Below are 56205 nucleotides of genomic sequence, written 5' to 3'. Positions count from 1 at the left end.
CGCGACGTGTCCGTGACGTCCTCGGCGGCGCGCAGCCGCTCGCGGTCGGTGGCCGAGCTGCAGGAGGCGGAGACCGTCGCCCGCAACCAGCAGGCCCGTCTCGACGCGATCCGCGAGACCATCGCCGACCTCAAGGCGGAGGCCGACGCCAACGTCGTCGCCGCCCAGGAGGCCGAGCAGCAGGCGGCGGAGCGCAAGGCCGAGGTCGAGCGGCTGATCGAGGAGCAGCAGCGGCTCAAGGCGTCGATCGCCTCCCAGCGGGACGAGACGATCGCCGAGCTGGAGGAGAACGAGGACGAGCGCGCCCAGCTCCAGTCCGAGATCAAGGACATCATCGCCCAGCAGGCCGAGCGCGACCGCCGGCTCGAGGAGGAGCGCCAGCGCCGCGAGGAGGAGGAGCGCCAGCGCCGTGAGGCCGAGGCCCGGCGGCAGGCCGAGCGCGAGGCCGAGCGCCGGGCCGAGCAGCGCGCCGAGCAGAACCAGAACTCCGGCGGCGGTGGGGGCGGCTCCAGCTCCGGGGGCGGTGGTGGCTCCGGAGGCGGCGGATCCAGCTCCGGAGGCGGTGGTGGCTCGAGCTCCGGCGGGGGCGGAGGTTCCAGCTCGGGCGGCGGGTCGTCGTCGGGGCCGTTCCTCGGCTGGCCCACGAACTACCGGGTCGTCACCAGCAGCTACGGGATGCGGTACCTGGAGATGTACGGCTACACCCGGCTGCACGCCGGCACCGACATCCGCAGCTACTGCGGCACGCCCATCTACTCCTCGCAGAGCGGGTACGTCGAGCAGGCGTACTACGGCTCCGGCCCGGGCAACAACGTCCTGATCAACCACGGCAGGTACCGCGGTGACAGCGTCATGAGCCGCTACCTGCACCTGTCCCGCGACGTGGTGTCCGTGGGCCAGAAGGTCTCCAAGGGCCAGGTGATCGGGTACTCCGGCAGCACCGGGTCCTCCGGTGCGTGCCACCTGCACTACGAGGTGTGGGTCAACGGCAGCACCGTCGACCCGATGGGCGGCTGGCTCAACTGACGTGGGGCGGGCCGCGTGCCGCCCTGAGCGAAAATGCGCTGGTCCGGCGGCCGGGGGTGCGTATCCTGGACTGTCGCGCTACCCGGGAGGAGGAGACCGTGTCCAACAAGGCCAAGGGCGCCAAGAAGAAGCAGCAGTCCGCGGACCCGCGCCAGCTCGTGGCGAACAACAAGAAGGCCCGTCACGACTACGTGATCGAGGACGTGCTCGAGGCCGGCATCGTCCTGTCCGGGACCGAGGTCAAGGCTCTGCGCATGGGCCGCGCCTCGCTGGCCGAGAGCTACGTCGCCGTCGACCACGACGAGGCCTGGCTGGAGAACGCGCACATCCCCGAGTACTTCCAGGGGACCTGGAACAACCACGCACCGCGGCGACGGCGCAAGCTGCTGCTTCATCGTGAGGAGATCGACCGCCTCGGGGTGAAGTCCCGCGAGAAGGGCAAGACGATCGTCCCGCTGCGCCTGTACTTCCTGGACGGCCGGGCCAAGGTCGAGATCGCCCTGGCGCGCGGCAAGAAGGAGTACGACAAGCGGCAGACGCTGCGCGAGAAGCAGGACATGCGCGAGGCGCAGCGCGCGATGCGGCGCCAGGAGCTGCTCACCTGACCCGACCCCGCCGGGTCGTGCCCGCGCGGTCCGACGACGGCGCGGCGGGCGGAAATATCTGTGCGACGTGCGCTGTTCATCGACTACAGTGAGACACGCTGGCGGCGGCATGCCGTGGCCGGCACGGATCTTGACAAATCCATAGGGGCTGATCGGTTTCGACGGTGGTCGTGATTCCAGGGGAAGCGGGCCGAGGAGGCAGGCTCATCTCGTCAACGCTGCCTGCAAACCCATAGGTGCCGATAACAAGCGCACCGACTTCGCCCTCGCCGCCTGAGCGAGCTCCGAAGTCCGTGAGCCCGGGAGCGCTCTCGACCCGGTAGCTCACGTCATCTAGAGAGCCACTGCTCGTCGCCCTCGTCACCGGGGCGGCGGGGACTCGCAGGTGACTGGGCCCGTCCGCACCTTGTCTGCGTGAGTGCGGGGGCCGAGAAAATCGAAGCAGACTGCGCCCGGAGAAGTCCTGGAACAGCGTCACCGGACCCGGGTTCGATTCCCGGCAGCTCCACTCGTCACGACGAAGGCCCACCTGACATCACGTCAGGTGGGCCTTCGTCGTGCCCGGGGCCGCTCCGGCCGGCGATGCGACACGCGGACTTCGCGCCAGCGGTGGACAGCACGGTCCGGCTTCGCCAAGGTGGTTGGATCCCGGCGTGACGGGGATCACCCGCTCGAGTGCGAAGAGAGGTCGGCCATGGCTGAAGGAAAGCTCGATACGCTCGCGAGGAGGCTGGGCCTGCAGACCAACCCGACGATCTTCTTCACGTCGGCCGGGCTCATGATCCTCTTCCTGCTCCTGCTGCTGATCTTCCCCACGCAGATCGGTGACGCCTTCGGCGTGACACGGGAGTGGATCGTCACGAACCTGGGCTGGTTCTTCATCCTCGGGGTGTCGTTCTGGCTGGTGTTCCTCGCCTATGTCGCCCTGAGCAAGTACGGCAACCTCCGGCTGGGCGACAACGACTCGCGGCCCGAGTACTCGAACCTGTCGTGGTTCGCGATGCTCTTCGCCGGCGGCATCGGCACGGTGCTGATGTTCTGGGGCGTCGCCGAGCCCATCTCGCACTTCTCCTCGCCGCCCTTCGACGACGTCGCCGCGTACTCCGCCGAGGCGGCGAGCGACGCGATGTCGATCTCGCTGTACCACCTGAGCCTGCACACCTGGGCGATCTTCACGCTCCCGGGCCTGGCGTTCGGCTACTTCGTCTACCGCTACAAGCTGCCGCTGCGGGTCAGCTCGGTGTTCTACCCGTTCCTCAAGGAGCGCATCCACGGGCCGATCGGCAAGACGATCGACATCTTCGCCGTCCTGGGCACCCTGTTCGGGCTGGCGGTCTCCCTCGGGCTCGGGACGTCGCAGGTCGGCGCCGGCGTCAACGCGTTGTTCCCGAGCGTCGAGAACGGCACCCTGCTGCAGGTCGGCGTCATCACGGTGCTGACGATCGTCGCGGTGAGCTCGATCGTGGCCGGGCTGGACAAGGGCGTGCGGCGCCTGTCGAACATCAACATCCTCATGGCCGTCGGGCTGATGGTCTTCGTGCTGATCATGGGCGACACGCTGTTCCTGCTCCGCCAGATCCCCGAGAGCGCCGGCGTCTACGTGCAGGACCTCATCGGCCTGTCGTTCTGGAACGACGCGATGGCGCAGTTCACCGACGAGAACGGATGGGGCTGGCAGGGCGGCTGGACGGTCTTCTACTGGACGTGGACCGTCACGTGGGCGCCGTTCATGGGCGTGTTCCTGGCCCGCATCTCGAAGGGGCGCACGATCCGGCAGTTCGTCGGCGGCGTCCTGGTCGCCCCGTCGCTGTTCACGCTGGTGTGGTTCGTCATCTTCGGCTGGTCGGCGATGGAGCTCGACGGCATCGGCGGCAGCGGGGGAGAGATCTCGGCGGCGGTCGCGGACAACGTCGCCCTGGCCATGTTCACCTTCTTCGAGAACTATCCGGCGGCCACGTTGATCTCCGGCATCGCGGTGATCGTGGTGGCGCTGTTCTTCGCCACGTCCTCGGACTCGGCCTCGCTCGTGGTCGACATGCTGTGCGTCGGCACCTCGGAGTCCGGGCCGACCCGTCAGCGGGTGTTCTGGGGCGTCAGCGAGGGCATGCTGGCCGCGTCGCTGATCATCCTGGGCGGGGTCACGGGTCGGGACGGCCTGGCGGCGCTGCAACAGGTCATCACGGTGATCGGGCTACCGATCTTCATCCTGAACTTCCTCATGGTGTTCAGCCTCTACAAGTCCTTGCGGACCGAGCGCCATACCGCCGTCGAGGCGCAGTTCGCCGGCGTGATGGCCCGATGGCGGTTCATGGGCCGGGCCACCGCGGGCGCGCGGGCGACGGCGGAGCGTGCGGCCCAGCACAACGCGTCGGCTCGGTCGCGGTCGACCGCGACGTCCGGTGAGGGGATTCCGGCCGTCGGGTCGACGACGGAGGAGGGTCCGTCCTCGACCGGTGCCACGCCGACGGCCACGACGACGGAGACGGACTCCCGGAGCACCACGGACTGACCCGGACACGACCGACCGGGACGCAACGGCCGGAGGGCTTTCCCTCCGGCCGTTGCCGTGTCCGGAGCCGTGTCCGGGCGCGTGTGTCCGGGAGCCGTGACCGTGTCCGGAGCCGGCCGGAACCGCGTCCGGCCGTCGTCGAGCGTGCCCTGCGGTGAGCTGAACCCTGGGTCGTTCAGCGCACCAGCTCGGGCTCGCGGTCCGGAGAGCCCGCCGCCGGTGCCGGATCGCGCGGGTCCTCGGGCGAGGCGCCGTCGTCGGCGCCCCCCGGGCCGGACGGCGGGGCGGCGGACGCCCGACGCCGGCGCAGGATCCAGAACACGAGGAACCCGGCGCCGAGCAGCACGAGCCACGGCAGCAGGACGCCGAGGACCAGGACCACCGTCTGGACGAAGGCGACCAGGGCGCTCCAGCCGGTCTCCAGGCCGTCGGTGAACCCGCTCGACGGCGCCGTGACCGGGGCCGTGAGCGGCGTGATCTGGATGTGCAGGGTGGACATCGCCACCCGGTCGCTGAGCGCCTCGCGCTGCGCGACGAGCGAGTCGAGCTCGGCCTGACGCGACGCGAGCTCGCGCTCCACCTCGAGCAGGTCCTCGGTCGAGCCGGCCTCGGAGAGCAGCTCGGTCAGACGGCCGGTGGAGGTGGTCAGTGCCGAGATGCGGGCGTCGAGGTTCTGACCCTGGCTGGTGACGTCGTCCCGGGAGATCTCGACCTGCTGGACGGTCGCGAGGTCGGAGATCGCGTCGACGGCGCTGGTCGTGCGTGCGGCCGGGATGCGCACGGTCATCGACGCCGCCCCGGGCTCGCCGTCGTGGTCGGGCGACTCCGTGAGCTGCTCGACGCGTCCGCCCGCCTGCTCGACCATCCGGGTCAGCTCCGCCGTCGTGCGGGACGGGTCCGGCGAGGTCAGCTCGATCCAGCCCGTGACGACGACCTCGCGGTCGACGACCCCGGACGAGTCGCGCTCCGGAGCGACGACGGACTCCCCGGCGACGGCCGCCGCCTCGTCGGCGGCGGCGCGGCCGTCCGACTCCTCGGTGACGGCGGCGTCGACGCCGGCGGAGACCCGGTCGTCGGAGCCGGTGCAGGCCGCGAGGCCCACCGTCAGCATCGCGGCGACGGTCAGGGCGGTGGCTCGGCGGCCGAGGGATCGGGTCGGCATGACCACGACTCTAGGGCCCTGACCAGCGGCGATCTGCCGTTCCGCATCGATCGTGATGCGACCGTGCCAGGACCGTGACCTGTGTCCACCCCCTGGGATGAACGGATGGTAACGATCAAATAACGAAGGGGTGCATACGATAGACAGCCGCTCTGTAAGGACGCTCTACTAACAAACATGACGACCACGACGACGCGCACCAGCCGACGAGGACTGGGCAGCGGCCTGCGAGCCACCTCGAAGGTGCTCCCCGAGCATGCTCGGGCGCACAACCGGTCGTTGGTGCTCCAGCAGCTCTTCCACGAGGGTCCGACCTCCCGGGCCGACCTGGCGCGGTCCACCGGCCTGACTCGGGTGACCGTCTCCGACCTTGTCGGCGTCCTGCTCGCCGAGGGGCTCGTGGAGGAGCTCGGCACCCAGCCGGGGCGTCGCGTCGGCAAGCCCGCGATCCTCGTCGGGATGCGGACCGACGCCTACCAGATCGTCGGTCTCGACCTCTCCGATGACACCGTGCTGCGCGGCGCGGTCCTCACCCTGACGGGGGAGGCCGTCGAGCGTCAGTCGCTGCCGGTCGACGGTCGGCGGGGCCAGGACCTCGTCGACCTGCTCGCCCGGTTCGCCCGGCGGCTCGTCGCGGGTGCCACGCGCCCGGTCATCGGCATCGGCGTCGGCTCGCCCGGCGTCGTCGACGCCTCCGGCCGCGTGGTCGAGGCGCCGAACGTCGAGTGGTACGACCTGCCGCTGGCCGAGCTGCTCACCGACCGGCTCGGCCTGCCGGTGCACGTGGCCAACGACGCCAACTCCGCGGCGCTGGCCGAGTACACGTACGGCGGTGCCGGCGACTCCATGCTCATGCTGACCGTGGGCAAGGGCGTCGGCGCGGGGGTCATGGTCGACGGCTCCCGCGTGCACGGGTCCGGCGACGCCGCCGGCGAGCTCGGGCACGTCACCGTCGTCGACGACGGCGGCGAGCTCTGCGCCTGCGGCCGCCGCGGCTGCCTCGAGACCATCCTGTCGGCCCCGGCGCTGCGCCGGGCCGTGGACGGGCTCGAGCGGCCGGAGGCGGACGCCGTGCTGGCCGACGTCGGGCGCACGCTCGGCAAGGCCCTCGCCCCCGTCGTCGGCGCCCTCAACCTCGGGGAGGTCATCCTCTCCGGACCTCCCGAGCTCCTCGCGGAACCGCTGCGCACGGCGGCCCGCGACACCATCACCGAGCGCACGATGCCGGCCACCTCGGCCAGCCTGGACCTGCGCATGGCCGCCCTCGACGACGACGTCGTCCTGGCCGGGGCGGCCGTGCTCGTCCTCGGCGCGCAGCTCGGTGTCTCCTGACCGACCCGAACGACACCCCACGGGCGGTGCGAACGATGCCGTCCTGCAACCCAGTGGAAGGAACCACCCCGTGAAGAGAACTCGACTCGTCGCCGCCACCGCGGCGTCGACGATCACCCTGGCCCTGGCGCTGACCGCGTGCAGCAGCGACACCACCGACGCCGGTGCGGAGAGCGGCAGCGACGCGGAGGAGACCACCGACGCTGCGCCGGAGGCCGCCGACCTGACGATGTGGGTCGCCGGTGGCGACACCCCGGACGAGCTGCGCGAGTACCTCATCGACACGTTCGAGGCCGAGAACGAGGGCTCGACGCTGACGATCGAGGAGCAGGACTGGGGCGACCTGGTCACCAAGCTGACCACCGCGCTGCCCGACGCCGAGAACACCCCCGACGTCGTCGAGCTGGGCAACACCCAGGCCCCGACCTTCACCAACGCCGGTGCGTTCCGCGAGATCTCGCCGGAGCTCTACGAGGAGCTGGGCGGGGACAACCTGCTCGAGTCCTTCGTCGAGGCCGGCACCGTCGACGGCACCGTCTACGCGCTGCCGTACTACTTCGGCTCGCGCTACATGTTCTACCGCGCCGACATCTGGTCCGACGCCGGCCTCGAGGTCCCGACCACGCTCGACGAGTTCGGCGAGGCCGTCAAGGAGCTCCGCACCGACGACATGTCCGGCTTCGCCCTCGGCGGCCAGGACTGGCGCAACGGCATCTCCTGGATCTTCGCCCACGACGGCGAGCTCGCCGTCAAGGAGGGCGAGGAGTGGGTCTCCACCCTCTCGGACGAGAACACGATCGCCGGTCTCGAGCAGTGGCAGGACGTCTACTCCGGCGCCTCGAACCTGCCGGCCACCGACCGCGACGTGGCCTACTGGGACTTCCTCAACGACACGGCCGACGGCGGCGCCCCGGACGCGGCGACCATCATGGCCCCGGGCTGGGCCCGCTGGTCGATCGGTGACCTCACCGAGAACGACGAGGGTGAAGAGGTCCGTGACGGCATGGCCGACGCGGAGAAGTTCGACATCTTCGCCCTGCCGGGCGTCGACGGCGGCGTGGCCCCGGTCTTCGCCGGTGGCTCGAACATGGCCATCTCGGCCCAGTCGCAGCACCCCGAGCTGTCCGAGAACCTGATGCGGATCATCTATTCGGACGAGTACCAGACCATGCTCGCCGAGAACGGTCTGGGGCCGGCCAACACCGAGTTCAACTCGATCATGGAGACGGACAAGTTCGGCGAGATCACCGTCGAGACCGCCGAGAGCTCCAAGCTGACCCCGGCCGCGCCGGGCTGGGCCGCCGTCGAGGGCGCCTCGGTCTACGAGGAGCTCTTCCAGAAGATCGCCGAGGGTGGTGACGTGGCCGAGCTCGCCGCCGAGTACGACGAGACGATCACGCCGATGCTCAACGGCCAGGCGGGCTGACGACCGAGCTCGTCGCACCGCACGCAACACCCTGAAGGGCGGGGTGGCGCCGCAGTACCAGGCCGCCACCCCGCCCCTCCCATGACCGGGAAGGAGGACCGCATGACCACGACCACCGGCGCGAGCACGGCATCGGACGGCATCGCGATCCGCCGTCGGCGCAAGCCGGCCACGCCTTATCTTCTGCTGATCCCTGCGGTCGCCGCCCTCCTGGTCGGCCTCGGCTACCCCGTCTACTGGCAGATCATCACCTCGCTGCAGGAGTTCGGGCTCATGCAGCAGTTCGGCGCTCCGCCGGAGTTCGTCGGGCTGGACAACTACGCCCGCATCTTCACCGACGCCGAGGTCTGGTCCGTCGTCGCGAAGTCCATCGCGTTCTGCCTCGTCAACGCCCTGCTGACCGTCGGCATCGGGCTCGGCCTCGCCGTGCTCATGCGGTCCGTGCACGGCTGGGTCCGCATCACGATGCAGATCACCCTGCTGCTGGCCTGGGCCACCCCGTTGGTCGCGGCCGTCACCGTCTTCCGCTGGCTCTTCGACGACCGCAACGGCGTCGTGAACTGGCTGTTCGTCCAGCTCGGCCAGGAGAACCTCGACGGGTACAACTGGCTCGGCAACGTGTGGACGTTCTTCATGGTGGCGTCCTTCATCGTCATCTGGATGTCGGTGCCGTTCGTGGCCCTGTCCATCTACGCCGGCCTGACCCAGGTCTCCGAGGAGGTCCTCGAGGCCGCCCGCATCGACGGCGCCGGCTCGCGGCAGATCCTGTGGCGGATCATCATGCCGCTGGTGCGGCCCGTCATCGCGATCGTGCTGCTGCTCCAGATCATCTGGGACCTGCGCGTCTTCGCCCAGATCCGGCTGCTGCAGGACGCCGGCGCCCCGATCTCCGAGACGAACCTGCTCGGCAACTACATCTACGAGCTCGGCGTCGGCAGCCAGGACTTCGCCGGTGCCGCCGCCGTCTCGCTCTTCGTCCTGGTGCTGACGATGGTCCTGTCGGGGCCGTACGTCCGCTATCTCATGAAGGAGGACGCGGCATGAGCGCCGTCGTGACGGACACGGACACCCCGGCCCCCACGGCCCCCGCGAGCGACCTGCGTCCGCTGCGCCGCCGTCGGGTCCGCCCCGGCAAGGTCCTGCTCAGCGGGCTCGGCCTGCTGCTCGCCCTGGTGTGGGTCTTCCCGGTCTACTGGATGATGAACTCGGCGCTGACGCCGGACGCGATCCTCGGTGCCGACACCCCGAACTTCTTCCCCGTGCACTTCACGCTGACGAACCTGTCCTCGGTGCTGACCGACTCCGGGTTCCTCAACGCCCTCGGCATGAGCGTGATGGTGACCTTCCTGACCATCGCCCTCGTGCTGGCCTTCGCGTTCCTCGCCGCCCTGGCGATCAGCCGCTGGCGGTTCCGCGGTCGCACCAGCTTCATCCTCGCGGTGCTGTTCATCCAGATGCTGCCGGCCGAGGGCCTGTTCATCGCCCAGTACCAGATGATGTCCAGCCTCGGACTGCTCAACCAGGTCATCGGTATCTCCGTGCTGTACGTCGCGATGCTCGTCCCGTTCACGGTCTGGATGCTCCGCGGCTTCGTCGCCGGCGTCCCGATCGAGCTGGAGGAGGCCGCGATGGTCGACGGTCTCTCCCGTCCCAAGGCCTTCATCCGGATCACCTTCCCCCTGCTGGCCCCCGGCCTGGTCGCCTCCGGCGTCTACGCGTTCCTGCAGGCCTGGAACGAGTTCACGACCGCGCTGGTCATCCTGCCGGCCGAGTCGGCCCAGACGCTGCCGATCTGGCTGCGCAGCTTCCTGTCGGCGTCGGCCAACCGTGGCATCAACTGGGCCGAGGTCATGGCGGCCTCCACGCTCATCGCGGTGCCGGTGATCATCTTCTTCCTGTTCGTGCAGGGACGGATGACCTCGGGCCTGGTCTCGGGTGCGGTGAAGGGCTGACGTGGGCGAGAGCAGCACGGTGACGCCGGTGGCGTCACCCGGTCTCAGCGTGGGTCTGGACATCGGCGGCACCAAGACGCTCGCCGTCGTGCTGGCCCCCGACGGGACCGTCATGGCACAGACGCGGCTCGCCACCTCGCGCGGCCACCACGGGGTCCTCGACGGCGCGGTCCGCGCCGTCGAGGGCGTCGCCCGGGCGGCCGGGGTCCCCGTCGAGGAGATCACCGGCGTCGGCGTCGGCATCCCCGGCCTCGTGGACGCCGACGAGGGCACGGTGCGGCACGCGGTCAACCTCGGCCTGGACGGCGAGCCCCTCGAGCTCGCCACCCTGCTCTCGGCGCGCCTCGGCGGCGTCGGGGTCGGCGTCGAGAACGACCTGAACGTCGCCGCCGTCGGTGCGGCCCACCTCGTCGAGACCGCCGAGCCGACGACGGGTTCGACCGACCTGGCCTTCCTCGCCCTCGGCACCGGGCTCGCGGCCGGCATCGTGCTCGACGGCCGGTTGCGCCGCGGCAGCCACGGGGCGGCGGGGGAGATCGGGCACGTCCCTGTCGACCCGTCGGGTCCGCCGTGCGCCTGCGGACAGCGCGGCTGCCTCGAGCTGTACGCCTCGGGGTCCGCGGTCATCGCCGCCTGGCCGACGACCACGGGACGGCCCGCGCCGGTCGAGCTCTTCGAGGCCGCCGACGCCGGAGACCCCGCGGCCGTCGCGGTGCGCGACCGGTACGCGCGCTCCGTGGCCGCGGCCGTGCGCATGCTCGTCCTGAGCGTCGACGTGCGCTACGTCGTCCTCGGCGGGGGCGTCTCCCAGCTCGGCGAGCCGCTGCTGCGCGTGGTGCAGGAGGCGCTCGAGGACGAGTCCGCGGCGTCGGCGTTCCTGCGCAGCCTCGACCTGCCCGGCCGCGTCCGGCTCGCCCCGGGCCGTGTCCCCGTGGGGGCCGTCGGTGCCGCCGTCGTCGGCCGCGGGTACGCCGCGCGGGTGCCCGACCTGCGCTGAGCCGCCCCCCCCGGCTCCACCCCGAACCAGCACCCCGCACCAAGCACGCCGCACCGGTGGCACCACCCCCTCGCCGCCGGTGCGGACACGACCGAGAGGAACCCTCCACCCGTGCGCATCCGACGGACCCTGGCCGCGACGGTCGCCACCGGCGTCCTGGCCGCCTCCCTGACCGCCTGCGGACCCGAGGAGGTCGTGCCCGAGAGCTCGGACGACATCGTCCTGTGGCTCGTGGGCTCGGACACCGGCGATGAGCTGCGCGACCACCTGGTGACGACGTTCGAGGCGCGCAACCCCGGTGCGACGCTGGTGATCGAGGAGAAGCAGTGGCCTACCCTCGTCGACGAGCTCGACGAGGCGCTGGAGGACCCGGCCGCCACCCCCGACGTCGTCGAGCTCGGCAACACGCAGGCGCCGACGTTCACGAACGCGGGCGACTTCCGGGCGGTCTCCCCGGAGCTGTACGCCGACCTGGGCGGTGACGACCTGCTGCCGTCGTTCGTCGAGGCCGGGTCGGTCGACGGCACGGTCTACGCCCTGCCGTACTACTTCGGCTCGCGCTACGTCTTCTACCGCAAGGACGTGTGGCGCGAGGCCGGCGTCGAGGTGCCGGACACGCTCGACGAGTTCGGCGACGCCGTCGCCGAGCTGACGACCGGCAACCGGGCCGGGTTCGCCATCGGCGGCCAGGACTGGCGCAACGGCATCTCGTGGGTGTTTGCCCACGGCGGCGAGCTGGCGGTCAAGCAGGGCGGCTCGTGGGTCTCGACGCTGTCCGACCGGGACACCGTCGCCGGGCTCGAGGCCTGGCAGGACGTGTACGAGAGCGCCTCCTACCTGCCGGCGACCGAGGTCGACACCGGCTACTGGGCGTTCCTCAACGACGGCGTCGAGTCCGGCGAGCCGGCCGCCGCCGCGATGATGGCGCCCTCCTGGGCGCGGTGGGAGCTCGGGGACTGGGTGCGCAACGACGACGGCGCCGAGGTCCGCGACGGCATGGCCGACGACGAGACCTGGGGCATCTTCCCGCTGCCCGGCGTCGACGGCGGGGTCGCCCCCGTGTTCGCCGGGGGGTCCGTGCTGGCGGTCTCGGCGCTGACCCGCAACGCCGAGCTGTCCGAGGACCTGCTGCGGATCGTGTACGGCGACGAGTACCAGACGATGCTCGGCGAGTCGGGCCTCGGCCCGGCGAACACCGAGCTCACCGACGTGATGACCGACGACAAGTTCGGGCGCACGCTGGTGGAGACGGCCGAGGCCTCCCAGCTCACCCCGCCGGCGCCGGGTTGGGCCGAGATCGAGTCCCGCGGCCTGTACGAGGACATGTTCAAGGAGATCGCCCGCGGCGCCGACGTCGCGACGGTCGCCCGGGAGTACGACGCGCTCATCACCCCGCTCCTCGACGGCCCGGCCGTCGAGGAGGAGTGACCGACACAGGAAGGAGACCTCCATGGAGGTCGTCATCGCTCCCGCGCAGGAGCTGGCGGCGCTGGCCGCCGACGCGATCGAGTCGTCGCTGCGCCGTCGTCCGCGGACCGTGCTGGGGCTGGCCACGGGCTCGAGCCCGCTGAAGGTCTACGACGAGCTGGCCCGCCGCCACGCCGAGGACGGGCTGTCCTTCGCCGAGGCGCAGGGGTTCATGCTCGACGAGTACGTGGGTCTGGCCGCCGACCACCCGGAGCGGTACCGCAACGTCATCGCGACCGAGATCGCCGAGCGGGTGGACTGGCCCGCCGACCAGGTCCGGGGCCCGGACGGGCTGGCGGAGGACCTGCCGGCGGCGTGCGCGGCCTACGAGGAGTCGATCCGGGCGGCCGGGGGAGTGGACCTGCAGCTGCTGGGGATCGGGACCGACGGGCACATCGCGTTCAACGAGCCGGGGTCGTCGTTGGCCTCGCGCACGCGGATCAAGACGCTGACGCGCCAGACGCGGGTGGACAACGCGCGGTTCTTCGACGGTGACGTCGAGCGGGTGCCGACGCACTGCCTGACCCAGGGGCTCGGCACGATCATGGAGTCCCGGCACCTGGTGCTGCTGGCCACGGGCAAGCACAAGGCCGAGGCGGTGCACCAGCTCGTCGAGGGCCCGGTCTCGGCGCTGTGGCCGGCGACCGTGATGCAGTTCCACCCGCACGCCACGGTGCTGGTGGACGAGGCGGCCGCCTCGCGTCTGCAGCTGGCCGACTACTACCGCCAGACGTACGCCTCCAAGCCCGACTGGCAGGGGCTCTGAGCCGGCTGACGTCGCACGAGCCTCGACCGCCGGCGAGGTAGGCAACTCCTCCACCAGGTAGGCGAGGTGCCGGCGAGGTAGGCAACTCCTCCACCAGGTAGGCAAGCTCTCGAGGCGCTGGCCTACCTCGCCGCAGAGTTGCCTACCTCGCCCATGGACCGCCTACCTCGCAGGAGGATTGCCTACCTCGCCGGAGGATTGCCTACCTCGCCACAGCGCCGCCTCTCTCGGCGGGGTGTCGGTGGGTGGCACGTAGGATGGAGCCCATGAGCGAGCCCCTCTCCACCCCGCCCGCCGACCCCTCGCAGGACACCGGCTCGGGGACGAGCGTGCTGGAGCGCCCGGACACGCGGGAGCAGTCCGCCGAACCGGGCGACCACGAGCGGTTTGCGCACTACGTGCGCAAGGAGAAGATCATGCAGTCGGCGATGTCCGGCAAGCCCGTGATCGCGCTCTGCGGCAAGGTCTGGGTTCCCGGTCGTGACCCGTCGAAGTTCCCCGTGTGCCCCGTGTGCAAGGAGATCTACGACGGCCTGCGCGACCCGCAGGACGGCGACGACGGAAACTCCGACTCCGAGTCGTGAGCTCGCCGGTTCCCGAGTCCGAGTCCGTCGACCTCTTCGCCGCCGCTGCCGAACCGACCAAGCCGCTCCCGCAGTCCCCGTCGGTCTCGGCCGCGTCCCACCTCAGCCCGGCCTACCCGCGCCGCGCACCGTGGGGCACGGCGTCGAACCTGCGTGCCTGGCAGGCCGAGGCCCTCGAGCTGTACCACCAGAGGTCGGCGCGCGACTTCCTCGCCGTCGCCACTCCGGGCGCGGGCAAGACGACGTTCGCGCTGCGCGTGGCCACCGAGCTGCTCGACGCCGGCGTCGTCCGGCGCGTGACGGTCGTCGCGCCCACGGAGCACCTCAAGCACCAGTGGGCCGACGCCGCGGCGCGGGTCGGCATCCGCATCGACCCGTCGTTCAAGAACGCCCAGGGCCGGCACGGCGCCCACTACGACGGCGTCGCGCTGACCTACGCCCAGGTCGCCTCCAAGCCGGCGCTGCACCGCGCCCGCACCGAGGCCGCCCCCACCCTGGTGATCCTCGACGAGGTGCACCACGGCGGGGACGCGCTGAGCTGGGGCGACGCCATCCGGGACGCGTTCGAGGACGCGACCCGACGCCTCGCCCTGACCGGCACGCCCTTCCGGTCGGACACCGCCTCGATCCCGTTCGTCACCTACGAGGCCGACGCCGAGGGGATCCGGCGCTCCAAGGCCGACTACATCTACGGCTACGGCGACGCGCTGCGCGACCACGTGGTGCGGCCGGTGCTGTTCATGACGTACTCGGGCGAGATGCGCTGGCGCACCCGGGCCGGTGACGAGGTCAGCGCCCGCCTCGGCGAGGACATGACCAAGGACATGCACGCCCAGGCCTGGCGCACCGCCCTGGACCCGCGCGGCGAGTGGATCCCGTCGGTGCTCGCGGCCGCCGACCGGCGCCTGACCGAGATGCGTCGCGCCGTGCCCGACGCCGGCGGGCTGGTCATCGCCTCCGACCAGACCGACGCCCGTGCCTACGCCGGGCACCTGGCCCGGATCACGGGCACCTCGCCGACGGTCGTGCTCAGCGACGACGACGGCGCGAGCGAGCGCATCGACGAGTTCGCGGCCGGGACGCAGCGCTGGATGGTCGCCGTGCGCATGGTCTCCGAGGGCGTCGACGTGCCACGTCTCGCCGTCGGCGTCTACGCCACCAGCACCTCGACGCCGCTGTTCTTCGCCCAGGCCGTGGGCCGGTTCGTCCGTGCCCGCAAGCGCGGCGAGACCGCCTCGGTGTTCCTGCCCAGCGTGCCGCTGCTGCTGGGGCTCGCCAACGAGCTCGAGGCCGAGCGGGACCACGCCCTCGACCGGCCCCAGACCGCCGAGGAGCAGGGCATCGAGTACGACCCCGAGGCCGCCCTGCTGGCCGCGGCGAACAAGGAGGAGAAGGCCTCGGGCGAGCTGACCGGCTCCTTCGAGGCGCTGGACGCCCAGGCCTCCTTCGACCGCGTGCTGTTCGACGGCGGCGAGTTCGGCACCGGTGGCGAGCTCGGGTCCGACGCCGAGCAGGACTTCCTGGGCATCCCCGGCCTGCTGGACGCGGACCAGGTCTCCACGCTGCTGCGTCAGCGCCAGGCGGCCCAGACCCAGGGGCGCGGCGGTGCCACGGACCGTGAGGCGGCCCTGCAGCAGTCCGAGCAGGAGCACCGCCGGGCCGCCGCCCTGCGCAAGGAGCTGTCGAAGCTGGTCTCGGCGTGGGCGCGCAAGAGCGGCACCCCGCACGGCAGGGTGCACGCCGAGCTGCGCCGCCGGTGCGGCGGTCCCGAGGTGCCCCTGGCCACGGCCGACCAGCTCGACTCCCGGGTGGAGATGGTGCGGGGCTGGTTCGTCGGCAAGCGGTGAGCCGGGGGCGGCTCACGACTGTCACAGAGGTGTTACCCGCGAGAAACCGCCGGTGCGCGGTTAAGTCATAACTTGAATCCAGGTGCTCACGAGGTCGTCGACGACGAGCATCCCGCTCCCGCCCCGCTGCCCCTGGAGACTGCCATGACCGCGACCCTGCCCGCGGAGGAGTTCGACACGCACGTCGGACCCGACCCGAACCCGGCCCTGCACAACGACGACCTCGGCCCGCTGCCGCAGGAGCGTCGGCGCTGGGGGGCGTTCGAGATCTTCAACGTCTGGACGAACGACGTCCAGAGCCTCGCCGGCTACACGCTGGCCGCCAGCCTGTTCATCACCGCCGGCATCAACGGGTGGTGGGTGTTCGCCGCCATCGTCATCGCCGGGTTCTTCGTGAACTGGCTCGTGAACCTCACGGGGAAGCCGAGCGTGAAGTACGGCATCCCCTACGCCGTGATGGCCCGGTCCAGCATGGGGGTGCGCGGAGCCCAGTTCCCGGCCCTCGTCCGCGGGATCGTGGCGATCTTCTGGTACGGCGCGCAGACGTACTTCGCGTCCACCGCCGTCGCCCTCGCGCTCGACGCGATCTTCGGGGACCCGCAGCTGGCGGTGTTCCTCGGCATGGACCTCATCGACTGGGTCTCCTACGTCGTCGTCGCCGCGCTGCAGGTGGTGCTGTTCGTCCGGGGGATCTCCTGGATCGAGCGATTCCTGAACTTCGCGGGGCCCGCGGTCTACCTCGTGATGATCACGCTGCTCGTCGCCATCTGGGTCCAGGCCGGTGACCGGCTGCTCCCCGCCGTCGGGTCGATCTTCACGAACGACTCGGTCGAGGGCTGGGCGGCCGTCGGCGCCTTCGTCGGGGTGATCGGCACGATCATCGCCTACTTCTCCGCCGTCGTGATCAACTTCGGCGACTTCGCCCGGTTCTCGCGCAGCGAGAAGGCGATGCGGCGGGGCAACTTCCTCGGTCTGCCGGTGAGCCTGACGTTCTTCACGTTCCTCAGCCTCTTCATCACCGCGGGCGCGTACATCGTGCTGCAGGACGGCCAGGGGGACCCGCTCACCAACCCCGCCGACATCGTCGGGCTCGTGGGCAACGTCTTCCTCACCATCGTCGCGGCGCTGACGTTCGTCGTGGCCACCGTGGGGATCAACCTCGTCGCGAACTTCATCCCGCCGGCCTACGACCTGTCCAACCTGGCACCGCAGCGCATCAGCTTCCGCCGGGGCGGCTACGTCACGGCGGCGGTCGGGTTCGTCGTGGGCGCCCTGTGGGTCGCGACCATCAGCCAGATCGGGCTGCCGACCTTCGTCGACACGCTCGGGGCGATCCTCGCCCCGCTCTACGGCGTGCTCGTCGCCGACTACTACGTCATCCAGCGGCGCAGCCTGAAGGTCGCCGACCTGTTCAGCATGGACCCGCAGAGCCGCTACTACTACCGCCGGGGATGGAACGTCCGGGCCCTGGCCGCGATCGGCATCGCGGGCGTGTTCTCCGTCGCCGCCGTGTGGGTGCCCGCCCTGGCCGTCCTCAGCGGGTTCGCGTGGGTCATCGGCGCCGTCCTCGGGGGGTGCCTGTACCTGCTCGTCATGTGGGGCTACCGCCCGGCCGGTGCGGACACCGGCACCGCACCGACCCCGGCCGCCGCCGAGTCGGACGTCTGAGCACCGTCGGCGGTCGTCCGGGCGTCGCGCCCGGGCGACCGCCGGTCCACCGGCACCCGCCGTCAGGCCGGAACGCTCAGTCGAGCGACTCGACGACGGTGGGGATCGCCGGGTCCCCGGCCGAGAGCCGGCGCGCCCCGCGCGGCAGCTCGCCGCGGGAGGACGCGTGCCGCTCGGCAGCGTTCTGCACCCCGTAGGCGCCGACCCATCGCGAGTCCGTCGCGCCGTCGGTCACCAGCGGCACGTGCAGCGGGCGCAGCCGCCCGCCGTCGTCCCCGGACCCCCCGGCTCGCGGCTCCCACGCGACCACGTCCTCGTCGGGCCCGGTGTAGAGCACCTCCTCGAGGGCTCGGCCGTCCTCGTCGAGGCGTCGGGCGGCGGCCTTGCGCCCGCCCCGGTCCGACTTGTGCGCGGAGGCCTTGGCCACGGGCTGCATCCGCCCCGCGGCGTCGGAGCGGGCGACGAGCTTGTAGACCATGCCGCACGTCGGTGCACCGGAACCGGTCACCAGCGAGGTCCCCACGCCGTAGGAGTCCACCGGAGCGGCGGCGAGGCCGGCGATGGCGTGCTCGTCGAGGTCGGAGGTCACCACGACCTTGGTCCCGGTCGCCCCGAGCTCGTCGAGCTGGGCGCGCACCTCGATGGCCATGGCGCCGAGGTCGCCCGAGTCGAGCCGGACGGCGCCCAGCCCGGTCCCGCCCGCCTCGATCGCCCGCTCGACGCCGCGACGCACGTCGTAGGTGTCGACCAGCAACGTGGTCCCGACCCCGTGCCAGGCGACCTGGGAGGCGAAGGCCGACGCCTCGTCGTCGTGCAGCATGGTGAAGGCGTGCGCGGCGGTGCCGATGGTCTCCAGCCCGTAGCGGTAGCCGGCCTCGAGGTTCGACGTACCGACGAACCCGCCGACGACGGCGGCCCGGGCGGCGGCGACGGCGGCCTGCTCGTGGGTGCGCCGCGACCCCATCTCCATCACGGGCCGGTCCACGGCCGCACTGGTCATGCGCGACGCGGCCGAGGCGACGGCGGAGTCGTGGTTGAGGATGGACAGCACGAGGGTCTCCAGCAGCACCGCCTCGGCGAAGGTGCCCTCCACCTGCAGCACCGGCGAGCCGGGGAAGAACGTCTCGCCCTCGGCGTACCCGGTGATCGTGCCGGTGAACCGGAACCCGCGCAGGAAGTCCAGGGTGCGGTCGTCGACCACGCGGTGGCGCTCGAGGAAACCGAGCTCGGCGTCGCCGAACCGGAACGCGGCCAGCGCCTCCAGCACCCGTCCGGTCCCGGCCAGGACGCCGTAGCGGCGTCCGGCGGGCAGGCGGCGGGTGAACACCTCGAACACGCAGTGCCGGTGGGCGGTGCCGTCGGCGAGCGCGGCGGCGAGCATCGTCAGCTCGTAGCGGTCGGTGAGCAGGGCCAGGGAAGGTCTCAGTGTCGGCAAAGGTGCGGCGGGGAGTGACTGCGGGACGGTCAGCGGGCTCGTCGCCGGGACGCCGTTGCCCCGTCGCTCGTCGGTCATGCCCCTACGGTACGGGTCGGGGGCCGGATCGGGCAGGACCAACCGCGCGGCGCGTGCGTCCGGACCCCCGGTCGCCGCTCCCCGTAGGGTGGTGCCATGACGGTCTCGGCGACGCAGGAGGACACCAGCACCGAGGAGGTGTCCCGCCTCGCCGACCCGTGGGTCACGATCGTGTGGAACGACCCGGTCAACCTCATGAGCTACGTGTCCTACGTCTTCGAGAGCTACTTCGGGTATCCCGAGGCCAAGGCACGCCGGCTGATGCTGCAGGTCCACCACGAGGGGCGGGCCGTCGTCTCGACCGGGCCCAAGGAGCGCATGGAGGTCGACGTGCAGGCGATGCACGGGTTCGGGCTGTGGGCCACGATGCAGCAGTCGGACGCCCCCGTCGGCTCGGGGGAGGGCGCATGACACCCTTCCGGTCCACCCCGGCCGGGTACGTCGCGACCTGGGAGCCGGTCGAGCGCGAGGTGCTGGCCCGGGTCGCCCGCGACGTCGCCGGTCTCCTGAGCGCGGACTCCGGGCTGCCCGACGACGCCGCGGAGGCCGAGGTGGCGTTCACCGGCGTCGCCCGGGTGCCCCGGGACCCGGCCGTCCAGCGCCTGCTGCCGGACGCCCACCGCGAGGACGCCGAGGCGGCCGCGGAGTTCCGGCACCTGACCCAGACCGACCTGGCCGCGGGCAAGGTCGCCCGGCTGCACGCCTTCGCCGAGACGGTGGACCCCTCCACGGAACCCGTGACGGACGCCGGGGACGGCGACCAGGTGCTCGTCGCACGCGACGACGCCCAGGACTTCGCCGCCGCCCTGACCGACGTCCGGCTCGTGCTCGCCGAGCGGCTGGGGCTCGACGACGACGCGGACGTCGAGCACCTGCACACCGAGGTCCTGGCCGGGCTCGGCCCCGAGCAGGACGAGGACGATCTTTACCCCGCCGACGACGACCCGGATGCCGACGACGACCCGGATGCCGACGACGAGGCCGCGGCGATGGACACCGAGCAGCGGGTCTACTGGGGCGGGGTGTTCGTCGCCGCCGGGTTCGCCCAGGAGTCGCTGATGGACGAGCTCCTCGCCGACCTGCGGGCCCGTCGCAGCGCAGGGTGAGCAACGGCGGCGCTGTGGCGCTGTGGTGCGTGCCACGCGTGGCACCGCTCACGAAACCGGTGCTCAGCGCGCTGCGACGTTAGGCTGCCAGCCGTGAACGACGCCCCGATCGGGATCTTCGACAGCGGGGTGGGTGGTCTCACGGTCGCCCGCTCGATCCTCGACCAGCTCCCGCACGAACAGCTGCACTACATCGGCGACACGGCGAACGGCCCCTACGGGCCCAAGCCGCTCGCCGCCGTGCGCGCGATGGCGCTCGCGGTGATGGACCGGCTGGTCGACGACGGGGTGAAGATGCTCGTCATCGCCTGCAACTCCGCCTCGGCGGTCGCGCTGCGCGACGCCCGGGAGCGGTACACCGTGCGCCGGGGCATCCCGGTGGTCGAGGTGATCCTGCCGGCCGCGCGCCGCGCCGTCGTCGCCTCCCGCTCGGGACGCATCGGCGTGATCGGCACGCAGGCCACGGTGGAGTCCCTGGCCTACGACGACGCGTTCGCCGTCACCCCGGGGATCGAGGTGACCAGCCAGGCGTGTCCGGAGTTCGTGCGACTGGTCGAGGAGGGCACGACGTCGGGACCGGAGGTCCTCGACATCGCCCACCGCTACCTCGACCCGGTCAAGGCGGCCGGCGTGGACACCCTCGTGCTGGGCTGCACGCACTACCCGCTGCTGGCGGGCCCCATCTCGTACGTGATGGGCCAGGACGTGACCCTGGTGTCCTCGGCGGAGGAGACCGCCCAGGACGTGTACCGCAAGCTCGTGGCGCACGACCTCGAGCGGTCGCCGGCGGCGGCGGAGCCCGTGCACCGGTTCGCCGCGACCGGGAGCCCGGCGCCGTTCGCGGACCTGGCCCGCCGGTTCCTCGGACCGGAGGTCGACCTGGTGGAGGCCGCATGAGACTCGTGACCGTCGGTGTGTCCGGCTCGCTGCCGGGCCCGGACTCGCCCGCGTCCTGCTACCTGGTGCAGGCCGACGACGGCGAGCGGACCTGGAACGTCGTGCTGGACCTGGGGTCGGGTGCGCTGGGGCCGCTGCAGCGGCACGTCGACCCGGTGGACGTCGACGCGATCGGCCTGTCGCACCTGCACCCGGACCACTGCTCCGACCTGAGCGGCCTGTACGTCTACCTCAAGTACCACCCGGAGCGTGGCGTCGCCCGCACGGGTGTGCCGCGCGAGCTGCCGGTGCACGGCCCGTCGACGACGCGGGAGCGTGCCGCGGCGATGTACGGCCTCGAGCCGGACGAGGACATGGACACCGAGTACGTCTTCCGGACCTGGCGGCCGGGGACGGCGGTGCAGGTCGGTCCGCTGACGCTGGAGCCGTTCGAGGTGAACCATCCGGTCGAGGCGTACGGCGTGCGCGTGACCGGGCCCTCGTCACGGCGTCCGGGGGAGAGCGCGACGCTGGTCTTCTCGGGCGACACCGACGCCTACCCCGGGCTGGTCGAGGGGGCGCGGGGCGCGGACCTGCTGCTGTGCGAGGCGGCGTTCCTCGAGGGGCGCGACGACGGCGTGCAGCGCGGTATCCACCTGACGGGTCGCCGTGCGGGTCGCGTCGCGTCCGAGGCCGGCGTCGGGCTGCTACTGCTGACGCACCTGCCGGCGTGGACGGACCCGGCTCAGACGCTGGCCGAGGCGCGCGGCGAGTTCGACGGTCCGATCGAGGTCGCGGTCGCCGACGGCGTGCACACCCTCTGACGCGCCCGCGGCAGCGCCGCCCCCGTTGTGGGCATGAAATATGCAGCCTCGAGACCGTCGAGAGCTGCATATTTCATGCCCACAACGGCGCCCGGTAGCCTCGACGCCGTGCAGAAGCTTCCCGCCTGGCCCGCGGTCGTGTGCGACCTGGTCTGCGTCCTCGTGTTCACTCTCGTCGGGACGGCGAGCCACGCCTCGGCCGGCTCCGCCTGGCACCTCGTGGCCGTCGCCGCGCCGTTCGTGATCGGTCTGGCCGTCGGCTGGCTGGCGACGCGCGCCTGGCGTGCCCCGGCGCAGCCCTGGCCCACGGGGGTGGCGATCTGGTTCGCCACCGTGGCGCTCGGCGTGCTGCTGCGCCCGCTGTTCACCGGCGGCTTCGCCTGGACGTTCACCCTGGTCACGGCCGGTTTCCTGGCGCTGACGATGATCGGCTGGCGCCTGCTGGCCACGCTCGCCCAGCGGCGGCGCCAGGCCTCCTGACCCGGCCCGCCTCCTGACCCGGCGCGTCCTCGCGGGCCCGTTGTGGGCATGAAATCTGCAGCTCTCCGGCACCGGAGAGCTGCAGATTTCATGCCCACAACGATGGGTGGGGAGCCCGGCCGTCAGATCGCGGCGGCGACCGCCGGCGCGATCGACCGCAGCGCCTTGCCGCGGTGGCTGATCGCGTCCTTCTCCTCAGGGCTCAGCTCGGCCGACGTGCGCGTCCCCGGCGACCCGTCCGGACCCGCGGGCTGCTCGGCCGGCACGAGGATCGGGTCGTAGCCGAAACCACCCTCACCGCGCGGGGAACGGACCAGCACGCCGGGCATCTCGCCGAGCGCGACCTCCTCGCGCCCGTCCGGCGTGACCAGCGCCGCCGCGCACACGAACGCCGCCGCGCGGTGCTCGTCGCGGACGTCGCCGAGCTGGGCGAGCAGCAGCTCCAGGTTCGCGACGTCGTCGCCGTGCCGCCCGGCCCAGCGGGCCGAGAAGATCCCCGGCGCCCCGCCGAGCACGTCGACGCTCAGGCCCGAGTCGTCGGCGACGGCCGGCAGGCCGGTCGCGGCCGCCAGGGCGCGGGCCTTGATCAGCGCGTTCTCGGCGAACGTCACGCCGTCCTCGACGGGCTCGGGGGCCTCCAGGTCCCCGGCGGTGACGACGGCGTCGTCCGGCAGCGCGTCGAGACCCGGCTCGGCGCGCAGGATCGCCAGCAGCTCGACGAGCTTCTTGCGGTTGTGCGTGGCCAGCACGAGCCGTGCGCCGTGCGGGGCCGACGCCGCGGCGCCGGCCATCTCAGGCGTCCTCGGCCAGCGCGGCCTGCTGGGCCTTCGCGAGCTCGGTGGTGCCCGCCACGGCCAGGTCGAGCAGCGCGTCGAGCTCGTGACGCGCGAACGGCACGCCCTCGGCGGTGCCCTGGACCTCGACGAACTCCCCGTCGCCGGTGGTGACGACGTTCATGTCCGTCTCGGCGCGGACGTCCTCGACGTAGGGCAGGTCCAGCATCGGGGTGCCGTCGATGATGCCGACGCTGACGGCGGCCACCGACCCGGTGAGCACGGTCTTGCCGCGGGCGGTGATCAGGCCGTGGCGCTGCCCCCAGGCGACGGCGTCGGCGAGCGCCACGTAGGCGCCGGTGATCGCGGCGGTGCGGGTGCCGCCGTCGGCCTGCAGCACGTCGCAGTCCAGCACGATCGTGTTCTCCCCGAGCGCGGAGACGTCGACGACGGCGCGCAGGGACCGGCCGATGAGCCGCGAGATCTCGTGGGTGCGGCCGCCGATCTTGCCCTTGACGGACTCGCGGGGGCTGCGCTCGTTGGTGGCGCGCGGCAGCATCGCGTACTCGGCGGTCACCCAGCCCTCGCCGGAGCCCTTCTTCCAGCGCGGCACGCCCTCGGTCAGCGACGCGGTGCACAGCACGCGGGTCTTGCCGAACTCGATGAGCACGGAGCCCTCGGCGTTCTCGCTCCAGTGGCGGGTGATCGTCACGGGGCGGAGCTGGTCAGGGGTACGGCCGTCAGCGCGAGTGGTCATGGCCCTCACCCTAACCGGGCGTCCGGGTGCGCCGGCGGGCACCCCGTCCGGCCCGCGTCACATGCCGAACCGGCGCCGCAGCTCGCGGGCGTGGCGCCGCGAGACCTCGACCCGCGAGCGCTGCCGGTCGTCCATGACGACGACGAGCGAGCCCTGGAAGTCGGGCACGAGCTCGCGCACGTGGTCGAGGTTGACCAGGTAGGAGCGGTGGGCGCGGAAGAAGTGCCCGCGCAGCCGCCGCTCGAGCTCGTTGAGCGACATCGTCACCAGCAGCCGCTCGTCGGCCAGCTTGAGGTAGGAGTAGCCGCGGGCGGCGCTGGCGTACACGATCGAGTCGCCGTCGACCAGCACGGTGCGACCGTCCCTCTGCACGGGGATGCGCACCAGGGTCTCGGCGTCATCGGGCCACGACGGCTGCCCGGACGACGCCTGCCCGGACGACGACGGTCGCGGCCCGGACGGGGGCGGGCTCGTCGCGCTGTCCTCGTCCGCGACGCGCTCCGCGGCCTGCTCGCCGGCCCCCGCGCCGTCGGACCGCAGCGCCCGCTCCAGCGCCCGTTGCAGCCGCTCCGCGTCGAACGGCTTGAGCAGGTAGTCCACGGCCGCCAGGTCGAAGGCGTCCACGGCGTGGTCGGGGAACGCGGTGGTGAAGATGACCTTGGGCGGGCGCGGACGGTCGCGCAGCGCGGCGGCGACCTCCAGGCCGGACCCGCCGGGCATGCGCACGTCCAGCAGCACCAGGTCGTAGTCGAGGGAGTCCAGCAGCAGCAGGGCTTCCTCGCCGTTGGTGGCCTCGCCCACGACCTGCACCTGCCCGACCTCCTCGAGGAGGTAGCGCAGCTCGGCCCGGGCGGGTGCCTCGTCGTCCACGATGAGCGCCTTCGGTCGCACGGGCGTCACCTTAGCGGGATCCGCAGGTCGACGGTCGTGCCCTTGCCCGGCCGCGAGGCGACGTCGAACGAGTACCGGTCCCCGAACAGCGCGTCGAGGCGCTGGGAGATGTTCCACATCCCCACCCCGGAGTGCCGTGCCCCCGGGCCGGCGCCGTCGGGCCGGCGCCCGGCCAGCAGCCGCTGCAGCGTCTCCGGCGGCATGCCGACGCCGTCGTCGCTCACCCGGATCGAGGTCGTGCGGGTCAGCGGGTCCACGCGGGCGCGCAGGTGCACGGTGCCGCCGTCCACGGAGTCGGCGATCCCGTGCTTGACGGCGTTCTCCACCAGCGGCTGGATGACCAGCACCGGCACCCGCGAGGTCAGCACCTGCGGGTCGATGTCGTAGCGCACCCGCAGGCGGTCGCCGAACCGCGCCTGCTCCAGGGAGACGTACGTGCGCACGAAGAAGTACTCCTGGCTGAACTCCGCGAAGTGACCGTCCTGGCGCACCGCGTAGCGGAAGAAGTCGCTGAGGCGCAGCAGGAGCTGGCGGGCCTCCTCGGGGTCGGTGCGCGACTTCGAGGCGATCGTGTTGAGGATGTTGAACAGGAAGTGCGGGTTGATCTGCGCGCGCAGGGCGTCGAGCTGGGCGTCGGAGGCCAGGTGGCGCTCGCGGTCCATCTCGGCCAGCTCCAGGTGCAGCGACAGCATCGAGGCCATGTCGTCGACGAGCACGCGCGGGGCCGGTTCGTCCTGGGTGCGGTAGACCTTCAGCGTCCCCACGATGCGGTCGGCCACGGCCAGCGGGGCGACGACGGCGGTACGCAGCGGGCAGTCCGGCTCCGGGCAGCCGATGCCCTCGCGGGCGTGCACGACGACGGTGCGCCCCTTGCCGAGGGCGAGCCGCGAGACGCGGGTCTGCATCGCCTGGCCGACCTTGTGGTGGTCGCTGCCGGGTCCGACGAACGCGAGCACCTGCTCGGTGTCGGTGATGGCGATGGCGTCCCCGCCGAGCAGCGGGCGGATGAGCTGGGCGGTGCGGCGGGCCGCGTCGCGGGTCAGGCCGTGGCGCAGCGGCACGGACCGGCCGGCGGCGGCGATGGTCAGCCCGTCGCGCATCCCGCGCGGGTCCTGCGGGCGGGCCGCGGGGCGCCACGCGCGGGTGCGCGCCGTGGCCCCGGAGCGCGGGCCGCGCAGGGCCGAGGGGTAGCCGAGCACGACGACGGTGCTCACCACGAGGCCGGCGGCGACGGTGGCCAGCACGTCCAGCGGGGGCGTGACCAGCACCTGGGTGACCAGGTACACCAGTCCCCAGGCGACGGCGAGGACGACCGCCAGCAGCCAGCTACCGCCGCGCACGCCGCACCTCCCGCCGTCGTCGCCGGGTCTCGGCCAGGACCAGGCGGGCCAGCGCCACGGCGTGCCGGTCCGCGGCCGTGCCGTGCATGATCAGCCACGACCGCTCGACGTCCGGCGGGGGAGCCGTGCGCCGGGACACCAGCACGGTCACGACCGTGGTCACCGGCGCGGCGAGCAGGGTCGGGGTGAGCAGCAGGTCGGGCCACACGGAGCCGTCGGCGACGGTCCCGGCGACGAGCATCCCCACGGCGACCGTGACGCCGGTCGCCATCCCCGCCACGGCGCCGGCCGCCGTCGTGCGGCGCCACCAGATCGACAGCAGGAACACGGGGGTCAGCGCCGACCCGGCGATGGCGAACGCCCAGGTGACCATGGTGGCCACGATGGACGGCGTCGAGGCGGAGAAGGTCGTGGGACTGAGCAGGAGCCCCAGGCCGGCCGCCAGGCACGCCGTGGTCAGCGTGGTGACCCGGCCGGCCAGCACGGCCTGGCGCTGCGTCGCGCGCGGGTTGATGTGCCGCTCGTAGACGTCGTGGCCCCACGAGGTCGCGGCGGCCAGCAGCAGGCCGGCGATGGTCGACAGCACGGCGATGAGCGCGCCGGCGGCCACCACGCCGAGACCGGCGTCGCCGCCGTAGATGCGTCCCAGCACCGGCAGGGCGTGCTCGGGGACGGTCAGCACGCCGTCGACCGTGAGCTCCTCGAGCCACGGGTTGTCGGCCACGGCGCGGGGGATCAGCTCGCGGGCCGCCGTGCCCAGCATCACCGCCACGGCGTAGAAGACGCCGGCCAGGCACAGCACCCACACGGTCGTGGTGCGCGCCGCCGTCCCGGTCGGGGACGTGAAGTAGCGGTTCATCACGTGCGGCAGCCCGGCGGTGCCCATCGCCAGGGTGACGATGAGGGCGAGCTGGCCGAGCACGTCGTACCGGGCGCCGGGCTCGCCGAACACGGCGGGCTCGCCGGGGTGCAGCGCGTTCGGCTCGGTGGCCAGCGCGCCGTCGGGGGCCGGGTTGCCCAGCGGCGTGGTGGAGATCCGCTCGACGGCGTCCCCGTAGTGGAAGCCCTCGCCGAGCACCGTGCCGGCGAGCCACAGCAGCGCGCCGAGCAGCAGCAGGAACTGCACCGCCTGCGTCCACGTGGTGCCGCGCATGCCCCCGAACGAGACCAGTGCGGCCACCACCGCGGTGGAGACCACGATGCCGGTGGCGTAGGGGCTCAGCCCTGCCACGCCCTGCCCGACCAGCAGCTCCCAGGTGATCCCGGACCCGACGGTCTGCGGCACCAGGTAGGACAGGATGACGAGCTGGACGACCCCGACCGCCACGAGCCGCACCCGCTCCGAGCCGAGACGCCGGCCCAGGAAGTCCGGGATGGAGAACTCCCCGAACCGGCGCAGCGGCGCGGCGACGAACAGCAGCACGGGCACGAACCCGGCGGCGAACCCGACGGCGTACCAGGCGCCGTCCAGACCCGTGGCGTACACCGCGGCCGCGACGCCCAGGAACGACGCGGCCGAGAAGTAGTCGCCGCAGATGGCCCAGGCGTTGGTCGCCACCCCCACGCGCTGCCCGGCGAGGTAGAAGTCGACGGTCGAGGTCCCGCGCGGGCGCATCACGACCGCGACGACGGTCACCAGGGCCAGCACGGCGGCCAGGGTGAGGCCGCTGGACAGCGTCACGGGGTGTCCTCCTCGGCCGCGCCCGCGCCGTCGGACCCCTGCTCGGCCGCGCCCAGCATCCGGTGCTCGACGGCCGAGGACAGCCGCGCGGCCGCGATCCCCAGGACGGCGAAGAACAGGTAGAGGCCGAACGCGGCGACGAGGAAGCCCGGGCTCATGCCGCCCACCAGGCGAGCCTGTGACCACCAGTCCAGCGTGAGGGTGAGCACGGGGAAGGCCGCCACGCCGAGCAGGAACACGACGAAGTACCCGACCGAGACGCGGCGCAGCGTGCGGAAGGCCGCGTCCACCTCCGCCGGCGTGTCCCGGGTCCCGACGTCGTCGTCGTCCATGACGGAGAAGCCTACGGAGCCGCGGCCCCGGGCGGAAGCGGGGGTCCCGGGGCGGTCACGACGTCGGCGCGGGGGCCGCGCGCAGCACCCGGACCCCGGTGGCCAGGAGCACGACGGCGCCGCCGGCCGCCATGATCAGCCCGATGCCGGGCATGGCCTGGCCCCAGGAGTCCGTGGCCGCGCTGACCTGACCGAGGCGCAGCAGCTGCCAGGCCGCGACGAACAGCACCGCGCCGCCGGCGACGAGGCTGTGGGAGACCGCGACCCAGCGGCGGGGGATGACGGCCCCGGCGACGGCGATGAACCCCGCGCACAGCGTCCACAGGCCCGGGCCGGCCGTGCCGCTCAGGGTGCCGACGGGCGTGATGACCCACGGCAGCAGGCTGCCGACGATCACGGCCAGCGCCCCCAGCAGCATGCCGAGACTGCCGGGGTGGAACACCCGGGTCCGTCGGGCCGGCGTCCGACCGCCGGCGCGCAGCAGGTTGCCCAGGGAGGTGCTCGTCGTCGAGGCCATGGGTCCGACTGTAGGTCGCGTGCGCCGCCGTGCGGCCCGGGAGTCGGTGAGCGGTGCGAACCGTCCCGCGGGCGGTCGCCGTGGCCGCCCGAACGGTGCCGGCACCGGCGGGGGACCGGTCGGTGCCGCCGTCCGACCGTTCGCGGGACGGACCCCGCCGCCCGCCTGTGAAGGTCTTGTGACCCTGGTCACGGGTGCGCTTCGCTCGGGTGCGTACGAGGACGGACGTGCCCCGGACGACGACGTCCGGGGGAACGCGACGAAGGGAGCGTCCGATGGTCGACACCGAGCGAGGGAGCTCGCCGGATCCTGGGCCGCCGCCCCACAACGGGTGGCGTCAGGAGTACTGGAAGAAGAACCTGCGGCTGATGATCGTCCTGCTCAGCATCTGGTTCGTGGTCTCGTTCGTGTGCGGGATCTTGTTCATCGAGCAGCTCAACACCATCGAGGTCTTCGGCTTCCCCCTGGGGCTGTGGTTCGCCCAGCAGGGCTCGATCTACACGTTCATCGTCCTGATCCTCGTGTACACGCTGCGCATGGACAGGCTCGACGACGAGTACGGCGTGGCCGAGCGTGACGAGGAGGGGAAGCGGCTGTGAGCGACATCCAGATCTGGACCCTCGTCTTCGTGGGCCTGTCCTTCGGGACCTACCTGACCATCGCCTGGCGCAGCCGCGTCCGGGAGACCAAGGGCTTCTACGTCGCCGGCCAGGGCATCCCCGCCGTGGCCAACGGCGCCGCCGTCGCCGCGGACTGGATGTCCGCCGCGTCGTTCATCTCCATGGCGGGCCTCATCGCCTTCCTCGGCTCCGACGGCTCGGTCTACCTCATGGGCTGGACCGGCGGGTACGTGCTGCTGGCCCTGCTGCTCGCGCCCTACCTGCGCAAGTGGGGCAAGTTCACCGTCCCCGAGTTCGTCGGCGACCGGTACTCGGAGTACGTGCGGCTCATCGCCGCGGTCGCCGCGATCATCGTGTCGTTCACCTACGTCGTGGGGCAGATGCGCGGCGGCGGCATCGTGTTCAGCCGGTTCCTCAACCTCACCATCGAGGGCGGCGTGGCCGTGGCCGCGGGCGTCATCTTCCTGTACGCGGTGCTGGGCGGCATGAAGGGCATCACCTGGACCCAGGTGGCCCAGTACACGGTGATGATCGTCGCCTACCTCATCCCCGCGTGGACGATCGCGCAGAAGATGACGGGCTTTCCGGTCCCGCAGGTGACGTTCGGGCAGATCCTCGACGAGCTGAACGCGCTGAGCCAGGAGTTCGGCCTCGAGCAGTACACCGAGGCGTTCGCCGTGCGGCCCCAGCTCGACGTGTTCCTGGTGACCCTGTCGCTGATGATCGGCACGGCGGGTCTGCCGCACGTCATCATCCGCTTCTACACCACGAAGTCGGTGCGCGGTGCGCGGTTCAGCGCGCTGTGGGCGCTGGTGTTCATCGGCCTGCTCTACACCACGGCTCCGGCCGTGGGGGCGTTCACCAAGCTGAACCTCATGCAGTCGGTGAACGGGGTGGCGGTGGACGCCTTGCCGGCCTGGGTGAACAACTGGGCCGCCACGGGGCTGGTGACGGTCTCCGACTCCGCGTCGACGATCACGACGTTGAGCAACGACCCGGCCTCCGGGGCGGACCTCATCGTCAACAACGACATCCTCGTGCTCGCCACCCCGGAGATCGCCGGGCTGCCGGCACCGATCGTCGGGCTGGTCGCGGCCGGCGGCCTGGCCGCCGCGATGTCGACGGCGGCCGGCCTGCTGCTCGTCATCTCCTCCTCGGTGTCGCACGACCTGTACTTCCGGGTCGTCAAGAAGCCGACGTCGGACTCGCGCCGCCTGCTCGTCGGGCGGATCGCGATGGGTGCCGCGGTGCTGGTGGCGATCTACGGCGGCATCAACCCGCCGGCGTACGTGGCCCAGGTGGTCGCCTTCGCCTTCGGGCTGGCGGCGTCGACGTTCTTCCCGATCCTCGTGCTGGGGATCTTCTGGAAGCGCGCCAACGCCGTCGGTGCGGCGTCCGGCATGATCTCCGGCCTGGCGTTCACCGGGGCGTACATGCTCTACACCCTCGAGGTGTTCGGGACGTCGTCCCACGACTACCTGTTCGGCATCTCGCCGGAGGGCATCGGCGCGCTCGGCGCGTTGGTCAACGTCGTCGTGACGATCGTCGTCTCGAAGCTGACGACACCACCGACCGAGCACGTCCAGGAGATGGTCGAGGAGCTGCGGTACCCGGCGAAGCGGGTGGTGTCGCCGGCGGCCGAGACCGAGTAGTTCTCCCAGAGGGGTCGATGGTCTGCCGCGCGGTCGCGCTCACGGGCGCTGCGCGCCCTCCGCTTCCGGTCTGACGACCGCGCGGCAGACCATCGACCCCTCTTCCGTGCGTCCAGGGCGCTGCCGCGCGCTTCGTCCGCTCGCGGGCGCCCGTGCGTCGGGCCCGGGCGCTGAGGCAGAGGATCCCGGCCGCGGCGGACGGGCCGGGGTGTCAGAGGGGGCCGGCGCCGAGGTTGATGGGGCTGCCGGTGATGTTGCCGACGATGCCGCGGATGATGCCGCTGCCGTCGGTGCCCCGCAGGCTCGCGTACCAGGCGGCGGTCCGCTCGGGGTCCTCACCGTGCGTCTCCGCGCCGCGCGCGCGGGCGCGCTCCACGAGGTCGGCGGCCCGCCCGGTGCGGCTGTGCTCGTAGCGCCGCAGGGAGTCCTCGACGCTCACGGTGTTCGTCGCCAGGCTGATCGCCAGGGCGAAGGAGTCCTCCAGGGCCAGGCAGGCGCCCTGCCCGATGTCCGGGGCGGTGTTGTGGGCGGCGTCGCCGAGGATCGCGACGCGTCCGCGGACCCAGGTGTGGAACGGGTCGATGTCCCAGATCTCCACCCGATTGAGGGACCGGTCCGGGTCGATCGCCCCGAGCAGCGCCCGGACCCCGGGAGCCCAGTGGCCGAACGCCTCGTGCAGCGGCGCCGCGCCGTCCGCGGCGTCGTACGACAGACCCGCGGGCTGCGGCACGTCGAACCAGAAGTAGAACCGCCCGTCGGCCACGGGCATGACGGCGGCGCGCTTGCCCTCGGCGACGTAGGTCGTCCACTGGTTCTTCGGCCCGACGGCGGTGTCGGCGGCGACCAGGCCGTTGAAGTTCGTGTAGCCCGAGTACGTCCGCTCGATCCGCTCGCCGCCCTCGTGCGCGCCGGTGACGTGGTCGCGCACGACGGACCGGGCGCCGTCGGCCCCGACGAGCAGGTCGGCGGTGTCGGTGGACCCGTCGGCGAAGGTCGCGGTGACCTGCTCGCCGTCGTCGGCGACGGACACCAGCCGCTTGCCCAGGTGGATCTGCTCGGTCCCGAAGCTCTCCATGAGCAGACGCTGCAGGTCCGCGCGCGCCACGGGGTAGGGCCTCTGGCCCGTCTGCTCGGTGACCGGCGCCAGGCTGAACCGGCACAGCGTCTCTCCGGTGTGCCCGTCGAGGTAGGCCATGTCGTCCATGGCCCCGCCGAGCGCGGCGACCTGGTCGCCGAGGCCCAGCCAGTTGAGCACCTTGACGCCGTTCGACCACAGCGACAGCGCGGCGCCCACGGGCTTGTTCTCCCGCATCCGGTCGTAGACGACGACCTCGTGCCCCAGCCGCTGCAGGGCGATGGCGGCGCTGGTGCCGCCGACGCCCGCCCCGATCACGATGATCTTCATCGCTCAGCTCCCGCGGTAGGTCGAGTAGGCGAACGGGCTCAGCAGCAGCGGCACGTGGTAGTGCCTGCCCGCGCCCTCGGGCGTCACGACGAACGTCACCGCCACCGACGGGTAGAAGGTCTCGACCTCCCGCTCGGCGAAGTACGTGCCGGTGTCGAAGGTGAGCGTGTAGGTCCCCGAGGGCAGCAGGTTCGGGCCGAGGTCGGCGCGGCCGTCGTCGTCGGTGTCCGCGTCGTCGATGCGCTGTCCGTGGGAGTCGGTGAGCGCGAGGCGCAGCCCCGTGGCCGGTTCGCCCGTGCCGGCGTCCAGCACGTGGGTCGTCAGGTGGCTCATCAGGTCGTCTCCTCGGTGATCGTGTCGTGCAGCCGCAGCAGCGCGATCTGCGCGAGCTGGTCGCAGGCCTCGGCGGTCTCGGTGGCCTCGTCGTTGGCCAGGCGCCGCTCGAGCTCGGTGAGCATCTCCTGCGGCGACCGCCCCGCGGCCCGCACGAGGAAGACGCGGCCGAACCGCTCCTCGTAGGCCCGGTTGCCCGCGGCCATCCGCGTCTCGACGTCCGCGCCGGCGTCGGCCATGCTCGCCTGCTCCCGGCGCGAGGCCGCGGCCCCGGCGCCGTCGCCCGCGGCCTTCTCGCCGATCCGCGGGTGGTGGGCCAGCGCCGCGTCCAGCGTGGCGCCGTCCCACGAGCGGGTCAGCACGGTGGCGCGGTCGGCCAGCGCCCGGACGGAGCCGTAGGGCCGCCCGGCGACCACGGCGTCGACCCAGGGGGGGACGGCGGCCCAGACGGACACGACCTCGCGGGCGGGCGCGTCGTCCAGGGTGTCGAACTCGTCGATGTGCACAGCAGGCTCCTCTCGTCACCGGAACGTACGTCCCGCACGCTGCGGTGCGGTTTCGGACCGATGACGGCGACGTGACCTGCGGTGCCGTCGCGCGGCGCCGGGGCCCACGTGGCGGCGGCGCTCCGGCGGGCGGCCTACGATGCGTGCAGCCCCCGCCGACAGGAGACACCGTGGACGAGACCCTGCTCCCCGCCCGCATCGGCGGCCGACTGCGTCGGCTGCGCACCGAGAGCGGTCGGTCGCTGGCGTCGGTCGCGCAGGAGCTCGGCGTCTCGTCCAGCGCCCTCTCCCAGATCGAGAACGGGGTGATGAAGCCGTCGGTCCAGCGTCTGGTCGAGCTCGTCGGCATCCTGGGCGTGCCGGTGTCGGCGATCTTCGACGACGTCGCGGTGTCCGTCCCGCGCGTGGACGACGACGTCACCGACGTCTCCGAGCCGCTGCCCGGCGTCCTGGTCGCCACGCGCGAGGCGGACTCGCCGGCGCAGCTGGGGCAGGGGGTCACCTATCGCCGGCTGTCCCCGGCACCGCTGCCGGGCGTGACCTGGTTCGAGTCCACCTACCCGCCCGGGGCGTCCTCGAGCGAGGACGGCTCCATGCTCGTGCACACCGGGTACGAGAGCGGGCACGTCGTGTCCGGCGAGCTCGTCTTCGAGTTCGCGCAGGGGTCCGTCCGGCTGGGCCCGGGCGACTCGCTGTCCTTCGCCGCCAGCCGGCCGCACCGCGTGGTCAACGACGGCGAGGTCGTCGCGGTGGCGCTCTGGCTGACCGTCGAGCCGTCGGCCGCGGCCGAGGCGGAGGAGGCGTAACCACGCCGAAACGCGGGGGATGGCGTTAAGCAATAACTTCACGCCAGGATGGTCCGCACCGGACGCGCTCGCGTCCGGCGCCCGACCCGCCCGGCCCTGGAGGACGCATGCCCGTGAGCCCGACCGCCGCCACGACCGCACCGCCGAGCCCGTGACGGCCGCCCGGCAGGTGTTCCGCGCCGAGCGGGCCTTCGTCGCCGGCGCCTTCCGGCCGGCCGCCGTCGTCGTCGAGGACGGCCGGATCGCCGACGTGCTCGACGCCGACGCGCCCGCCCCCGCGGCCGAGACCGTCGTGGTCCCCGACGACGCGGTGCTCCTGCCCGGCCTGGTCGACTCCCACGTGCACGTCAACGACCCGGGGCGCACCGAGTGGGAGGGCTTCGGCTCCGCGACCGCCGCCGCGGCCGCCGGCGGGGTCACCACCATCGTGGACATGCCGCTGAACTCCCTGCCGCCGACGACCACGGCCGACGCGCTCGCGGTCAAGCGGGCCGTGGCTGCGCCCGCGGCGCGAGTCGACGTCGGCTTCTGGGGCGGCGCGGTGCCCGAGAACCTCGGACGCCTCGCGCCCCTGCACGCGGCCGGGGTGTACGGGTTCAAGTGCTTCCTGGCGCCGTCCGGCGTGGACGAGTTCGGCCACCTCGACGCCGCCGGGCTCGACGCGGCGGCCGCGGAGGTCGCCCGCCTCGGCTCGCGGCTCATCGTGCACGCCGAGGACCCGGGGCTCCTGCACGGCGGCGGGGCCCTCGGCCGCGGCTACGACGCGTTCCTGCGGTCGCGGCCGCCCGCCAGCGAGGCCGCCGCCGTCACGGCCGTCGTCGAGGCAGCGCGGCGCCACGGCGCGCGGGTCCACGTCCTGCACCTCAGCGACGCCGGGTCCCTGCCGGTGATCCGCGCGGCCCGGGCCGACGGCGTCGACCTGACCGTCGAGACGTGCCCGCACTACCTGACGATCACGGCCGAGGAGGTCCCCGACGGGGCGTCCGAGTTCAAGTGCTGCCCGCCGATCCGGGACGCCGCGAACCGGGACCTGCTGTGGGAGGGTCTGCTCGACGGGACCGTCGACGCCGTCGTCAGCGACCACTCGCCCTCCACCGTCGAGCGCAAGCGCGCCGGGGACGGGGACTTCGGCCTCGCCTGGGGCGGGATCTCCGGGCTCCAGGTCGGGCTGTCGGCGGTGTGGACCGAGGCCCGGGCCCGCGGCGTCGCCCTCGAGACCGTGCTGCCGTGGTTCACCACCGGGCCCGCCGGCGTCGCGGGCCTCGACGGGCCGGGGAGGATCGCCCCCGGCGCGCCCGCGCACCTGGCCGTCTTCGGCGTCGACGACCCGTTCGTCGTCGACGCCGCCGCGCTGCTGCACAGGAACCCGATCACGGCGTACGACGGGCGCGCGCTGCGCGGCCGGGTCCGCGCCACGTGGCTGCGGGGCCGGCAGGTGTACGCCGTCGACGGCGCCGGCACCGGCGTGGTCGACGGCGACCCCGCGGGCCGTCTGCTGGCCGCCCCGACGGAGGTGCCCGCATGACCACGCCGATCCTGCAGCCGGGACGGGGCGACCTGCCCGGCGACCACTACCTCGCCGCCACGCCCGGCACCGTGTCGTGGGGACGGCTGCCGTGCGCGGCCGACGTCCCCGTCCTGACGATCGCGTCGGGCGAGACCGTCACCGTCGACACCGTGAGCCACGAGGGCCTGCTCGAGGACCAGGGCTCGGACCCCCGGGCGTACTTCGGCAGTCACGGTGTGCCGCCCGAGGGCGTCCTGGACGACGCCGTCACGATCGCCGCCGAGGTCGCCCGCGACCCCGCCCACGACGGCCCGCACGTCGTCACGGGCCCCGTCCGGGTCGAGGGGGCCGAGCCCGGTGACCTCCTGAAGGTCACCGTCGAGCGCCTCCAGCCCCGGGTGCCCTACGGCGTGGTCTCGAACCGGCACGGCAAGGGGGCGCTCGCGGGCGAGCTGCCGCGCGGTGCGCACAACGTCAGCGTGTTCTGCCCCGTCGCCGACCGGGCCGGCCGGTCGGTCGGCACGCTCCCGGTGACCGACGGCGGACCGCGGGTCGTGGAGTTCCCGCTCGCCCCCTTCCTCGGGATCATGGGCGTCGCGGTACCGGGCGACGAGCGCCCCCACTCCGTGCCGCCCGGCCCGCACGGCGGCAACATCGACATCAACCTGCTCGTCGAGGGCGCCGAGCTGTACCTGCCGGTGCAGGTCGCCGGGGCGCTCGCCTACGTCGGCGACCCGCACTTCGCCCAGGGCGACGGCGAGGTGGCGCTCACCGCGCTGGAGGCCTCGCTGCGCGCGACCCTGCGGTTCGACGTCGTCCCGCGGGCCGAGGCGCTCGCGGCGTTCGGCGAGGTGACGGGGCCCCTGGCCCGGGCCGGCGGCTACCTCGTCCCCACGGGGCTCGACGAGGACCTCGACGAGGCGATGCGCCGTGCCGTCCGCGCCGCGATCGCGCTCGTGCGGGCCCGGTGGGGCCTCGAGGAGCACCTCGCGTACGCATACCTCAGCGCGGCGACCGACTTCGACGTCTCGCAGGTGGTCGACGTCGTGTGCGGCGTGCACGCCCGCATCCGCGAGTCCGACTTCGACGGCGTGCCCGGCACCGGCGGTGCCGAGCACCCGAGCGACGGGAGCGAGTCATGAGCGACATCCGGGGTGCCGACACGGTGCCGGACGACCTGCTCGAGGCGTTCACGCGCTACGAGGCGGGGGTCGTGGCGAACGACCTCGACCACCTCGACGCGGCGTTCGCGCCGGGGGAGTCCACCCTGCGCGGCGACGCCGCCGGGCTGCTCGTCGGCCACGAGGCGATCTCCGCGTTCCGCGGGACCCGCGGCGGCGTGCCCCCGCGCCGGATCGAGCGCATCGAGCACCGCGAGCTCGGTCCGGACGTGGCGCTGCTGGTCTCCGTCTCGCGCTACGACTCCGGCGGCACCGGGCTGCAGACGCAGGTGTGGCAGCGCGTCGACGGGACGTGGCTCATCACCGCCGCGCACGTGACCCCGCGCGCGACGGCGCTGGACCGGCGGGTCTGGCGCACGGTCGGCGACCCGATGTACCAGGGAGCGTGGGAGGGACCGCTGGCCGGGCTGACCGTGGCCGTCAAGGACCTCTTCGCGATCTCCGGGTACCGCATCGGCGCCGGGAACCCCACGTTCCTCGACGACGGTCGCGCCGAGACCTCGACGGCCCCGGCCGTCTCCGACCTGCTGCGCGGCGGTGCCTCGCTGCGCGGCATCGCCCGCACCGACGAGCTCGCCTACTCGGTCGCGGGCGACAACGTGCACTACGGCACGCCGCCCAACGGGGCGCTGCCCGGCGCGCTGCCGGGCGGTTCCTCGAGCGGGCCGGCCTCCGCCGTGGCGACCGGCCAGGCCGAGGTCGGACTGGCCACCGACACCGCGGGCTCCGTCCGCGTCCCCGCCTCCTACCAGGGGCTGTGGGGGCTGCGCACGACGCACGGGCTGGTGCCGCGGCAGGGGATGCTGCCGCTGGCGCAGTCCTTCGACACGGTCGGCTGGCTCACGCGCGACGGCGGCACGCTGCAGCGGGTCGCCGACTGGTGCCTGAGCTACGACGGGTCGGAGTCGACCGAGAACGTCTACGGCGAGTCCGGGCACGACCTGCCGTGGCGGTTCGTGGTGCCCACCGAGCTGCTCGCCGTGGCCGAGCCCGACACCCGGGCGGCCCTCGAGGAGCTCGTCGACACGCTCGCACGGCACCCCGAGGCGCCGGCGGTCGGCACCGGCGAGGTCGGGGACCTCGACGAGTACCTCACGGCGTTCCGGACCGTCCAGGGCGCCGAGGCGTGGCGCAACCACGGAGCGTGGCTGCGCCGGCACCCCGACGCCGTCGGCCCCGCCGTCGCCGAGCGCTTCCGGGCCGCGGCGGCGGTGACGGCCGAGCAGGAGTCCGCCGCACGGGCCGCACTGTCGCCCCTCGCCGCGCGCGTGCACGCCCTCGTCGAGGACGCGGTCCTGCTCCTGCCCACCGTCCCCGGGCCGGCGCCGCTGCGCACGAGCGGCGGCGAGCGGGTCGACGCCGTCCGCGCCGCGACGCTGCGCCTGACCACCCCCGCCGCGGTCGCCGGGCTGCCGGCGCTGTCCGCGCCCCTGCTCACCGTCCCGTCGCTGCTCGGCCCCGCGCCCGTCGGGGTGTGCCTCGTCTCGCGCGCCGGCACCGACATCGCCCTCGTCCGCCTGGCCCGTCGGCTCGCCCGCCTCCTCGGGCCCGGCGACGGCGGCCCCACCACGACCGGAGGAACGATCGCATGACCGCCGCCCTGCCTGGTTCGAGCCTGCCCCGACTGCCCGGCCCGATCGAGCCGCCCGCCCGCCTGCTCATGGGTCCCGGCCCCGTGTCGGCGTACCCCAGCGTGCTGCGCGCGATGTCGGCGCCGCTGGTGGGCCAGTACGACCCCTTCATGACGGCGTCGATGACCGAGACCCAGGAGCTGTACCGCCAGGTCTGGGGCACGACGAACGAGGCGACCGTGCTCGTCGACGGCACCTCGCGCGCCGGGATCGAGGCGGCGATCGTCTCTCTGGTGCGCCCGGGGGAGCGGGTGCTGGTGCCGGTCTTCGGCCGGTTCGGCCTGCTGCTCGCCGAGATCGCCGAGCGGGCGATGGCCGAGGTGCACACGATCGAGGTGCCGTGGGGGCAGGTCGTGCCCGTCTCGATGATCGCCGAGGCGATCGAGCGGGTGCGCCCCACGCTGCTGGCCCTGGTCCAGGGCGACACGTCGACCACGATGAACCAGCCGCTCGACGAGGTCGGGGCGCTCTGCGAGAAGCACGGCGTGCTGTTCTACTCCGACGCCACCGCCTCGCTCGGCGGCAACGCCTTCGAGGCGGACGCGTGGGGGCTCGACGCCGCCACCGCCGGCCTGCAGAAGTGCCTCGGCGGGCCGTCCGGGTCGGCGCCGATCACGCTGTCGCCCCGCGCCGAGGAGGTGGTGCGGTCCCGCAAGCGGATCGAGGCCGGGATCCGCGAGCCGGACGACCCCGAGGCGACCGACTTCGTGCGCTCCAACTACTTCGACCTCGGCATGATCCTCGACTACTGGGGGCCGCGTCGTCTCAACCACCACACCGAGGCCACGTCGATGCTGTACGCGGCGCGCGAGTGCGCCCGCGTGATCCTGGCCGAGGGGCGGGACGCCGTCGTCGAGCGGCACCGGCTCGCCGGGGAGGCGATGCTCGCCGGCGTGCGCGGCCTGGGGCTGCAGGTCTTCGGCGACGTCGCGCACAAGATGCACAACGTCGTCGCCGTCGAGATCCCCGAGGGGGTGCCCGGCGACGCCGCCCGTGCCGCGCTGCTGGCCGACTACGGCATCGAGATCGGGACGTCCTTCGGTCCGCTGCACGGACGGGTGTGGCGCATCGGCACCATGGGCTACAACGCCCGGCAGGACGCCGTCCTGGCCACGCTGGCCGCGCTCGAGGACGTGCTGCGCCGGTTCGGGTGCTCCGTGCCCGCCGGGGGCGGGACCGAGGCGGCCGCCGACGTCTACCGAGGCGCGTGATGGCAGCGCTGCTGCAGACCGCCCCCGACACCGTCGCCGCGGCCGCCCGCCGGGTGATGGCCCGCTGCGACGAGCTCGCCCGGGTCAGCGCCACGGCCGGGGGCATCGAGCGCGTCTACCTCTCCCCGGAGCACGCCCGCGTGAACCGGCTGGCCGCGCAGTGGATGCGCGAGATCGGCATGACCACGCGCCTCGACGCCGCCGGCAACCAGGTCGGGCGGCTGGAACGCTCGACCGCGTCCGGGGCGCCCGACCTCGACGCGCCCGCCCTCGTGCTCGGGTCCCACCTGGACACCGTGCCCGACGCCGGGCGCTACGACGGGATCGTCGGCGTCCTCATGGGTCTGGAGGTCGTGCGGATGCTGCGCGTGCCGGGCCCCGACGGGACGGGGTGGCGGTCCCCGCTGCCGTTCGCCCTGGAGGTCGTCGCCTTCTCGGACGAGGAGGGCACCCGGTTCGGCAAGGCGCTGCTGGGCTCCTCCGCCGTCGCGGGCACCTGGGACCCCGACTGGTGGGACCTCACCGACGCCGACGGCGTCACCCTGCGCGAGGCGTTCGCCGAGTTCGGCCTCGACCCCGGTCGCGTCGGGGAGGCGGCCCGGCGGCCCGAGGAGCTCGCCGGCTACCTCGAGGCCCACATCGAGCAGGGCCCCGAGCTCGACGAGCGGGGGGAGTCGCTCGCCGTCGTGTCCTCGATCGCGTCCGCCCGACGGTTCCAGCTCGTCGTCGAGGGGGAGGCCCGGCACGCCGGCGGGACCCCGTACGACCGCCGTCGCGACGCGCTCCTCGGGGCGAGCGAGGCGGCGCTGGCGATCGAGCGCGTCTGTCGCGCCGAGCACCACGTCATCGGCACGGTCGGGCAGCTCGAGGCCTACCCGGGGGCGGTGAACATCGTGCCCGGGGAGGCGCGCCTCAGCCTCGACCTGCGCGGTGAGTTCGACGACGCCCGGGACGACGTGTGGACGTCGATCGAGCGTGAGCTCGACGTGATCACGGGGCGTCGCGGCCTGCGGTGGCACGCCCGCGAGGTCCACAGCGCGCCCGCCGTGTTCTGCGCGCCGCTGCTGCAGGACGTCGTCCGTGAGGGCATCGTCTCGACCCTCGGCCGCGGCGTCGACGACCCGGCGACGATCTTCAGCCGTGCGGGCCACGACGCCATGGCGATCGGGTCGGTGACCGACGTGGGGATGCTGTTCCTGCGCAACCCGGACGGCATCAGCCACCACCCGGACGAGGCGGTGTCCGCCGGGGACGTCGCGTACGGCACCCGCGCGCTGGCGGAGTCGGTGCTGCAGCTGGCGGCCGACCGGGCGGTGTCGGCGGGCTGAGGCCGGTGCCGCCGTCGTCGTGCCCCACCGGTGGCACGGCGCGGTGGTCGTCAGGGGTGCGCACCCTGTCCTGTCGGCGCCGGGGGTTCGTACCACGCCGGGGGGCCGCCGGCGACGATGGTGCGGGCCAGCGCCGGGATGTCGGCCCGGTCGCCGTCGGCGCGCAGCCAGGCGCTGATCGCGCCCACGGTGCCGGCCGCGGAGTAGGCGACCAGCACGGCGCGCGCGTCCGTGGCGGGCAGCCCGCCGGGGATGGCGGGCGCAGCCTGCGGGTTCGCGCGCAGGTACTCGTCGAGGCGCGCCGCGATGACGGTGTGCAGGACCTCGCGCAGGCGGCCGTCCGCGCCGTCGACGAGCGCGGCGCGGTAGATGGCCCGGTGGTCGACGACGTGGTGCAGCAGCTGCGTCTCGGCGCGCACGAACTCGTCGGGCTCGCCGTGCTGGGGTGGCTCGATCCGCCGCAGCTCCTCCTCGAGGACGCCGGCGAGCAGCTCGGTGGGGCTGGTCGTGTGGCGGTAGAAGGTGTCACGCGTCACACCGGCGGCGCGGGCGACCTCGGCGACCGTGAGCTCGCCGACGGGCCGCTGACCAGCGAGCTCGAGGATCGCGGCCCGCAGGCTCGCCCGGGTGCGCCGCTGACGGGGGTCCATGGCGACATCGTGGCACAGGCCACCATGTATCCAACACCTGTCAGATTAGTGTACGGTGCCTGCACCGCCGCCGACGGCACCGACACACAGAGAGGTGGAACCCACCATGAAGGCCGCAGTGCTCCACGCCCAGGAAGACCTCCGCGTCGAGGACGTCGCCGAGCCCACCCCCGGGCCCGGTCAGGTCAAGCTCCGCAACGCCTACGCGGGCATCTGCGGCTCGGACCTCCACGCGTACTTCGACCCGGCGGGCGCCGGACTCGACCTCGAGAACCCGCACCCGGTGACGGGCTCCACGCCGCCCCAGATCCTCGGCCACGAGTTCTCCGGCACCGTCGCCGAGGTCGGCGAGGGCGTCGAGGGCCTGGCGGTCGGCGACCGCGTCGCCGTCTGGCCCGTCTACTCCTGCGGCGAGTGCACCGCGTGCCGCCGCGGCAGCCCGAACGTCTGCCGCACCATCGGCTTCCACGGCCTGACGTCGCACGGCGGCGGCATGGCCGAGTACACGACCGTCCAGGCCGCGAAGTGCCACCGGCTCCCGGAGAACGTCGACCTCAAGCTCGGCGCGCTCGTCGAGCCCATGGCCGTCGCCTGGCACGCCGTCGACCGGGCCCCCGTCCAGGCGGGCGGGAGCGCCCTCATCGCCGGCGCCGGCCCGATCGGCATCGGCCTGTTCTTCGCGCTGCGCGCCCGGGGTGTGGAGAACATCGTGGTCTCCGAGCCCAGCGCCGAGCGTCGCGCGGCGATCGCCGCCGTCGGCGCCACGAACGTCGTCGACCCGATGACCGAGGACCTCGCCGCCCGCGTGGCCGAGGCCACCGGTGGCGACGGTGTCGACGTCGCGTACGACGCCGCGGGCGTCGGCCCGGCCGTCACGTCGAGCCTGGCCTCGCTGACCCCGGGCGGCACCGTGCTCGTCGTCGCGATCCACGAGCGGACGATGGAGATCCACCCGACGGCCCACCTCGTCATGGGAGAGACCACCATCACCGGTGCGCTCGGCCAGCTGCCCGCGGACTTCGACGCCGTCATCGAGGCGATGTCGAAGGGCCTCTACGAGGTGTCCGAGGCCTGGGTCTCCGAGGTCTCGATCGACGAGGTCCCCGAGGCGATCGCCGACCTGCGTGCCGGCAAGCGCATGAAGGTGCTCGTCCGGGCCTGACCCCCCCAGCCGGGGCCGGCCGGGCGTCCCCCGCGCCCGGCCGGTCCCTTCGTCCGTCTCAGCGCTGCGCGGACGTCATCGCCATGCGGGTCAGCACCACGTTCTCGATCACCTGGACCACGTTGTAGAGCAGCAGCGTGACGATCGTGATGAGCGCGACCGACGCCCACAGGTCGTCGAAGCGGGCGGACGCCGTGAACTTCACGATCGACCCGCCGATCCCCGTGCCCGTCGACAGCCACTCGGCGAGCAGCGCGCCCGTGACCGCACCGGGGACGGAGACCCGTGCCGCGGCGAACAGCGACGGCAGGGCGCCGGGGATGTTGACCTTGCGCATCGCGGTCAGGCGGGAGCCGCCGTAGACGTGCACCAGGTCCAGGCTCTGCACGCTCGCCCGGTTGAGACCGAACAGGATCGACGCCAGCGCCGGGAACAGCACGACGATCGAGCCGATGACGGCGACCGAGGCCTGGGTGCCGCGCCCCGTGATGAGGATGATCACCGGCGCGATCGACACCAGCGGGATCGCCCGCAGCAGCAGGGCCAGCGGCATGACACCGGCCTCGACGGTGCGCGACAGCGAGAACGCCACGGCGAGGACGCCGGCGACGCCCATCCCGGCGACGAAGCCGAGTGCGGCGTCCTGCAGGGTCTGCGTCAGCAGCGGTGTCAGGTCCGCACGGTTCGCCACGGCCTCCTCGCCGGAGACGAGGAACTCCCAGACGTCGGCCGGGCCCTTGGCGACGTAGGGGGACATGCCGGTGAGGTTGACGACCGCCCACCACAGGGCCAGCACGATCACCAGGGTCAGCAGCGCGTTGAGGACGGCGCGCCCCACGGGGCGCCAGGACACGGTGGTCATGACGTGCTCCGTCCTGCCACCCACGGGGTGGCCACGCGCGAGAGGAGGCCGACGATGCCGTAGCCGATCAGGGCGACGGCGGCGGTGAGCAGGAAGACGGCCCACACGCGGGGCGAGTCGAGCTCGCCCTGCAGGCGGATCAGGGTGATGCCGACGCCTTGGTCGATCCCGCCCATGTACTCGCCGAGGACCGCGCCGAGGAACGCCGACGGCACGGCGATCTGCAAGGCGTTGAGGATCGCGGGGGTCGCGGCGATGAGCCGCACCTTGCGCAGCTGCGTGAACCGGGTCCCGCCGTAGACGCGCACGACGTCGAGGCTCGCCTTGTCGGCCGACTTGAACCCCAGCAGCGCGCCGACCACGGTCGTGAAGAAGACCGCCAGGGCCGCGAGGAAGATCGCCGTCGCGCTCGGCTCGCCCGGGCGCGGCGCCCCGCCGAGGACCACGATGGCGATGCCGCCGACGGCCACCACCGGCAGGCAGTAGCTGACCACGGCGATCTGGGTCACGACCGTCTCGATGCGGGGCGCGAGCAGCACCGTCGCGGCGAGCAGCAGGGCGATGCCGTTGCCCCAGGCGAAGCCGATGAGCGCCTCGGTGATCGTCACCGAGAACACGCCCCGGTAGGCCGCCAGACCGTCGTCGGCGATCGTGGAGAACACCACCCACGGGGAGGGGACCGGCGTGAAGGTGGTGCCGGGCGGCGGCTGGAAGATCGTGGCCGAGAACAGCCACCAGGCGCCCACCAGCGCGACCGCGCCGATGACGCCCGCGAGCCAGCCGGGGATCCGTGTACGCCGGGACATCAGGCCTCCGCCGCGGCGCCGTGCGCACCGAACAGGATCTCGGAGGCGCGGTCCACGAGCGCGTGGAACTCCGGGGTGCGCATCATCTCGGGGGTGCGCGGGCGCGGGAGGTCGACCTCGATGATCTCCTTGATGCGTCCCGGGCGGGCCGACATCACCGCGACCCGGTCCGACAGGAAGATCGCCTCGGAGATGCCGTGGGTGACGAGCAGCGTCGTGGCCGGCTTCTCGGTCCAGATGCGCAGCAGCTCCAGGTTGAGGCTCTGGCGCGTCATGTCGTCCAACGCGCCGAACGGCTCGTCCAGGAGCAGCACGGACGGCTTGAGGGCCAGGGCGCGCGCGATCGAGACGCGCTGGCGCATGCCGCCGGAGAGCTGGGCGGGCTTGGCCTTCTCGAACCCGGTCAGCCCGACGAGCTCGATGAGCTCCTCGACGTAGGCCTTGTCGACTTTGCGGCCGGCGACCTCGAAGACGAGGCGGATGTTGGTGAGCACGCTGCGCCACGGCAGCAGGGCGTGGTCCTGGAACGCGATGCCGAGCTCGCTGTCGCGGCGCAGCTGGGCCGGCGTCTTGCCGTCGACGAACACCTCACCGGCGGTGGGGTGCTCGAGGTCGGCCAGCACCCGCAGGATCGTCGACTTGCCGCAGCCCGAGGGGCCCAGCAGAGCGAGGAACGAGCCCTTGTCGGTGTGCAGGTGGGCGTCCTGCAGCGCGGTCACCGTCTTGCGGCGACCGGTGTGGAACGTCTTGGTCAGTCCGTCGATGTGGATGCCGGTGCCCCCCGGGGCTGCCGCAGCTTCCTGCGGCAGCCCCGAGGGGCGGGCACCCGACGTGGTGTCGTGGCTCATGGGTCCCTACGGCAGGTAGTCGACGAGCTCGGGCTGCTCGGCGTAGATCTCGTCGATGAGCGTGGTGTCGAAGAGGTCGTCCACGCTCACGTCCCAGCCGGCCGCGGCCAGGGAGTCGACGGTCTCCTGCTGGAGCTCGTCGGAGATCGTGAACAGGCCGTTCTCCTCGGTCTCCGGGGTGGAGATCAGCTCCTTCTCGGCCTCGAGACCCATCTGCGTCTTGGTCGGGTCCAGCGCGCCGAACGCGGCCTCCAGGCCGTCCTCCGACGACGCGGCGGCCTCGTTGTAGTACTTCTCCACCAGCGCGACGGTGTCCTCGGAGGATTCGGTGAAGACGTCGGTCCAGCCCTTGATCTCGGCGGTGAGGAACGCCTTGAGCAGGTCGGGGTTCTCCTCGAGGTACTGGTCGGTGACGCTGAACGTCTCGGCCACGTACGGCACGCCGTTCTCGGCGTAGGCGAGGTTGGTGACGTCGTACCCGGCCAGCTCGACGGTCAGGGCCTCGTTGGTGAGGTAGGCCATGAACCCGTCGACCTCCTCGTTCATCAGCGGCGTCGGGTCGAAGTCGACGGGCACGACGGTCACGTCGCCCTCGTCGATCCCGTTGGCCTGCAGCAGCGCCGCGAACACCGAGGAGTTGGAGTCCTGCACGCCGATCGTCTTGCCGACGAGGTCCTCCGGGGAGGAGATGTCGGCGCCGTCGGCCAGCGACAGGATCGTGAAGGGGTTCTTCTGGAAGGTGGCGCCGATGATCTTCAGCGGCGCGTCCTGCTCGGCGATGGCCGCGCCGATCGAGGCGGCGTCGCTCAGGGCGACCTCGACGGAGCCGGACAGGAGCTTGGCGACGCCGGTGTCCGGGCCGGAGATGCCCACGACCTCGTCGAAGCCGGCCTCGTCGTAGTAGCCGTTCTCGTAGGCGTAGAACTCGCCGGCGAACTCCTCGTTCTTGATCCAGGAGTACTGGACGCTGATCTCGCCGTACGAGGCGTCCTCGGACTCGCCGGAGCCGCTCGCGGTGTCCTCGCCGCCGCAGGCGGCGAGTGCGAGGGTGCTCGCGGCGACGGCCGCGACGACGGCGCCCGTCCGGGCGCGGCGTGGGAGGTTGCTGTGGACTGCCATGGGGTGGGACTCCGCTCGACCTGGTGCGATGGGAACGAACGGCAACGTAGCCATCGGACGTTTCGGCCGGACGGTCGCGGCGTTTCAGGGGTGTGAAGCCATCACTTCACCCGGGGCTCGGGTGCCTCCTGCGCCAGCCGCCACACCCGTTCGCGGGTGAACGGCTGACGGAACGGCCGCCGTCCCAGCGCGCGGGCGATCGCGTTGCCGACGGCGGGCGCCACCGGGTTGTACGGCGACTCGCTCATCGACTTCGCGCCGAACGGCCCGATCGTGTCGACGGTGTCGGCGAAGTACACCTCGGTGTCCGGGATGTCGGCGGACTGCGGGACACGGTAGGTGCGGAACACCGGGTTGGTCACCGCGCCGCGGTCGTCGACCAGCACCTCCTCGTACAGCGCGCTGCCCAGACCCTGGGCCGCACCTCCCTCGACCTGGCCGCGGCACTGGGCCGGGTTCATGACGAACCCGGCGTCGGCGGCCTGCACGGACTGCAGCACGCGCACCGACCCGGTCTCCTCCTCGACGGCGACGCGCACCGCGTGCACGTTGAAGGCCAGGCTGCGCTCCTTGCCGTCGTCGCTGCCGTGGGTCGTCAGCTCCCGGCTCTCCGGGTCCCCGGCAGCGGTCACGATCTCGGCGAACCCGACGAGCCGGTCGCCCACGCGGACGCCCTCGGCGACGAGCTCGACCGGCTGCGCCGCGCCTCCCGCCGGTGCGTCGCCGTCGGACACCTGCCGCGCGACGTCGATCATCAGGCCGCGCAGCGCGGTGCACGCCCGTGCCAGCGCCTTGCCCGCCACCACCGTCCCCGCCGAGGCGAACGCACCGGTGTCGTGGTCCACCAGGTCGGTGTCCGCGGCGCGCAGCACGATCCGGTCCGGCGTCGCCGCCAGGGTCGACGCCGCGATCTGCCGGTGCACCGTGCTGGTGCCGTTGCCGAACTCGGCCGTCCCGACCGACAGCGCGAACGTGCCGTCCGGGCGCAGCGACGCCGCCGCGTGCGCGTGGTGCCCGCCGGGGGCCGCGCCCGCGATGAACGCGATCGCCATGCCCTCGCCGACCCGCCACCCGGGCGGGGCCTCGACGCCGTTGCCGCGCCGCAGCGCGTCCTGGGCGAGGTCGAGGCACTGGTCCAGCCCGTAGCTGCCCCAGCGCAGGTCCGGCTCCGGCTCGTCGTCCACGGTCAGCAGCGGGTCGCCGTCGCGCACCGCGTTGCGGCGGCGCAGCTCGAACGGGTCGATCCCGAGCCGCTGCGCCAGCATGTCCATCGCCGACTCCACGCCGAGGATCACCTGGCCCAGCCCGTAGCCGCGGAACGCCCCCGAGGGGACGGCGTTGGTGTACACCGACTCGGCGTCGACGCGCTTGACCGCGCAGCGGTAGACGTTGATCGACTCGGCCACCGAGTGGAACAGCACCCCGATGCCGTGGTTGCCGTAGGCGCCGGTGTTGCTCAGCACGTCGACCTTCATCGCCGTCAGCGTCCCGTCGGCCGTCGCGCCGAGGGAGACCTCCACCCGGAAGGGGTGGCGCAGCGCCGCCCGCCGGAACTCGTCGGTGCGGGAGAACTCGTAGGACACCGGGCGGCCGGTGGTGAGCACCGCGAGCGCCACGACGTCCTCGACGAACATCTCCTGCTTGCCGCCGAACCCGCCGCCGACCCGAGCGGCGTGCACGCGGACGCGGTCCCGGGGCAGGTCGAAGACGTGCGCGAGCTCGTTCCGGGTGAGGAACGGCACCTGCGTGCTGGAGCGGATCACGAGCCGTCCCTCGTCGTCGAGCCGGCCGAGCGCGCCGTGGGTCTCGAGCTGGGCGTGCGCCACCCGTCCCGTGTGCCAGGTCCCGCCGACCGTGACGGCGCTCGCCGCGAGCGCCGCGTCGACGTCGCCGCCGATGCCGGCGTGCAGGCTGCCGAGCACGTTCGGGCGGTCCGGGTCGGCCTGGACGGCGACCGGCCGGTCCGGGTGGACCGCCGGGGCGTCCGGCCGTCGCGCCTCCTCGGCGTCGAGCACGAACGGCAGGGGCTCGTAGGTCACGTCGATCAGCCCGAGCGCGGCGTCGGCGATCTCGGCGGTCTCGGCGACGACGGCGGCCACGCGCTGGCCGACGAAACGGACCGTGTCGTCGAGCACCCGGGTGTCGTCGGGGTCGTCGGTGCGGTGCTCGTGGCGGGCGGTGGAGAAGCGTGTCGCGGGGGCGTCGGCGTGGGTGAGGACGGTGACGACCCCGGGCAGCGCACGGGCGGCGGCGGTGTCGATCGCGGTGATCCGGGCGTGCGCGTGCTTCGAGCCGAGGACGCGCAGCACGAGCGTGCCCGTCGCCTCGGGGGTGTCGAAGGTGTACGGCTCCAGGCCCTGGACCACGCGGCGCGCGGGCTCGGGCGAGACCGACCGTCCGACGCCGGCCGCCGGGGTGCCGTCGTCGTCCCCGGTGCCGGGTTCGCCCGTGGTCGCGGGCCCGCTCGTGGCCGGGTCGACCGGCGAGGACGGCGCGTCGCCCTCGCCGAGGGTCCGGCGGATCGCCGAGCGGATCGGGCGGTAGCCGGTGCAGCGGCACAGCGAGCCCTTGAGCCGCCGGTCGAGGTCGGGCAGGTCGTCGGCCGTCAGGCAGGACGCGGTGACGCTCATGCCCGGCGTGCAGAACCCGCACTGGAAGCCGAACTCCTCGACCAGCGCCTCCTGCACGGGGTGCAGATCGTCGCCCGGGGCGAGCCCGGCGGCGGTGGTGACCTGCGCGCCCTCGGCGCGCGGGGCGGGCACGATGCACGAGTGCACGGGCTCGCCGTCCAGCAGGACGGCGCACGCCCCGCAGTCCCCGGCGTCGCAGCCCTTCTTGACCTCGGTGTGGCCGTGCTCGCGCAGCAGGGTGCGCAGGCACTGCCCGGGGCGGGGGTCGGTGTCGTGGCCGGTGCCGTTGACGTGCAGCTTCATGCGGGGTCCTCCGGGTCCTTCTCCGAGTCGCCGGCGAGCTCGCCGCGCAGGCGTTCGGCGAGCACGATGCTCACGCCGCGCCGCCAGTCGGCCGCGCCGAGGGAGTCGGTGTACCAGCCGTCGAGGTCGCCGACGGCGGCCGCGAGCGTGGCGGCGTCGGGCAGCGCGGCGAACCGCAGCACGGCGGGTCGTTCGACCGCGGCCGTCACCGCGACGACGCACGTGCCGTCGGCGTCGCGGCGGCCCGAGACGACGGCGCCGGACCGACCGAGCTCGGCGAGCGCGATCTTGTGCAGCCCGGCGCGGGAGCGCAGGGCGCTCGCGGGCAGCTCGATCGCGCGCAGCACCTCGCCGTGGCGCAGGGCGGTCTCGCCGGCGCCGGTGACGAGCTCGGCCACGGGCAGGCGGTGGCTGCCGCCGTCGGGCGTCCACACCTCGGCGACCCCGTCGAGGGCCACGGCGAGCGAGACCATCGCGGCGGCGGGGAAGGCCCGGCAGACGTTGCCGCCGACGGTGGCGGTGTTCCAGATCTTGAAGGAGGCCAGCAGCGCGTCCGCGGCGTCGGGGATCATCGCGACCGCCGACCAGTCGGCCGGCACGGGCACGGGGCCGCGTCCCTCGGCCCAGCCCCGCAGCGTGGCGATCGTGCAGGTCGCGGCGATGCGCAGCCCCTCGGTGCGGACCTCCAGGTCGGGCCAGCCGAGCGTGGTGAGGTCGACGAGCCCGGTGGTGCCGGGCTGCGGCTCGCTCATCAGCCAGGTGCCGCCCCCGAGGAAGACCTCCCCGGGGTCCAGCGCGAGGTCCTCGCGCGTGCGGGCGGTCCGGAACCCGGTGACCGAGGTGACGTCCATCAGAGCCGCTCGGCCAGCTCGCGCGAGGCGAGCGCCACCTCGTGGGCGAGCGTCGGCTCGTCGGTCGTGACCAGCGCGGCGTCCTCGACGACGGCCCGGCCGCCCACGTAGAGGCGCTTCAGCGGCGGCAGCGCGCCGAGCCCCAGGGCGGCGACGGGGTCGAGGATGCCGGCGTGCTCCACGCCGTCGACCCGCCAGACGGCGACGTCGGCGAGCTTGCCGACCTCGAGCGAGCCGATCTCGTCCTGACGTCCCAGGACGCGCGCACCGCCGATCGTCGCCAGACGCAGCCCGTCGCGCACGCTCATCGAGTCCGCCCCCGTGCGCAGCCGGTTCATGAGCACGGACTCGCGGATCTCGACGCCGAGCTGGCCCGACTCGTTGGAGGCGGCGCCGTCGACACCCAGACCCACCGCCACCCCGGCGTCGAGCATGGCGCGCACGGGCGCGATCCCGGCGGCCAGGCGACCGTTCGAGGACGGGCAGTGCGCCACGCCCGTCCCGGTGGCGGCGTACCGCTCGATCGCGGGGTCGTCGAGGTGCACGGCGTGCGCCATCCAGACGTCGGGGCCCAGCCAGCCCTGGTCCTCCAGGTACTGCGTGGGTGTCGTGCCGAAGTGCTCGAGGCAGTAGGCGTCCTCCTCGGCGGTCTCCGAGGCGTGGGTGTGCAGGCGCACGTCGAGGGAGCGGGCGAGGACGGCCGCCTCGCGCAGCAGGTCCGGGGTGACCGAGAACGGCGAGCACGGCGCGATCGCGATGCGCACCATCGCCTCGCGGGAGCGGTCGTGGTACCGCTCGACGGCCTCGGCGGACGCCGCGAGGGCCGCGTCCGTGGTCTCGACGGCGAAGTCCGGCGGGAGCCCGCCCTGCGAGGCACCGAGGTCCATCGACCCGCGGGTGGCGTGCAGGCGGACGCCGACACGGGAGGCCGCCTCGACCAGCGCGCCGACGATGTCGCCCGACCCCTGCGGGAAGACGTAGTGGTGGTCGCCGACCGTGGTGCAGCCCGAGCGGGCCAGGACCGCCATCGCCCCGGCCGCCCCCGTCCCGGTCAGGTCGGCGTCGATGCGCGACCACAGCGGGTACAGCGCGGTGAGCCAGTCGAACAGGATCGAGTCCTGGGCGTAGCCGCGGGTGAGCCACTGGTACAGGTGGTGGTGGGTGTTGATCAGGCCCGGCGTGACCAGGCAGCCGGAGGCGTCGACGACCTCGGCCCCGGCGCGCAGGTGCTCCGGCGCCGGGCCGGCCCCGACGGCCACGACCTCGCCGCCGTCGAGCACGACGTGCCCGACGGCGTGCTCGGTGCCGGCGGCGTCCACCGTGGCGACGTAGCCGTTCTCGACGATGGTGCGGGTCATGGGCGGGTACCTCCGAGGGCGGTGCGGTCCGGGCCGGTGACCCGGCACGAGGGTGCGGTCGACGGACCGCGGTGGATCCGGCCCGCCGTCTCGCGCAGCGGGCGGCCGGAGCCCCCGTGCCGTGAGGCGACGATCTCGGCCAGGACCGACAGGGCGGTCTCCTCGGGCGAGGACCCGGCCAGGTCGAGCCCGAGGGGGGAGTGCAGGCGGGCGAGGTCGACCTCGGCGACGCCGACGTCGCGCAGCCGGGCGGCACGACGCGTCACGGTGGCGCGCGCCCCCATCGCGCCGACGAAGCCCACCGGCATCGACAGCGCCTGCCGGATCGCCGGGACGTCGAGGCGCTCGTCGTGGGTGAGGACGCACACGGCCGTGCGGGCGTCGGTGTCGTGCTCGTCGAGCCCGGCGAGGTACTCGTGGGGGATCGCCGTGACGAGCTCCGTCGCTGCGGGGAACCGCGCGGGTGTCACCAGGGTCTCCCACGGGTCGCACACGGTCACCGCGAACCCGGCCGCCGCGCCCACGTGGCACAGGGCCGCGGCGTGCTCACCGGCGCCGAGCAGGACGAGGCGGGCCCGGGGCGCGTGCTGCACCACCAGCAGGTCCTCGCCGCCGTACGCCCCGGGCAGCAGCCGGCTGGCGCGGTCGGCGAGCGTCGCCGCGGCGGTGGCGTCGACGGTGGCCTCGACGTCGACGGTGCGTCCGGCCGCCGGTCCGGAGACCACGAGGCCGAGCCTGGCGGGCCGGTCCGCCGCGGCGTCCTCCAGCGCCCGCACCGTGCGGGTGTCGGTCGGTTCGAGGCGCTGGGCGACCACGTCCACCTGGCCGCCGCAGGCGAGGCCCGCGGCGTGGGCGGTGGCGTCGTCGAACCCGAAGCGGGCCGTCTGCGCCCGGCCGGTCGCGATGGCGGCGTGGGCGAGCACGACCGCCTCGCTCTCCACGCAGCCGCCCGAGATCGACCCGAGCACCGCGCCGTCACCGGTGACCGCCATCGCCGAGCCGACGCCGCGCGGCGCGCTGCTGGCGACGCGCGCCACCGTGACCACGGCGACCGGCGCGGACGACCGGACCAGCGGCAGGAGATCGCGGGCAAGTTCAAGCATGGACTTAAGTGTGCCGAGAGGATGTTTCGCGCGGGCTACGCTCCGATGACACGTCGACGAGGGAGGGCTCATGCGGGTCTGCGGGCTGGTGCTGGCCGCGGGCGCGGGCACCCGGTTCGGCGGCCCCAAGGGCCTGGCGCGCACGACGTCGGGCGATCCGTGGGTGCGACGTGCGGTCGCGATGCTGCAGGACGCGGGGTGCGACGAGGTGCTCGTCGCCGTGGGCGCTCGGGGGCCGGAGGTCGCCGCGCTCGTGCCGCCGTCCGCCCGCGCGGTCACCGCCGCGAGCTGGGCCGACGGGCTGGCCGCCACGCTGCGCGCCGGTCTCGACGCCGCTGCGCGTGGCGACGCCGAGGTGCTGGTCGTGACCCCGGTCGACACCCCCGACGCGCCGCCGGAGGCCGTGCGACGCGTGCTCGACCGGGCCGCACGCGAGGCGGCGACGCCCGACGACGCCCTGGCGCGCGCCGTCTACTCCGGGCGTCCCGGTCACCCGGTGCTCCTGGGACGGGCGCACTGGGGCGAGGTGCGTGCCACGCTGACCGGCGACGCCGGGGCGGGGCGCTACCTCGCCGCCCGCGGGGCGCTGGCCGTCGAGTGCGGCGACCTGTGGTCCGGGCACGACGTCGACCGTGCCTAGGCTGGTGCGGTGCAGCTCGTCGCCACCGACCTCTCCTACGCCTACCCGGAGCACCCCGTGCTCGACCGGGTGGACCTGCGCGTGACCGACGGGGTCCGCCTCGGCGTCGTGGGGGAGAACGGGTCGGGCAAGTCGACGCTGCTGCACCTGCTGGCCGGCGACCTGCCGACCCAGACCGGCGAGGTGCGCCGGCACGGCTCCGTCGCCCTGGTGACCCAGGAGCTCCACGAGGAACCCGGCCGCACCGTCGGCGACCTGGTCGAGGCCACGCTGGCCGACCTGCGGGCCCTCGCGAGCGAGCTGCAGCGTGCCGCCGAGGCCTTCGACCACGAGCGCGGAGACCTGCGCGAGCTCGGCGGCCTGCTGGGCCGCGTCGAGCACCTGGCGGCGTGGGACGCCGACCGCCGCGTCGACGAGGCCCTGACGCGCCTCGGTGCCGTGCGCGACCTCGACCGCCGCCTCGACACGCTGTCCGTCGGCCAGCGCTACCGGGTGCGGCTGGCGTGCCGGCTGGCCGAACGGGCCGACCTGCTGCTGCTGGACGAACCCACGAACCACCTCGACGACTCCGGGGTCGCCTACCTGACCGAGCAGCTGCGGACCTGGCGCGGCGGCGTCGTCCTCGTCACCCACGACCGCGAGCTGCTCGACGACGTCGCCACCGCGATCTACGACCTCGACCCCTCCATGGACGGGCGGCCCGTGCTCTACGGCCAGCCCGGCTACCACTCCTACCGGCTCGGCAAGGCGGCGATGCTCGCCCGCTGGCAGCAGCGCTACCGGGTCGAGCAGGAACGTGCCGAGGAGCTGTGGTTCCGCCGCGACCGCTCCTACGAGGGGCTCTCCGACGAGTGGCGCCCGCCCAAGGGCTCCCAGAAGCACCGCCGCGGCACCCGGGCCCGCATCCACGTCAAGGCCGCCGACCGCCTCGTGGAGAAGCTCGGGGCCGAGGCGGTCGAGGTCCCGCCGCCGCCGCTCGAGCTGAGCTTCCCGGACCTGCCGGCGATGTCACCGGGGTGGGACCCCGGCGAACCGCTGGTGGAGCTGCGCTCGCCCCGGGTCGAGGCGCCCGACGGCACCGCGATGCTGGACCTGCCGGGCACACGGCTGGCGGTGCCGCCGTCGGGCCGTCTGCTCGTCGTCGGGCCGAACGGGACCGGGAAGTCCACGGCGCTCGCGGCGCTCGCGGGCACGGCCGAGCTCGCCCGCGGAGCCCGGACGCTGCGCGACGGCGTCCGGCTCGGCGTCGTCGCCCAGGAGCGCAGGACGGCGGACGGCGGTGGCGGGGCCGGGCGGTCCGGGTTCGACGCCTACGCGGCCGAGGCGCTGGAGCTGCTGTCCCGCGGGGAGCTGGACCCGGACCACCTGGTCCCGGTCGCCGCGCTCGGGCTGCTCACCGAGGAGGAGCTGGAGCGTCCGCTGCGCGAGCTGAGCGTGGGTCAGCAGCGGCGGTTCGACGTCGCGCTCGCCCTGCTGCACGCCCCGCACCTGCTGATCCTCGACGAGCCGACGAACCATCTGTCCGTGGACCTGGTGGACGCGCTGACGCTGGCGCTGCAGCGCACGTCGGCGGCCGTCGTCGTCGCCACCCACGACCGCCGCATGCGGGCGGACCTGGCGGACTGGCCCGTGCTCGACCTGAGCCGTGCCTGAGCCGTCCCGCGAGGTAGGCAACCCGCCGGCGAGGTAGGCAACCTTCTGCCGAGGTAGGCAAGTTGCCCGCGAGGTAGGCGTCGACCCTGCGAGGCGTCTCGCTCCTCGCGCTACCTCGCCGAGAACTCGCCTACCTGGCCAAGAAGTTGCCTACCTCGGCGAGGGGCCGCCTACCTGACCGGGAAGTGGCCTACCTCGCGGTCAGTCGAGACGGCCGACGTGCGCCATCGCCTGGCGCACGAGCGCCCCCTGGCCGTTGACCATCTCCGCCTGCACCGTGTCGCTGCACGCCTCCTCGGGCGTGAGCCAGGCGAGGTCGAGCGCGTTCTGCTGCGGACGGCAGTCGCCCGTCACCGGCACCACGTAGGCGAGCGAGATCGCGTGCTGGCGCGGGTCGTGGAACGGCGTGATGCCCGGGGTCGGGAAGTACTCCGCGACCGTGAACGGTTGCGGGGAGGCCGGCACCCGGGGGAGGGCCACCGGGCCCAGGTCCTTCTCGATGTGCCGCAGCAGGGCGTCGCGGACGCGCTCGTGGTAGAGCACCCGGCCCGTCACCAGGGCGCGGGTCATGTTGCCCAGCGGGCTGGCGCGCAGCAGCAGACCCACGGCGACGACGTCGCCCGAGTCGTCGACACGGACCGGGACGGCGTCGACGTACACCAGGGGCAGCTGGGCACGCACGGAGGCGAGGTCCTCGGGCGTGAGCCAGCCGGTCGGGCCGGACTCGTGCCCGTTGTCGTCGTCGGGAGGGAACTCGGCGGTGTCGGTCACCCCTCGTTTGTACCAGCCGCACGGTGGTGAGGGCCTGCGCAGGTGTGATCCACTGGTCGGAGTCCGACCACGCGGTCCGGGAATACCCCGAGGGGTTTTATTGCTCCCACCCGTAGCAGGACATCCCAACGAGAGGACTTCGCATGGCCACCGTCGAGCTCACCGACTCCACCTTCGAGCAGGCGATCAAGGACAACGACATCGTGCTGGTCGACTTCTGGGCCTCCTGGTGCGGCCCGTGCCGCCAGTTCGCGCCCGTCTTCGAGGCGTCGAGCGAGGAGTACCCCGACGTCGTGCACGGCAAGCTGGACACCGAGGCGCAGCAGCAGATCGCCGCTGCCGCCGGTGTCACCGCCATCCCGACGCTCATGGCGTTCCGCGAGGGCATCATGGTCTTCAACCAGGCCGGCGCCCTGCCCGCGCCCGCCCTGAAGCAGGTCGTCGACGCGGTCAAGGACCTGGACATGGACGACGTCCGGACCCAGATCGCCGCGGCGCAGGACGGCGAGCACCAGCACTGATCGCCAGGACGCCACGAACGGCCGCCCCGGGTCTCCGGGGCGGCCGTTCGTCGTTCATCAGCCCTCAGCCGTCGAACGGCAGGGTGAGGGTGGAGTCGGGGCCGGTGGTCACGGTCGGGGTGGCGGTGCCCAGGGCGCTCCAGATCTCGACGCGGACGGTGCCGTCGTCGAGGTCTCCGAGGGTGCCGTCCTCTGCCGCGAGACGTCCCTGCGAGGTGTAGGTCTCGTTGCCGGGGACGGGGTCGGTGGCGAAGTAGCCGTAGGTCTCGATGCGGTCCCAGGTGCCGTCGCCGGTGAGGTCGTAGCTGACGCGGGCC

At 73.3% G+C, this 56205-nt stretch carries 53 protein-coding genes and 1 other RNA gene (1 of these 54 only partly in view); 31 read left to right on the top strand and 23 right to left on the bottom strand.

Annotated elements, in window-relative coordinates:
• The 4 genes from V5O49_RS10510 to V5O49_RS10495 form a co-directional block, all read left to right on the top strand.
• A protein-coding gene (locus V5O49_RS10510) for a peptidoglycan DD-metalloendopeptidase family protein (RefSeq protein ID WP_332902197.1) crosses the window boundary here: on the top strand, positions 1 to 1026 show its 3' portion. Its footprint begins 492 nt before the window's first position; 1026 of the gene's 1518 nt are visible here — the last part of the coding sequence; its start codon lies beyond the left edge, outside the window; the stop codon is at positions 1024 to 1026.
• Between the two features lie 98 nt (positions 1027 to 1124).
• Entirely contained in the window at positions 1125 to 1631 is a 507-nt protein-coding gene (smpB, locus tag V5O49_RS10505; RefSeq protein ID WP_278236871.1) for an SsrA-binding protein SmpB, read from the top strand.
• A gap of 144 nt (positions 1632 to 1775) precedes the next feature.
• Positions 1776 to 2142: a transfer-messenger RNA gene (gene ssrA, locus V5O49_RS10500) on the top strand.
• Positions 2143 to 2325: 183 nt separating this feature from the next.
• Positions 2326 to 4140 carry a BCCT family transporter gene (locus tag V5O49_RS10495; RefSeq protein ID WP_332902196.1) on the top strand — a complete coding sequence of 605 codons (1815 nt, stop codon included), beginning with the start codon at positions 2326 to 2328 and terminating at the stop codon, positions 4138 to 4140.
• A gap of 175 nt (positions 4141 to 4315) precedes the next feature.
• On the opposite strand, the gene V5O49_RS10490 is transcribed toward V5O49_RS10495, so the two are convergent.
• A complete protein-coding gene (locus V5O49_RS10490) occupies positions 4316 to 5302 on the bottom strand; it encodes a DUF4349 domain-containing protein (RefSeq protein ID WP_332902195.1) in 987 nt (328 codons plus the stop codon).
• Between the two features lie 177 nt (positions 5303 to 5479).
• Here V5O49_RS10490 and V5O49_RS10485 point away from each other — a divergent pair, with 177 nt between their 5' ends.
• From V5O49_RS10485 to V5O49_RS10440, 10 genes are all read left to right on the top strand, one after another.
• Positions 5480 to 6634 carry an ROK family transcriptional regulator gene (locus tag V5O49_RS10485; protein ID WP_332902194.1) on the top strand — a complete coding sequence of 385 codons (1155 nt, stop codon included), beginning with the start codon at positions 5480 to 5482 and terminating at the stop codon, positions 6632 to 6634.
• A gap of 70 nt (positions 6635 to 6704) precedes the next feature.
• Entirely contained in the window at positions 6705 to 8060 is a 1356-nt protein-coding gene (locus V5O49_RS10480; protein WP_332902193.1) for an extracellular solute-binding protein, read from the top strand.
• Between the two features lie 102 nt (positions 8061 to 8162).
• Positions 8163 to 9104, top strand: coding sequence for a carbohydrate ABC transporter permease (locus V5O49_RS10475; RefSeq protein ID WP_332902192.1), 942 nt, complete (start codon positions 8163 to 8165; stop codon positions 9102 to 9104).
• Complete coding sequence (locus V5O49_RS10470) at positions 9101 to 10012, top strand: carbohydrate ABC transporter permease (protein ID WP_332902191.1); 912 nt, start codon at positions 9101 to 9103, stop codon at positions 10010 to 10012. Before V5O49_RS10475 ends, V5O49_RS10470 begins: the two co-directional genes overlap by 4 nt.
• A 28-nt stretch (positions 10013 to 10040) precedes the next feature.
• Positions 10041 to 11009 carry an ROK family protein gene (locus V5O49_RS10465; RefSeq protein ID WP_332902190.1) on the top strand — a complete coding sequence of 323 codons (969 nt, stop codon included), beginning with the start codon at positions 10041 to 10043 and terminating at the stop codon, positions 11007 to 11009.
• A gap of 111 nt (positions 11010 to 11120) precedes the next feature.
• Positions 11121 to 12437, top strand: a complete 1317-nt coding sequence (locus V5O49_RS10460; RefSeq protein WP_332902189.1) for an extracellular solute-binding protein — start codon at positions 11121 to 11123, stop codon at positions 12435 to 12437.
• Positions 12438 to 12459: 22 nt separating this feature from the next.
• A complete protein-coding gene (gene nagB, locus V5O49_RS10455; protein ID WP_332902188.1) occupies positions 12460 to 13242 on the top strand; it encodes a glucosamine-6-phosphate deaminase in 783 nt (260 codons plus the stop codon).
• A 266-nt stretch (positions 13243 to 13508) separates the two neighbouring features.
• Positions 13509 to 13826: a DUF3039 domain-containing protein gene (locus V5O49_RS10450; RefSeq protein WP_278236881.1), complete on the top strand. Its 318-nt coding sequence runs from the start codon at positions 13509 to 13511 to the stop codon at positions 13824 to 13826.
• The gene (locus tag V5O49_RS10445; protein ID WP_332902187.1) at positions 13823 to 15673 is read left to right on the top strand and encodes a DEAD/DEAH box helicase; all 1851 of its coding nucleotides are present in this window, start codon (positions 13823 to 13825) and stop codon (positions 15671 to 15673) included. Before V5O49_RS10450 ends, V5O49_RS10445 begins: the two co-directional genes overlap by 4 nt.
• Before the next feature lie 144 nt (positions 15674 to 15817).
• On the top strand, positions 15818 to 17341 hold the full coding sequence (locus V5O49_RS10440; protein WP_332902186.1) for an NCS1 family nucleobase:cation symporter-1: 1524 nt from the start codon (positions 15818 to 15820) through the stop codon (positions 17339 to 17341).
• Positions 17342 to 17417: 76 nt separating this feature from the next.
• Here V5O49_RS10440 and V5O49_RS10435 read toward each other — a convergent pair whose 3' ends face one another.
• Positions 17418 to 18854, bottom strand: a complete 1437-nt coding sequence (locus V5O49_RS10435) for a nicotinate phosphoribosyltransferase (RefSeq protein ID WP_332902185.1) — start codon at positions 18852 to 18854, stop codon at positions 17418 to 17420.
• A 96-nt stretch (positions 18855 to 18950) separates the two neighbouring features.
• On the opposite strand from V5O49_RS10435, the gene clpS reads away from it, so the two are divergent.
• From clpS to V5O49_RS10410, 5 genes are all read left to right on the top strand, one after another.
• A complete protein-coding gene (gene clpS / locus V5O49_RS10430; RefSeq protein ID WP_332902184.1) occupies positions 18951 to 19265 on the top strand; it encodes an ATP-dependent Clp protease adapter ClpS in 315 nt (104 codons plus the stop codon).
• Entirely contained in the window at positions 19262 to 19960 is a 699-nt protein-coding gene (locus tag V5O49_RS10425; RefSeq protein ID WP_332902183.1) for a DUF2017 family protein, read from the top strand. Before clpS ends, V5O49_RS10425 begins: the two co-directional genes overlap by 4 nt.
• A 93-nt stretch (positions 19961 to 20053) precedes the next feature.
• The gene (gene murI / locus V5O49_RS10420) at positions 20054 to 20857 is read left to right on the top strand and encodes a glutamate racemase (RefSeq protein WP_278236887.1); all 804 of its coding nucleotides are present in this window, start codon (positions 20054 to 20056) and stop codon (positions 20855 to 20857) included.
• A complete protein-coding gene (locus V5O49_RS10415) occupies positions 20854 to 21660 on the top strand; it encodes an MBL fold metallo-hydrolase (protein ID WP_332902182.1) in 807 nt (268 codons plus the stop codon). The genes murI and V5O49_RS10415 overlap by 4 nt, the downstream gene beginning before the upstream one ends.
• A 108-nt stretch (positions 21661 to 21768) precedes the next feature.
• Positions 21769 to 22140, top strand: a complete 372-nt coding sequence (locus V5O49_RS10410; RefSeq protein WP_332902181.1) for a DUF3054 domain-containing protein — start codon at positions 21769 to 21771, stop codon at positions 22138 to 22140.
• A gap of 122 nt (positions 22141 to 22262) precedes the next feature.
• On the opposite strand, the gene rdgB is transcribed toward V5O49_RS10410, so the two are convergent.
• Genes rdgB through V5O49_RS10375 form a run of 7 tightly spaced genes read right to left on the bottom strand, consistent with a single transcriptional unit; the run spans position 22263 to position 28431 of the window.
• Entirely contained in the window at positions 22263 to 22931 is a 669-nt protein-coding gene (gene rdgB / locus V5O49_RS10405; RefSeq protein WP_332902180.1) for an RdgB/HAM1 family non-canonical purine NTP pyrophosphatase, read from the bottom strand.
• 1 nt (position 22932) lies between these two features.
• A complete protein-coding gene (rph, locus tag V5O49_RS10400) occupies positions 22933 to 23670 on the bottom strand; it encodes a ribonuclease PH (RefSeq protein WP_332902179.1) in 738 nt (245 codons plus the stop codon).
• 57 nt (positions 23671 to 23727) lie between these two features.
• Positions 23728 to 24561, bottom strand: coding sequence for a LytR/AlgR family response regulator transcription factor (locus tag V5O49_RS10395; RefSeq protein WP_332902178.1), 834 nt, complete (start codon positions 24559 to 24561; stop codon positions 23728 to 23730).
• 5 nt (positions 24562 to 24566) lie between these two features.
• Positions 24567 to 25901 (bottom strand): histidine kinase, encoded by a 1335-nt coding sequence (locus V5O49_RS10390; RefSeq protein ID WP_332902177.1) that lies wholly within the window; start codon positions 25899 to 25901, stop codon positions 24567 to 24569.
• The gene (locus tag V5O49_RS10385; RefSeq protein ID WP_332902176.1) at positions 25888 to 27582 is read right to left on the bottom strand and encodes a sodium/solute symporter; all 1695 of its coding nucleotides are present in this window, start codon (positions 27580 to 27582) and stop codon (positions 25888 to 25890) included. Before V5O49_RS10385 ends, V5O49_RS10390 begins: the two co-directional genes overlap by 14 nt.
• Entirely contained in the window at positions 27579 to 27914 is a 336-nt protein-coding gene (locus V5O49_RS10380) for a hypothetical protein (RefSeq protein WP_332902175.1), read from the bottom strand. The genes V5O49_RS10385 and V5O49_RS10380 overlap by 4 nt, the downstream gene beginning before the upstream one ends.
• 55 nt (positions 27915 to 27969) lie before the next feature.
• Entirely contained in the window at positions 27970 to 28431 is a 462-nt protein-coding gene (locus V5O49_RS10375) for a hypothetical protein (protein ID WP_332902174.1), read from the bottom strand.
• 275 nt (positions 28432 to 28706) lie between these two features.
• Here V5O49_RS10375 and V5O49_RS10370 point away from each other — a divergent pair, with 275 nt between their 5' ends.
• Both V5O49_RS10370 and V5O49_RS10365 read left to right on the top strand, forming a co-directional pair.
• Positions 28707 to 29030, top strand: a complete 324-nt coding sequence (locus V5O49_RS10370; protein WP_332902173.1) for a DUF4212 domain-containing protein — start codon at positions 28707 to 28709, stop codon at positions 29028 to 29030.
• The gene (locus V5O49_RS10365; RefSeq protein WP_332902172.1) at positions 29027 to 30703 is read left to right on the top strand and encodes a sodium:solute symporter family protein; all 1677 of its coding nucleotides are present in this window, start codon (positions 29027 to 29029) and stop codon (positions 30701 to 30703) included. The genes V5O49_RS10370 and V5O49_RS10365 overlap by 4 nt, the downstream gene beginning before the upstream one ends.
• A 211-nt stretch (positions 30704 to 30914) precedes the next feature.
• Here the strand turns inward: V5O49_RS10365 and hpxO are convergent, their stop codons facing one another.
• The 3 genes from hpxO to uraD are packed head-to-tail and all read right to left on the bottom strand — an operon-like array spanning position 30915 to position 32947.
• Positions 30915 to 32108, bottom strand: a complete 1194-nt coding sequence (hpxO, locus tag V5O49_RS10360; RefSeq protein ID WP_332902171.1) for an FAD-dependent urate hydroxylase HpxO — start codon at positions 32106 to 32108, stop codon at positions 30915 to 30917.
• 3 nt (positions 32109 to 32111) lie between these two features.
• On the bottom strand, positions 32112 to 32441 hold the full coding sequence (uraH, locus tag V5O49_RS10355) for a hydroxyisourate hydrolase (RefSeq protein ID WP_332902170.1): 330 nt from the start codon (positions 32439 to 32441) through the stop codon (positions 32112 to 32114).
• Entirely contained in the window at positions 32441 to 32947 is a 507-nt protein-coding gene (gene uraD, locus V5O49_RS10350; protein ID WP_332902169.1) for a 2-oxo-4-hydroxy-4-carboxy-5-ureidoimidazoline decarboxylase, read from the bottom strand. Before uraD ends, uraH begins: the two co-directional genes overlap by 1 nt.
• Before the next feature lie 170 nt (positions 32948 to 33117).
• Here uraD and V5O49_RS10345 point away from each other — a divergent pair, with 170 nt between their 5' ends.
• From V5O49_RS10345 to V5O49_RS10320, 6 genes are all read left to right on the top strand, one after another.
• Positions 33118 to 33753, top strand: a complete 636-nt coding sequence (locus tag V5O49_RS10345; protein WP_332902168.1) for a helix-turn-helix domain-containing protein — start codon at positions 33118 to 33120, stop codon at positions 33751 to 33753.
• A gap of 151 nt (positions 33754 to 33904) precedes the next feature.
• Positions 33905 to 35278 carry an allantoinase AllB gene (allB, locus tag V5O49_RS10340; RefSeq protein ID WP_332902167.1) on the top strand — a complete coding sequence of 458 codons (1374 nt, stop codon included), beginning with the start codon at positions 33905 to 33907 and terminating at the stop codon, positions 35276 to 35278.
• Complete coding sequence (locus tag V5O49_RS10335; protein WP_332902166.1) at positions 35275 to 36402, top strand: acetamidase/formamidase family protein; 1128 nt, start codon at positions 35275 to 35277, stop codon at positions 36400 to 36402. Before allB ends, V5O49_RS10335 begins: the two co-directional genes overlap by 4 nt.
• Positions 36399 to 38033: an AtzH-like domain-containing protein gene (locus V5O49_RS10330; protein ID WP_332902165.1), complete on the top strand. Its 1635-nt coding sequence runs from the start codon at positions 36399 to 36401 to the stop codon at positions 38031 to 38033. Before V5O49_RS10335 ends, V5O49_RS10330 begins: the two co-directional genes overlap by 4 nt.
• Complete coding sequence (locus V5O49_RS10325; RefSeq protein ID WP_332902164.1) at positions 38030 to 39283, top strand: pyridoxal-phosphate-dependent aminotransferase family protein; 1254 nt, start codon at positions 38030 to 38032, stop codon at positions 39281 to 39283. Before V5O49_RS10330 ends, V5O49_RS10325 begins: the two co-directional genes overlap by 4 nt.
• Positions 39283 to 40611: an allantoate amidohydrolase gene (locus V5O49_RS10320; RefSeq protein ID WP_332902163.1), complete on the top strand. Its 1329-nt coding sequence runs from the start codon at positions 39283 to 39285 to the stop codon at positions 40609 to 40611. The genes V5O49_RS10325 and V5O49_RS10320 overlap by 1 nt, the downstream gene beginning before the upstream one ends.
• A 50-nt stretch (positions 40612 to 40661) precedes the next feature.
• Here the strand turns inward: V5O49_RS10320 and V5O49_RS10315 are convergent, their stop codons facing one another.
• Positions 40662 to 41261: a TetR/AcrR family transcriptional regulator gene (locus V5O49_RS10315; RefSeq protein ID WP_332902162.1), complete on the bottom strand. Its 600-nt coding sequence runs from the start codon at positions 41259 to 41261 to the stop codon at positions 40662 to 40664.
• Between the two features lie 106 nt (positions 41262 to 41367).
• On the opposite strand from V5O49_RS10315, the gene V5O49_RS10310 reads away from it, so the two are divergent.
• The gene (locus tag V5O49_RS10310; protein ID WP_332902160.1) at positions 41368 to 42423 is read left to right on the top strand and encodes a 2,3-butanediol dehydrogenase; all 1056 of its coding nucleotides are present in this window, start codon (positions 41368 to 41370) and stop codon (positions 42421 to 42423) included.
• A 58-nt stretch (positions 42424 to 42481) separates the two neighbouring features.
• On the opposite strand, the gene V5O49_RS10305 is transcribed toward V5O49_RS10310, so the two are convergent.
• The 8 genes from V5O49_RS10305 to V5O49_RS10270 all read right to left on the bottom strand — a co-directional run bounded on the left by V5O49_RS10305 (position 42482) and on the right by V5O49_RS10270 (position 52303).
• Entirely contained in the window at positions 42482 to 43285 is an 804-nt protein-coding gene (locus tag V5O49_RS10305) for an ABC transporter permease (RefSeq protein ID WP_332902159.1), read from the bottom strand.
• Positions 43282 to 44091 (bottom strand): ABC transporter permease, encoded by an 810-nt coding sequence (locus tag V5O49_RS10300; RefSeq protein ID WP_278236911.1) that lies wholly within the window; start codon positions 44089 to 44091, stop codon positions 43282 to 43284. Before V5O49_RS10300 ends, V5O49_RS10305 begins: the two co-directional genes overlap by 4 nt.
• Positions 44091 to 44939, bottom strand: coding sequence for an ABC transporter ATP-binding protein (locus tag V5O49_RS10295; RefSeq protein ID WP_405001165.1), 849 nt, complete (start codon positions 44937 to 44939; stop codon positions 44091 to 44093). Before V5O49_RS10295 ends, V5O49_RS10300 begins: the two co-directional genes overlap by 1 nt.
• Positions 44940 to 44945: 6 nt before the next feature.
• Positions 44946 to 46058, bottom strand: a complete 1113-nt coding sequence (locus tag V5O49_RS10290) for an ABC transporter substrate-binding protein (RefSeq protein WP_332902158.1) — start codon at positions 46056 to 46058, stop codon at positions 44946 to 44948.
• 101 nt (positions 46059 to 46159) lie between these two features.
• Complete coding sequence (locus V5O49_RS10285) at positions 46160 to 48991, bottom strand: molybdopterin-dependent oxidoreductase (RefSeq protein WP_332902157.1); 2832 nt, start codon at positions 48989 to 48991, stop codon at positions 46160 to 46162.
• Positions 48988 to 49842, bottom strand: coding sequence for an FAD binding domain-containing protein (locus V5O49_RS10280; RefSeq protein WP_332902156.1), 855 nt, complete (start codon positions 49840 to 49842; stop codon positions 48988 to 48990). The genes V5O49_RS10285 and V5O49_RS10280 overlap by 4 nt, the downstream gene beginning before the upstream one ends.
• The gene (locus V5O49_RS10275; protein ID WP_332902155.1) at positions 49842 to 51200 is read right to left on the bottom strand and encodes an 8-oxoguanine deaminase; all 1359 of its coding nucleotides are present in this window, start codon (positions 51198 to 51200) and stop codon (positions 49842 to 49844) included. The genes V5O49_RS10280 and V5O49_RS10275 overlap by 1 nt, the downstream gene beginning before the upstream one ends.
• Positions 51197 to 52303 (bottom strand): XdhC family protein, encoded by a 1107-nt coding sequence (locus tag V5O49_RS10270; protein WP_332902154.1) that lies wholly within the window; start codon positions 52301 to 52303, stop codon positions 51197 to 51199. The genes V5O49_RS10275 and V5O49_RS10270 overlap by 4 nt, the downstream gene beginning before the upstream one ends.
• 70 nt (positions 52304 to 52373) lie before the next feature.
• Here V5O49_RS10270 and V5O49_RS10265 point away from each other — a divergent pair, with 70 nt between their 5' ends.
• Together V5O49_RS10265 and V5O49_RS10260 are read left to right on the top strand one after the other, a co-directional pair.
• Complete coding sequence (locus tag V5O49_RS10265; RefSeq protein WP_278236917.1) at positions 52374 to 52943, top strand: nucleotidyltransferase family protein; 570 nt, start codon at positions 52374 to 52376, stop codon at positions 52941 to 52943.
• Positions 52944 to 52952: 9 nt separating this feature from the next.
• The gene (locus V5O49_RS10260; RefSeq protein WP_332902153.1) at positions 52953 to 54596 is read left to right on the top strand and encodes an ATP-binding cassette domain-containing protein; all 1644 of its coding nucleotides are present in this window, start codon (positions 52953 to 52955) and stop codon (positions 54594 to 54596) included.
• Between the two features lie 201 nt (positions 54597 to 54797).
• Here the strand turns inward: V5O49_RS10260 and V5O49_RS10255 are convergent, their stop codons facing one another.
• On the bottom strand, positions 54798 to 55367 hold the full coding sequence (locus V5O49_RS10255; protein ID WP_332902152.1) for an NUDIX hydrolase family protein: 570 nt from the start codon (positions 55365 to 55367) through the stop codon (positions 54798 to 54800).
• A gap of 143 nt (positions 55368 to 55510) precedes the next feature.
• Here V5O49_RS10255 and trxA point away from each other — a divergent pair, with 143 nt between their 5' ends.
• A complete protein-coding gene (trxA, locus tag V5O49_RS10250; RefSeq protein ID WP_332902151.1) occupies positions 55511 to 55888 on the top strand; it encodes a thioredoxin in 378 nt (125 codons plus the stop codon).
• A gap of 64 nt (positions 55889 to 55952) precedes the next feature.
• Here trxA and V5O49_RS10245 read toward each other — a convergent pair.
• Positions 55953 to 56205 (bottom strand): hypothetical protein (locus V5O49_RS10245; RefSeq protein ID WP_332902150.1); only part of this gene is annotated, 253 nt, incomplete at its 5' end.

Origin of the sequence: Isoptericola haloaureus (assembly GCF_036689775.1) — a bacterium.
GTDB lineage: Bacteria > Actinomycetota > Actinomycetes > Actinomycetales > Cellulomonadaceae > Isoptericola > Isoptericola haloaureus.
This window is presented reverse-complemented; position numbering and strand designations above follow the sequence as displayed.

Bases quoted from the DNA above. Each gene is read 5' to 3' on its own strand.
- hpxO (WP_332902171.1), bottom strand. From the start codon at position 32,108: ATGAAGATCATCGTGATCGGGGCGGGCGTCGGCGGCACCAGCGCCGCC.
- V5O49_RS10270 (WP_332902154.1), bottom strand. From the start codon at position 52,303: ATGCTTGAACTTGCCCGCGATCTCCTGCCGCTGGTCCGGTCGTCCGCG.
- uraH (WP_332902170.1), bottom strand. From the start codon at position 32,441: ATGAGCCACCTGACGACCCACGTGCTGGACGCCGGCACGGGCGAACCG.
- V5O49_RS10330 (WP_332902165.1), top strand. From the start codon at position 36,399: ATGAGCGACATCCGGGGTGCCGACACGGTGCCGGACGACCTGCTCGAG.
- nagB (WP_332902188.1), top strand. From the start codon at position 12,460: ATGGAGGTCGTCATCGCTCCCGCGCAGGAGCTGGCGGCGCTGGCCGCC.
- V5O49_RS10435 (WP_332902185.1), bottom strand. From the start codon at position 18,854: ATGACCGACGAGCGACGGGGCAACGGCGTCCCGGCGACGAGCCCGCTG.
- V5O49_RS10265 (WP_278236917.1), top strand. From the start codon at position 52,374: ATGCGGGTCTGCGGGCTGGTGCTGGCCGCGGGCGCGGGCACCCGGTTC.
- rph (WP_332902179.1), bottom strand. From the start codon at position 23,670: ATGACCACTCGCGCTGACGGCCGTACCCCTGACCAGCTCCGCCCCGTG.
- rdgB (WP_332902180.1), bottom strand. From the start codon at position 22,931: ATGGCCGGCGCCGCGGCGTCGGCCCCGCACGGCGCACGGCTCGTGCTG.
- trxA (WP_332902151.1), top strand. From the start codon at position 55,511: ATGGCCACCGTCGAGCTCACCGACTCCACCTTCGAGCAGGCGATCAAG.
- V5O49_RS10310 (WP_332902160.1), top strand. From the start codon at position 41,368: ATGAAGGCCGCAGTGCTCCACGCCCAGGAAGACCTCCGCGTCGAGGAC.
- V5O49_RS10290 (WP_332902158.1), bottom strand. From the start codon at position 46,058: ATGGCAGTCCACAGCAACCTCCCACGCCGCGCCCGGACGGGCGCCGTC.
- V5O49_RS10380 (WP_332902175.1), bottom strand. From the start codon at position 27,914: ATGGACGACGACGACGTCGGGACCCGGGACACGCCGGCGGAGGTGGAC.
- V5O49_RS10495 (WP_332902196.1), top strand. From the start codon at position 2,326: ATGGCTGAAGGAAAGCTCGATACGCTCGCGAGGAGGCTGGGCCTGCAG.
- V5O49_RS10425 (WP_332902183.1), top strand. From the start codon at position 19,262: ATGACACCCTTCCGGTCCACCCCGGCCGGGTACGTCGCGACCTGGGAG.
- V5O49_RS10315 (WP_332902162.1), bottom strand. From the start codon at position 41,261: ATGGACCCCCGTCAGCGGCGCACCCGGGCGAGCCTGCGGGCCGCGATC.
- V5O49_RS10450 (WP_278236881.1), top strand. From the start codon at position 13,509: ATGAGCGAGCCCCTCTCCACCCCGCCCGCCGACCCCTCGCAGGACACC.
- V5O49_RS10440 (WP_332902186.1), top strand. From the start codon at position 15,818: ATGACCGCGACCCTGCCCGCGGAGGAGTTCGACACGCACGTCGGACCC.
- V5O49_RS10285 (WP_332902157.1), bottom strand. From the start codon at position 48,991: ATGAAGCTGCACGTCAACGGCACCGGCCACGACACCGACCCCCGCCCC.
- V5O49_RS10335 (WP_332902166.1), top strand. From the start codon at position 35,275: ATGACCACGCCGATCCTGCAGCCGGGACGGGGCGACCTGCCCGGCGAC.
- V5O49_RS10490 (WP_332902195.1), bottom strand. From the start codon at position 5,302: ATGCCGACCCGATCCCTCGGCCGCCGAGCCACCGCCCTGACCGTCGCC.
- V5O49_RS10375 (WP_332902174.1), bottom strand. From the start codon at position 28,431: ATGGCCTCGACGACGAGCACCTCCCTGGGCAACCTGCTGCGCGCCGGC.
- V5O49_RS10280 (WP_332902156.1), bottom strand. From the start codon at position 49,842: ATGGACGTCACCTCGGTCACCGGGTTCCGGACCGCCCGCACGCGCGAG.
- V5O49_RS10320 (WP_332902163.1), top strand. From the start codon at position 39,283: ATGGCAGCGCTGCTGCAGACCGCCCCCGACACCGTCGCCGCGGCCGCC.
- V5O49_RS10295 (WP_405001165.1), bottom strand. From the start codon at position 44,939: ATGAGCCACGACACCACGTCGGGTGCCCGCCCCTCGGGGCTGCCGCAG.
- V5O49_RS10305 (WP_332902159.1), bottom strand. From the start codon at position 43,285: ATGACCACCGTGTCCTGGCGCCCCGTGGGGCGCGCCGTCCTCAACGCG.
- V5O49_RS10470 (WP_332902191.1), top strand. From the start codon at position 9,101: ATGAGCGCCGTCGTGACGGACACGGACACCCCGGCCCCCACGGCCCCC.
- clpS (WP_332902184.1), top strand. From the start codon at position 18,951: ATGACGGTCTCGGCGACGCAGGAGGACACCAGCACCGAGGAGGTGTCC.
- V5O49_RS10415 (WP_332902182.1), top strand. From the start codon at position 20,854: ATGAGACTCGTGACCGTCGGTGTGTCCGGCTCGCTGCCGGGCCCGGAC.
- V5O49_RS10300 (WP_278236911.1), bottom strand. From the start codon at position 44,091: ATGTCCCGGCGTACACGGATCCCCGGCTGGCTCGCGGGCGTCATCGGC.
- V5O49_RS10275 (WP_332902155.1), bottom strand. From the start codon at position 51,200: ATGACCCGCACCATCGTCGAGAACGGCTACGTCGCCACGGTGGACGCC.
- V5O49_RS10325 (WP_332902164.1), top strand. From the start codon at position 38,030: ATGACCGCCGCCCTGCCTGGTTCGAGCCTGCCCCGACTGCCCGGCCCG.
- V5O49_RS10475 (WP_332902192.1), top strand. From the start codon at position 8,163: ATGACCACGACCACCGGCGCGAGCACGGCATCGGACGGCATCGCGATC.
- V5O49_RS10370 (WP_332902173.1), top strand. From the start codon at position 28,707: ATGGTCGACACCGAGCGAGGGAGCTCGCCGGATCCTGGGCCGCCGCCC.
- V5O49_RS10485 (WP_332902194.1), top strand. From the start codon at position 5,480: ATGACGACCACGACGACGCGCACCAGCCGACGAGGACTGGGCAGCGGC.